Genomic DNA, 57671 nt, shown 5'->3' with positions numbered 1-57671 from the left:
ATTGTCGTAGCCAGCGCTAAAAACCCTGACGGTTCTTGGGGGATAGGTATCAGTAACTATACTTCTAATACATTTTTCTTTGCTCTTCCTGCTGGTTTTGGTCTTCCAGCAGGTACATTGGTAAGTGATGCACAATCTGGTCGTGCAGCAGAAACTTTTGCCATCACAGTGTTTGTAGAAGAACTAGCTCAAGCTGGGGACATGCAAATGAAGATGTATCGTTCTAACAGTAATGTTAATAATATTTACATTGGCACAACTTTAATGCGTCAAGGAACAGTTATTATTCCTAAGGTAGGAAGTTTGGATCTCATTACTCTTCGCAGTCAATAATTAAAGCGATCGCAGATATAACTTTCAGAAACTAAGTTAGTCAATCATCCACCAAGTTCTGAGTAGAGCAATGCCATTTAATTAATAAAAGCTGTAGCTAGAATATATTCTAGCTATTTTTTTAGAGTTAGGTTCAATTACCCTGAACCAAAAGAAGCCTTTCGACTTAACTCAAGCCCAATTAAATATTTGCCAATATCATTCATTATTGTGATAAGATTTTGTTTGTTGAAATAAAGTATTGTAAAAATTTTATATTATGAGTCAAGTTATATTAGAGAACAAATCTGTTAAGCAAAATACTCTGACTCCTGAAAATGAATTATTAATTTGCTGTTCTCGTACTTTTATAGATGAAAAAAATGCTATAAAAATCAAAAAATTGTTACAAGAGCAAATTAATTGGCAATTTTTACTTGAAATCGCTGCTTATCACAAGGTTCTACCATTGTTATTTTTAAATATTAGTAAATTTGGTTCACAATCGATTCCTATAAATATTTTAAATTCACTACGAGAATATTATTATTTGAATACTCAACGTAGTCTATTAATGGCTAGTAAACTTGTCAATATATTAAATATTTTTGATGAAAATGGAATTCCTGTCATCCCTTTTAAAGGGCCTATCTTAGCTGCTACAGCTTACGGAGATGTATCACGCCGCTCTTTTGGCGATTTGGATCTTCTTGTTCACCCAAAAAACTTTATTAAAACCAAACAGATATTGATTGCTAAAGGATTTGAGCCATACGCCGATAGTAATGAACAAGAAGCAGCTTATCTTAAATCCTTAGATGAGAAAGAACAGGAAGCTTATCTACATCGTCATTGGGAGCTACATTTAACTAATCCTAGTGAACAAGTTACTTTAGATGTTCATCAAAGTATCTTATCAAAGGAATTTTCATTCGTATCCAATTCAGAATGGATATGGGAAGATACTAAACTTATACCTTTTGTTGATAAACAAATACTCAGCTTTTCTGCGGAAAATCTTATCATTATTCTCTGTTCACAAGGAGGAAAAGATTGTTGGTTATGGCTGAATAGAATTTGTGATTTGGCTGAGGTAATACGTACCCATCCTAATGTGAATTGGGAAAAAATTTGGCAGCTTGCTACTAAGCTAAGAATGACACGAATCCTGCTACTAGGACTTTCACTAGCTCATCATGTCTTAGATGCTCAACTTCCTGAATTAATGTTACAAAAGATAGAAGCTAACTCAATAGTTAAAGCTCTTTCCTCTGAAATCGTTACACAACTTACTTGTACAGCTAAAGATTCCACAGATTCCACAACACAGAGTCAATTCAAATTTGCCCTCTTTCATTTAAAATTAATAGAACATCCTTGGGATAAGATAGTGTATTGCTATGAACATATAATTGTTCCAACGATCGCAGATAAAAGTTTTATCCGTTTACCCAAATTTTTATCATTTTTATACTATTTTATCCGACCACTCCGATTGATTGCCAGTTTTTTAATAAAAACTAAAACAATATAAATAATATTAAGAAATCATAATGAATCTGTAATACTTATTATTTTTTTATCTAAAAATGCTGTAATTTTACATTTATTATGCGATTTTTAGTTATACATTAACACTTTGAATAACATTTTTATAAATATCCATTAATTGCTTGTAGTTTACTACTGAAGTGTATTTAGTTTCATAAATAAACCGAGCATTATTGCCGAAATTATTCATAACTTCAGGATGATTAATTGCCCAAAGTATTTTAGCAGCTAAATCTTGGGAATTTCCGGCTTTAAAATGTAATCCACTCACTTGATCTTCAACAATCTCTGCCATACTACCCAACTGGGAAACTAGTACGGGTAAACTAGATGCAAATGCTTCGATGATTGTTAATGGAAAACCTTCATACCAAATTGAAGGAAAGATTAAAAATTTGGCATTCTTCATTAATGCCATCACTATTGATTTATCTTGATATCCTAAAAATTCAATTAAATTTGCATAGCCTGCTTGTTGAACTTTCTTCTGTAATACTTGACGTAGCGGGCCATCACCGACAATTTTTAAGGGTATAGATATATTATTATCAATATAAGCATCAATCAGAACAGAAACTCCCTTTTCTTCTGATAGCCTGCCAACGAATAGCAAATAGCCGCCGCGCTGACTATTGAACTCTGTAGTATTTGTATGAAAAACGAAATTCGGTTTGATATAAATTTTTTCTGCTGGTAGTCCAGCTTGAATCATTTTTTCTTTGTGAAATTGTGTCAAAACAATATAAGCATCTACTCTTTGATGCCAAGTACCTCTTAATCTATGCCATGTAATCATTGCAGCTACAATAGAACTTTGAAGTTGGGAGTTGCGATAACATCCATGCACGATACTAGACAACGGTATTAATGTGCCAATACAATCTTCACAAATTTTGCTATCTCGAAATGGCATTGCTTTAGGACAAGCAAGACGATAATTATGCAGCGTTTGAACAACTGGGACTCCGGCACTATAACAAGCATCATACACAGCAGGAGACAGTAAAGGGAAAAAATTATGTACATGGACTAATTCAGGAGAAAAACGCATAATTTCTGCTTGAACTCGCTGTTTAGAAGCAAACGAATATATTGCTCCCCCAGCCGCTGCGATTGTATCCCAAATATTTACTATGCTAAGATTAGTTTCTTCCAATACAATTACATTATGCCCATTAGTTTCTAACAGTTTTTTTTCTGCCTCAACTACTCTATCTTCACCTCCGGCTAATCGATAACGATTATGTAAAATTAACAGTTTCATGCTTGTTTCTTTAAACTAGTGGATATGAATAAATATTGTTCAATTAATGATTGATGGGTTGATGTCAGCACTTAGAATTGAACTTTATTCAATATATAAATAATTTAGAAAGCAGGCAATGGACGTTAAGTAGGGTCTAATAATTTATCACTTTCAAATAACATTGAGATAGGAATAACCCTTTAAGTTCCCAACTAAAAATATCTCTTACTCTCTTTTTTCCAGCTTCACCCATATTTAATCTCAATTTTGGATCTTTAGCTAAATACATCATTGCTTTAGCAATATCATGTACTGCTTTTTCAGGTGTAGTTGCTGGGATTTTGAAGCCAGTTTCCTCAGTAACCTGAACTGCTGGGCCGCCTAAATCCAAGCAAATTACTGGTAAACTTGCGGACATTGCTTCTAAACATACTAGTCCTCCTGAGTCATGTAAGCTCGGATGAATTAATGCGTGTGAGTTTCTGATTTTACTTAAAGTCTTGTTACGAGACAAACTACCCCAAAATTTTACTTGTTTATTAATGCCTAGTTCTTGGGTTATCTTTTCCAGACGTTTCCGCTCAATTCCTTCTCCAACAACCCAATACTCAGAATTAGATATATTTGCTTGTGCAAATGCGGCTAGTCCCAGATGAAATCCTTTCCAATGCAGCAATCTACCCACACTGATAAACCTGATAAGAGATTGATCAAGTAGAGAGCCATGTTCAAAACTAACCAATTCTTCTTGAGATATACCAAGCTGAGAATACACTTGAACATTTTTTGCTCCCAAGTGATACAGTCTTTTAGCTGTATCCTCTGTTGTAGCCCAAGCTAGAACGCTGCGTCGTGCGGTTAGGCGGACAAAAGGATCGCACTCTCCGACTAAGCGAGCTAGATTTCTCAAAAACTCATATATTTTGCTGTGTAGACTCAAACTTTGCCAAAAGTTTTTAGGAGTTAATTCTCCTCCTCCAACTGGCCCCCAGATAAAAGGAATTGGTAAGAAACAAAGAAAACTTGGGCTTGTGTATTTAACATAAGTTACATGATGCGAAATGTTAAAGCAGATTTCGTTATGGAGCGATCGACTGATAAAGTAAGCCTTAATTTGCCATAGGTAGTAGTGAATATATACCCACTTTTGTGTTTGTTTTCCTTGCTGACTCCAATCTATAATCAAACCAAAAGGATCTAAATAGATAAAGTTGAGGTTTGGTTGTGGGTTCCGTACTAATTCGGCTTCAATGGCTAGACGGTGACAGTTGGATGTCAAAACCCAAATTTGATGATATTTGCTCAGTTCTTGGACAACATTCCAACCTACTCCTGGCTCAGAACCTTGAGCTGGTTCACAGGCGTATGCAGAAATCAGAATTTTCATAATAATTAAATTTTATAGATTATTTGTTTAGTATTAATAGCTTTAAAAAAAGTAATATCTATTAATATCGCACTGATACATTTAATTAAAATCATTTAAGCATTACATCTGATTCTAAAGATTCAATCTCTGTATCAAAAATTTGTGGATAACGTTTGTATATTTGCATTGCTGCTAAACCAACACCATACATTGTCCATAGCCAAATACCACCTGTAGGGCCTTCAATAATCACTTCAAAGGTTGTGACAGTCATACTAGCTACCCAGTAAGCAAGCAAAGTTAAAAATACACCAGCCCACTTTGTTTGTCCTTTTCTTCTACACTGCAAATATTTGGCTAGTATGCTCCCAGCCCAGCTTAGTTGAACTAGTAGCCAAAGAACAAAACCAGGAACGCCAGCGCGGGACAGGACGGTTACATGGCCATTGTGTGGACTACGTACAACGCCACCACCCACTGGGTCAAAACCAGTACCAGCACCTAAATTGAAACCAAATCCTCGACCAGTCCAAAAATAATCTGAAAAAGTAGTGTTAATTAGATAAGTCCACCATTCTAAACGATACTCCTTTGAACCTTGGCTTTTATTGTTATCAATAAAAATACTTAAAACTTTGTTGATTAACGGTTCAAATATGTTTGGATTGATGATTAGAGTCAATACAACAATCAAAATTATAATTGTTACTATGCGCCAAATTTTACTACTTTTATACTTAGCTAGGCTAATTATAGAAAAAGCATTGAGAAAAGCTAGAGTTCCTGCTCGATTTGCATTTAGAGCAACCACCCCTAAGTTGACAAGAAACATGAAAGTAAATAATAATGGTTGTAATTGTAGCAAATTAGAGCCAATAAAAAAGGCAGTAATTCCAGATAGATGAGTCATAGCATCTGCTGGTTTGAGAGTAATAATTCTAACTCCACCAGCACCTGGCAAAGCAGGTAATGGGATGAATCTTGCTATCAACCATAAAAATGGAATCAGAATAATAAAAATTCTACAAAAGCGTTCATACTGAGCAACCATGAATAAAAAGCGCTTTGGTTTACCAAGTAGTAAGGTTGCAACTATCAGAGCAAAAAAACCGTAGTACCACAATGCTGCGTCACGTATAGAGTCTAAGCCATATATTGAAAAGTAAGGTATGGTATTGAGGAAACACCACACCATGAATGTGATTAAAAACCAAGCATGAGGTAGTTTAAGAAGTTTTGGAATTGACTTGTTTATACTTAGAGTGAACAATCCAAAAAGAAGAGTAATTTCCCCAATATAAGCAGGAGCAACTCCTAAGTAAGAAAATCCTCTGCCAAAAAGAGCATATCCTAAAAGCACCCAACTATGCCAGTTGAGAAACTTATCGGCTAGGGCAGATTTTCCTGTATCACTTTTAAGATAAATACTTGTATTATCCAGCATAGGTTGCTTTAGCCATTACTTGTGTATATTCAGGAATTAAAACTATTTAAATGAAGACATTGACTGTACAAATATATTATTAAATACAATATAGAATTTATTTTAAAATAAATTTTAGGAAAAATTAAATCAATCAAATTTTTAACAGACTTCCATTAGAAGCTAAGTCATAAATTGCCATCATCCGATAATAGTTCTGTTGTGCTGTGTACTTAGCTTCAAATTCCGCCCTAGCTTCTCGGCGCATTTGAGCCAATAAATCTTGATTAGCTACGGCCAACTGTACCTTGGTAGCTAAATCTTCTGAGTTTCCGGGCGAGAAAAGCAACCCTGTACGACCAGAGTCTACCAATTCTGCGATCGCTCCAATATTGGCAGCAATCACCGGAGTTCCTTTAGCAAAGGCTTCAATCGCTACCCTACCAAAAGTTTCATACCATTTGGAGGGAAAAACTAAAAACATGGCTTCTCCCATCAATTTATGTACTTCAGACATTGGTCTACGTCCAAGCCATTCTACTTGGGGTAATATTTTTACTGATTCCACTACCTGATCCGCTAGAGGCCCATCCCCGACGATCTTCAAAGGAACTTTACCTTCCAGATATTTCCAAGCAGCAAGTAAAGTATCCAATCCTTTTTCCACAGACAGTCTACCGACAAAGAGAGCATAGCCACCAGAACCGCATCCTACATCGGGAGCAGGATTTACAAAGTTGGGTTTGACTATAATTTTTTCCGCAGGGAAACCTCCTGCAATAAATTTTTGCCTTGCAAACTCTGTCAGAGAAATGTAAACATCTACCATTTCCATCCAAGTACGCATAGCCCGATGTGCAGTTAACATAGTTGCTACTGCGATCGTTGCTGGACGATTTTCTCGATAACAGCCATGTAAGACTCCAGGATAAGGGATAAACTTTCCCATACAATCTTCACAGACTTGCCCATCACGAAAAAACAATCCATTGGGACAAAGGAGACGGTAATTTCGCAGAGTCTGAACAACAGGAACACCCTCTGATTTTGCCGCATAGTAAACAGAAGGAGAAATTAATGGAAAAAAGTTCTGAATATGAACTAAATCAAATTTAGACTGCCTTAGTTTTTGTTTGACTATGTTGTACGATTCTTTAGACCAAATCGTTCTCAAAGCCATCGGTAAGGCTCCAATAGATGCCACCCTGTCATTATGCTCTTGGTAAACATCAACTTCATGGCCCATTTCTCGTAACAGCTTTTCTTCTGCTTCACGAGATTCATCTTCACCACCACGAATTTGATAGTTGTTATGTATAGTTAGGATACGCATTTAAGAAGTTTCTGCTGGAATAGAGAGTGATTTAACAACCTGAGTGTAGTGTCTTAGGTATGAATCACGCTGGGTGAAGCTGAAGACTGCTGACAAGCAAGAATATCTTCATAAAGTTGAACTAAAGACTTAGCTTTAATATCCCATCTGTATAATTCACTAACACGCTTTTGCCCTGCTTGCCCCATTTTGATTCTTAGCTCTGGATCTTGAGCTAGACGAATTATTGCTTCTGCCAAACCTTGTACTGCACCTTCAGGGGTATTACTAGCAATTCTAAAACCAGTTTCTTCCGTGATCTGAAAAGCTGGCCCTCCTAAATTCAAACAGATTACTGGTCTACTGGCTGCCATTGCTTCTATACATACTGTAGGAGAAAAATCATGAAGGCTAGGGTGAATCAAAGCGCAAGATTCTCCTAGTATACGTAATGCTTGTTCACGAGGTATGCTCCCTACAAAACGTACTCGCTCAGAAATTCCCAGTTCCTTAGCTAGTGCTTCTAATCTATTACGTTCTGGCCCATCGCCAACAATCCAGTATTCGCCATGTTCCAAATTAGCTGCTGCAAAAGCGTTCAAACCTAGGTGAAATCCTTTCCAATGCAGTAAACGTCCCATACTAATAAATCTTATGGGAGCTTGGTAGTGGGAAACAGCGTATTGTTCAAGTTGAGCAATATCTTGTCGATTGACACCTGTTTGTCCCAATACTCTCTCAATCCGCTTTGCACCTAAAGCACTTACACAGTCCGCTGTTTCTGATGTGCAAACTATGGCTACAGCACTTTTCTTGGCAGTCATTTTCACAAAGGGGTCGCGCTCACCTATCCAACGGCTCCAGTCCCGCAAACTTTCATAAACTTTGCCACTCCAATGAAAATCACGCCAAAAACTCTTTGGCGCTGCTTCACCACCTCCCAAAGGCCCCCAAACAAAAGGTATCGGCAATAGTGATAGAAAACTCGGAAAACAGTATCTACCGTAAGTTACATGATGTACCAAATCAAAGTTATTTTCCTGATGCAGTTTTCTAGCTAAAAAATATGCCCCAATTTGCCAAAAATAGTAATGAAAATATAGTGCTGTTTGTCCTCTGTTCCACCATCTAGCCCAGGCTGGCAAATCATGATACACAAAGTTCATTCCGAGAACTGAAATCTTGGATATTTCTGCCTCAATACTCTGTTGATTATCCCGGCGTGTAATTACCCATACATTTCCACATTTTTGAGCTAATTCCTGAACCATATTCCAACCAACTCCTGGTTCAGATCCCATTTTTGGTCTACAGGCATAGGCAGAAACTAGTATTTTCATATTTTTCATGGTTTAAGATACTAATGGAATTTTTAAGGCATGTATCGCATTAATGATTTTCGGAAGTTATTTTTCAAAAATTGTACAAATTTCTGTCTTTGATTTAGGTGGTAAAATCCTCTAATTGAATAATCTACTTCTATTTGATGTTGTTTGAACAAATCAACTACAGCAGGTTCTAGCCATTTCCCCTGTACAATCCCAGTTGGATAATAAGGAAAAATATATTTATTTTGACCATTAAAGTAGTCAATGTTTTGGCAAAAAAATGAGTCCTTAATTTTACGCGCTCTGATACTACCCCAGCGCTCAAATTGCCAACCTGTTTCATTTGGTTGCAGATAAAACCTTAGTCTATCCTTTACCCACAAACCAGCTTGCAAACCAATACGATAATTAGCGCGTTGAGGAATTTCCCATAACAAAGGATATTTAGATGATGGTTTATGTGGCCCGAGTCCAAGAGTTTCTCTTAATCGAATATGAGAGTAGCTTTCAGATTCCATGATTTGGAGAAAATTATAGAGTATGCTTGTATTCACATAATCATTGAGAAAATAATCATCCTGTACATAAAGAATGTACTTTGAATTGATCTGCTCCAAACAACTAATTAGGCAATCACTCCAACTAGGTCTTTCACTCGATGAATCATTCACACTAATTTGAGAACATTGTATATTTAACCCAGGATAGCTAAAAACTTTAGTTTCAGTGTTTAATACTATAGGGTGGGGGCAATCAGACCAATATTTAGCAAATAGAGTAAAAAAAGGCTGCCAGCAATCTTCAAAGCTATCTGTGCTATTGACAAGAATAGTCAGATGTGGCTCATTTGTCATATTTATTTCCTCTATTGATTTATTATTAATCTATGTAGTCTAAATAACAATTTTGGCAAAAAATATACTAACATTGGATTAGGAATTTTAATTTTTTTAAAATGTTTTGTGTTTGGAATGCCCATTTACTTAAATACAACCAGGTAAGATGCTTTTTGATATCAATGAAATTAAGTATAATTTCTCAAAAAATAAATCTGTGGTTCCATGTAATTTAAGTTTTTGTGAGAATACACAGCCTTTAAATTTTTTTTTCTAGTACATGCTGATAAATGCTTTCTAAAATTTTGTTTTTTTTAGTACTATCAAAGTTTGCCTCCATATGTTCTCTGGCTTTAATGCTAAAACGCTGCCACTGTTGGGGAGCTTTTAATAATTGTAAAATGTATTCGCCCAAAGCCTCTGAATCTCTTTCCTCTGTTAAAAAGCCTGTTTCTCCATGAATAACTGCTTCTGGAATTCCTGCATGAAAAGTACTGACTACAGGAAGTCCCATAGATTGGGCTTCCACAATTACAGTTGGTAATCCTTCAGAATCTCCTTGAGTTGCGGTGACACTTGGTGCAGCAAGTAAACTAGCGCGATTCATCCAATCTTTGACCACATCAGATGTCTGGAGTCCTAAAAATTGATAGCGATGAAGTAACTTTGCCGCCAGCGCTTCTAGGTCTGCTCGCAAGTTACCATCACCAATAATTACCAATTCCACCTCCGGAAGAATAGCTTGCACTTTAGCCATTGACTTGATTAAATATTCACATCCTTTTTTTTCAGTCAATCGCCCAACAAATAGTACTATTGGTTGGCGATGTACAGAAGGATGGGATTGGAATTTTTTTGTATCCACGCCATAGTAATGTGCCAAAATTTTTGTTTCTGGGAAACCTTGTTCCACAAGCTTTTGTTTAATAAATTCAGAAACAGCAATAAACAAAGTAGACTCTCGCTTGAGAGCTTCTCGGCGTTGCAGGTATACTCTGGTACTAATCGATTCACGTCGTGCATACTCATCCTTCATGGTGGCATCTAGTCCATAGAAGGTAACTATCATGGGGATTTTGAGCTTTCGCACCAAAGGTAAGGCTAAAGTTCCACACACCCCAAAATGAGCATGAACTAAAGCAGGCTCTAATCTTTGTACTTGTTGTGTTAACACAGGTGCTATTCCTGTTAATTTGAACAACGCCTCTTGAGCAGCACCTAGCTTTCCACCATTGTTAACTACCCAAGTACGCTCTGAAGGTAAAGATAATCCTTTTACAAAACGAGAACCTACATAATGAGGTGTAAAAGTTTGCAATCCTTCCCCTTGAGCGCGTATAAATGTCTCAGAAGGGGGAAGAAGGCGACCACAGAAAAAAACTACGTTAGGCTTCGGCATAAACTTTACTTGTAACTAAATTAGTGAACAAGTTTAGGCGATCAACAAATGGAAATACTGTGACATACAAAGTTATAAAGTGAATGTTTTTTCTTTATACAAAAAATATTGAAATAGACAAATATGCGAAGCTATTCAATCAGTTAGTTTCAGCTTGATAGGTTCGATAAAGAATAGCCGATTTAATTTTAAATAATAGTCTGTATCCATCTTGCCCCCAAAATGTTAGCACTAAAGCTTTGAACAAAAATTCTGTTGACCAAGGTAAAAACTTCAATAAAGAGATTGTAATAAAAAAGGCAGTAAATTTATCTCCTATCTCACTTAATTGCCCAACCCGAATTAGCTGAATAATAGATGTTCTAATTCCTATAAATTTATTATACGAATGATATCCAACACGCTGTTTCATAACGGTTCCCCATTTGTTTTTAAATATATTTAATCCTGCTAATTTAGCTGAAAAATTACCTCTAATTTGCTCGTTGTGGAAATATCTAATAATAAGTGGTTTGTCTACAGCTAAAAAATGTTTGTTGGCGGCGGCTAGACTTAACCATAAATCATAATCTTGAAAACTAAGTAGACTTTCATCAAAGCCACCAACTTCCAGTAAAGCAGAGCGTTTAACCATAAATAGTGATGTGGTTGGAGGTAACCAGCCTCTCAATAAATGATCAAAAACATCCCCTTCATGAAGAACTAAGTTTGGTATTTTTTTGCGTTCTTCAACACATTCATAACCAAGACAATAAACAACAGCAGCTTGAGGATCATCACTTGCTTGCAAACGAGCTATCTGTAATTCTAGTTTTTCAGGAAGCCATTCATCATCGCTATCTAAAAATGCTATTAGTTCTGTACATGCTGCTTTGATACCTTGATTGCGTGCATAGCTACCACCATAGTTTTTATCTAAAGGTAAAAATATAATTCGTGGATCTGTAAATCCTTTAACTACTTCTGCGGTGTTATCTGTAGAACCGTCATCAACGATAATCAGTTCAAAATCAGAGAATGTCTGTGCAAGAATACTATAAATTGCTCGTGGTAATAGATGAGATCGGTTAAATGTGGGTATTACAACGGTAACACTAGGTAGACAATTAGTATTGAGATTGTTATGTAAACTCTCCATTTTCTCCTTCTAGCATTTCACGAGATATTTTTTTGTAAACAGAGTCAGTTTATTACTTTTAGTTTTTACTCATTTTGTAATATCAATACAGGTAGTACTTTCTATAAAATGTTTCCTTGCTTTATTGTGTACATTATCATTTATATTTTGTAGTATGTGTTGATAAATTTCTATTAACTTAGTGTTCAAGCTATTAATGTTGTATTGACATTCAACAAATTGACGACCCGCTTGACCCATTTCAGCCCATAAATCTGCATGATCAATTAGATAATTGAGTTTTTCTGTTAATTGTTCAATATTTCGCTCTGATACAAGGAAACCAGAAACACCATTTTCAACTAATTCTGGAATTCCACTGTGATAGGTACTCACTACTGGTAAACCCATAGCCATCGCTTCCATTATCACAGTTGGTATACCTTCTTGATCACCGGTTTCATCTGTTATGCTGGGGGCTAAAAATATATGAGAATCACCAATTAGCTGAATAATTTCTTCTTGTTGCTTCCAGCCCAGCAAATGAACATTGTTACTCAAATTTAGATGATTAATTAACTGTTGCAATTTAGTCAATAAATATCCATCGCCAACAATATTATATTCTACATTTATACCAGATGCTATTAAATTAGAAACAGCATGAATCCCATATTCTACACCTTTTTTTGGAATTAATCGTGCGATTGTAAGTATCTTAATTATCCCATTTTTAGGTTGATATTTTGGACTAAATAAAAATTTAGTACAATCTATTCCTACTCGATGTACAATTATTTTCTCTTCGTTACAACCTAATTCTAACAATTTTGCCTTCATACAGTTACTAATTGGGCAAAACACATCTCCTAAGGTAAATAGCAATTTGTAACTTCCATTAATGTTGTTTTGGAGATATTTTGAGACATCGTACCCATGAAAAGTAGCAACTATTTTTCCTTGAATAACACCAATATCTCTCAAGATGACACTTTTTTGACCATTTGGGCCAAAGTGTGCATGAATAATGTCATACTTGGCTTCTCTAGGCAATAAATAAGCACACGCGTACAACAACTTTAATGATTTAGCTTCATTACCGTATTTAGTAATATTTAAAGATTTAAAAAAAACTAAAGGATTTTGAAGGAAATAAATTAATGGCAATCGAAATATATTAACTATTCTCCAGAAATAATTATTTGGTCTTCCAATGTAGTAAGTATACTCAAGAAGATTATATTTTTCTACATCTGGATGTTTTTTTTGACTATTTTGACACCTATCAGCATATATAGTGACTTCATGACCATGGTCAATCAAGCCTGTTATCTGATTCAAAATAAATGTTTCAGATAAACTAGGAAACTCATTAACAATAAATGCGATTTTCATACTTTAATAACAAATTACAGCTTCAAAAAAGTATAATTTAATGTATAAACTTATCAACTAATTGTCTGCTCTTTGTGCCATTTATCTAAACTTTCATTCACGAGATAGCCTGATTTTATGGCGCGATATTTCTCTTTTTCTACTTGTTCAAACAAATAGTCTTTAATTTTAGGAAATTCAAATAAAAAATTTTCAATTGAATTGATTAAATTTTCCTGGTTGATTGTTTCAATATCATGCACCCATTTACTCATACCTAGTCGAGAAAATAATTCTTTTGTTTTAAATTCGTAAGCAATAGGAATGACAGGAGTTCCTGCTACTAAAGAAAGTATACACATATGCATCCTAGTACCTATAACTAAATCATATTCTTTGAGTATTTCTAAAAGAATTTGAGGATGATGAAAATCCGTGTTTACATGGATGTTATGTTTAATATTATCTGGTAATAAATTATATATTTCTGTCGCCAGTTTAGAATCATCTGTCCAATATTCTGGAATACCCTGGCAAGTTGATATATAAGTAATTTCCGCATTATATTGTTCAGCTAAATACTGAGTTACAGCACACAGAGTAGATTTAAAATTAAGCATACCGGCTTCCACTGAAACTGTTTTAAAAGCTTGCCAGAACCTGACAGATATTGCTATTTTTAATTTAGTTTTATTTAAATAAGCATCAGGTTTTATGTATCGAGGTTCTATCTGGCTCTGAAATGAAAAAACTACATCAGAACTAACATGATTTTTGCTGTTTTCGATATTTAAATCCTGTAAATGCTTTAAAGACAATTCATCCCGTAGCAAAATCAAAATAGATTGATTAAATATATTTTTTAAATATTTTCGGTTTTTCTGATTTAAAAATGGGCCTAATGACTGTGTATAAAACACTAGAGGACGTTTTAGCAAAAGAGTTATTTGATAATCGAATATTCTTGGTGCAAGCGAGTAAGTTTCAACTAAGTAAGTTCCACCAGTGCTTATAATTAAATCTGCTGAACAATAATGATATAAATCTTGAAGCTGTTCGGAATTTAATAAAATTCGAGTAATGAAATCTAAACCTTGATTCTGACACCATGCAGCAAAATAAAATAGGGATGGATTAAAGCTGATTTTCCATTTTTTAGATATACGTTGCCAAGCATTCATTAAAAATGATTTTTTGGAAAATTCGATTGAAGTTAATTCTGTAATCTGTGAGTAAAGAGAGTTTCGCCATGTCAATTCTGGATAATATCTACGAGTTATATCAGGTTTAGGATCATAGATAATAAATTCTGTATTTTTACCAAACTGGTCACGCATTAAATCAATAATTGATAAAATTATTGCTGCATCCCCAGTATTTAAAGCTACGCAATTCGTAATTAATATTTTCATAATTCTCTATTTAATAAAATTATTAATTTTGAATAATGTAGTTGTTATAGTTGCTTTTGAGATTTTTTTTTATTATGTAAATGTGTAATTAAATATTTCAAATCTTTAATACTTTTTCTTCCTTGAGGTAATGCTGAAAGAATTAAAAGATTTATTATTGTAGTGATACCCAATGTAAACATAATACCAATTAATGGATCTGTGACCGCAACATATCGGCGAAAGCAAAGAATTGCTAGCAATGAACACACGGATGCAAGAGTAGATGGAGCCATTGTGCGATATAAGTCTATAGCTTTAACAGAGCCAGACCTTCCAACGTACCAAAACAGCAATGGTGTACGAATGAGTAACCCTGATATGGAATAAGAAGCAGCTACACCCGTTGCACCCCAGGGTAGACCAGCAATAATAGCAATAACAGACAAAATACTGCCAACTATTCCCCATTGAAACATGTGACTTGTGCGTCCTTGAGTGATGAATAGCCAACCTGTTGTATTGGATACAGGCTGGGTCAATGCAATAATTCCAAGTAATGAAAATATGGGACTTGCTTCACTCCATTGTGGTCCTAAAACCAACTGTATTATCCAGTCGGAAGTTGCAATCATAAAAATCACCAATGGAGTAGCAACCATAGTCAGCTTTTCTAGTATTCGCAGGTAGGCTTGTCTGTAGCGTTCTGGAGAGTCTACTAGCCTACTCAACGCAGGTATAGCTACTGCTGCAACTGGCGCATTAATTTGTTGTAGTGGTAATAGCAGTAACTGATAAGCCTTAGCATATAATCCTAGTTGCTGCGCTCCCCACACTCTACCAATTAATACGTTATCCAGATTACGTGCAAAGTAATTGACTACATTGAAACCAGTTAAGTTACTACCAAAAACTAACATTGACTTCACTCCTGCTTTTCTAGCAGGTAGACCTGGCCGCCAACTACAAGCGATCCACAGTCCGGCTGTGCCAACAACTGCTGTTACTAATGGTGAAATCACTAATGCCCAGTAGCCTAATCCATACAAAGCAGCCGCAATTGCACTGGCAATTCCAGCTACCATAGAAAGAATGTCTCTGGTCATCAGCACCTTGTATTGCATTTGGCGATTGAGTAAGGCTTGGTGTTGAACACCTAATCCGCTAATAATAAATCCAGAGGATATGGCAATAGTGATCCAAGTTAAACGTGGTTCATTATAAAACTGAGCAATCATAGGCGCGATCGCTACTGTAATCATTGAGGTTACAATGCTCACAACTATGTTCACCCAAAATAGAGTACTAACTTGCTCGTGATTTATTTCTTCTTTTTGGACAGTTGCCATTGATAGCCCTAAGTCTCTAAATATAGTGACAAATCCAGTAATTGCTGTCACCATACCTACCAAGCCATAATCTCCAGGTGTTAATAATCGAGCTAAAACTATATTCGATGCTACGTTCAAAACAAACTTTAACCCCTGGGCAAATAAAGTGATTGCTCCACCTCTTACAGAACGGACTTTGAGATCGCTTTTAAGATGTTCGGTGCGGAAGTACTGATCTTTTTTATCACTAGAAGTGAAGTTTTTCATGTATCCAAGTTAAGTTGATTTGAACTATATATTTGTTCTGGATATAAGTTGATATTCACGAAACAACAATGAATTTTTTAGAATAAAAGCCAAAAACTAATCTGAAACATAAGTTTAGACAGAGTTTGACGACCATATTACACTAAGTACAATCCCTGAAAATTTACTAAATTACTGAGATGATTTGCTGAAGTCACCTAAAAATTTGCAGTAATGATTTTATAAAAACTTTTTCACAATCTTGTGGAAAATAAAGATGACTTTAAGTTGTTCAATCACTAGTTTCGGGAAAACCCCCTACAAAGCGGTTAGATAAAATTAACTGTTTAGTTGCCAACCACATAAAAGCTGGAATTGTTGTTGCGTAACGCTTCCAGAGTCGGCGTGGTTCTTGAATCCAGCGGTAAAGCCATTCCAGTCCTAAGTCTCTGACTATACGGGGTGCGCGCTTCTGAATTCCCGCATATACAGGGAAAATTCCACCTACTCCAATCATGACTGCTCGGATTTTACCCTTGTGTTGAGCCATCCACTTTTCTTGTTTTGGACACCCTAGAGATACCCAAACTACACCCGCACCACTAGAGTTAATTTTATTGATTAAAACTTCGTCTTCAGTTTCTGTTAGTGGGCGAAAGGGTAGAGGTTCCATACCTGCAATTTTTAGTTGCGGAAATTCTCGCTCTAATCTTGCTCGCATCCGGCTGAGTATTTCGGTTTGTGAGCCTACAAAGAGAACACTAAAATTGTGTGTTTGTGCTTGCTGGCATGTCTCAAGAAAAATATCCATTCCCGCTACACGATCTTGATAACGAGATCCCATTCGACGCATCATCCAGACTAGAGGCATACCATCAGGAGTGACTATATCTGAATTTTTGAGTACGTTAGCGAAATCTGGATTCCAGTGCGCTTCCATGAGCATGTGTACATTAGCTACACATACAGTTCTGCTTTCTTGAGCGATCGCCCAATTTAATATTGTTCGTATCTGATCCTCAAAGCGTAAGGCAGTGATAGGGAAATCAAGCACTTTTTGAGTAGGCAGAAACACTTCTGCTACCATAAGATAACTCCTTGTGTCAAAGATAAACAGCGACAGATTACCTCAGGCACTCTCAATGTTCAAATGAGTCAATTAGATGAATTTTGACTGTTTTTTGAGCTTCTAGCATTTTCACACGAGAACACATGAACGTAAAATAGTTTTTCAGCAGTTTTACTGTTTCCTGATTACTATTTCAGAAGAATCACAACCGTAGATTAGCTTACTGGTTTAACCAAATTTAATGACACTGCTATATCAAACTTTATATTTACTTTATATTTTTCTCGGACTTGGTTCACGCAAACATTACATTACTACTTAATTACCTTTACAAAATAGTATCTGTTTTATAAAATTAATCCGACACACCCACTAAACCTTATAAATGTCAAGCCTCTTGAGGCTAGTTTATTGAGATAAAATGTATTTATTTTAATAGACTTGAATTAATTATTTAATAACTTTTCTTATGTTTAAAGTAATTTTATAAGGTGAAATCTAGGCTGAATTATTGAAAGAAACGTCATATTATAAAGACAAGGGATACTAATTCGGAAAAAAACCACGACAGCAGGAGGAGTATTTTCTAACTTTTAAGGCAATCCATGTGTCGTAATTATTCATTTAAGTAGTAAGAGTATGAAGGAAAGCACCTATACTATAATTTTAGTTTGTTTATACACGCTTTAGAGGAACTTATTATTTAAAATTGTAGGAGTTAGCAAAAAAAAGGGGGAAGAATTGTTTTTCTCCCCCCTGTTATTGTTTTTACTATTATCTGATTTGTTATTGTCCTTTAATCGTTGCCGTAGCATTTGTCTTTGTTTTTTGAGTTGCCGCTTTCTGGCTGAACCACCTTTACCTTTATCATTTCTCCCTTCTCGGCGTGGAGATTCCCATCTTTTTAAGCGCATAATCTGAGATTGGCTCCCATTTCAATAAATTCTAGAAACTATTGAGTTTTCCTTCGCTATTAAAAATTTGTATTAAGGAAAAACAGATGCTTGAGTATATTGCTTAGTAGCCTCATTATAATTTATATATCTATCCAGTGTCTACTTAAATATAAAAGTTTTTTGATCCAGTTTTCACCCACCGCTTAATCAATCTGCCTCAACAAAACGTTGCTAGAAAGCTTTAGAATCTATCAAGCCTCAACAGTTTATTGTTTGGCTATCTCCGGAAGACATATCAGAAAACATCAATTCTCTTTCTACTCAATGACAAGATAAGAACTAAGTCGTGTGTAACGCATCTAAATTTATTACTTTAACTATATTATTCAACAGTGGTAGTGTAACACACTAAAACTTTTAGAAACAGTAAGTTAGGCTTGCCTTAATGCACTTCAACAAAAATGAAATTTATAAGGTAAGCTTGTGTCTGATTTAGAACTACATAAATATCTTCCCAAACTTCCCGAAGCAGCACTGCAAGAATTTGCAGAATGGTGTATTTTAACACAGGCAAAAGCAGCAGGAATCGAATTTACTCCCGACTCAACTAAGTTAGAAAATTTAGTACCAAATGAATACATTTGGCAATTGATTGATCAGTTCATGAAAGTTAAACCCGACCCAATTAAAGCAGGGCTGGTATCAACAATAGCTGGTCAGGAAGCGGACAGTCATGGTTTGATAGGTTCGGCGATTATGGTTGATTTTGTCGCCCTCTATGTGAAATATTCAATTCCAGAAAATGGCACCACTCCAGAGGAAGCGAAAACGTTAATTACGGAAGCTGCGATTCAGCAGTATGAAAAGCTATCTGAACTTGCTGATAAATATAATGTAAAGTTCTAAGCTCCAGTTATTTGTTAATTATTCATAGGCTTTGTCTGTATGATGAGACAAAGCCTTTGTGCTGTTTTATAAATATTTTTGGTCTCACGCAAAAGCACAAAGTGACAAAAATAGACCTACCTTTTTTGATCACAAAATGTTACCTACCTTACACATCAAGCTTTTTAGCCTGTTTCGTCTCCCATTCAGAGTCAATAGTTATTTCTCATTAGCTTCTCTCCCCTACCCTTGACTACTTGTTCTCACTCACCACTCCCTTTTTTTCAAAAAAGCATCAAAAGTGAATTTATCAGGTAAAGAAGTTTGTGCGCCTAGTTTTGTGGCTGCTAAAGCACCTGCGGCTGCACCCCAAACAACTGCTTGATGTAAAGATAATCCGTTATGAAGTGCAGCTACCAAAGCACCATTAAAAGCATCACCGGCTGCTACAGTATCAACAACATCAACTGCAAAAGCTGGAACAAAGAAAGTTTCTTCAGATGTCGCACAAACAACACCCTTTGCACCTAGTTTAACGATCGCAGATTTTACTCCTTTTTGCAATAACACCGCAGCTGCTGTGGCTGCTGATTCCTTGCTATCTACCGTAAAACCAACTAATTGTCCTGCTTCTACTTCATTTGGTGTGATGATATCCACTAACGGGTAAAGTTCTGCTGGTAAGTTAGATTGTGCAGGTGCAGGATCAAGAATAACTGTGATATTGGCGTTGCGTCCTGCCTTTGCAGCTGCTACTACAGCCATCAGGGGAATTTCTAGTTGTAAAAGCAGTGCTTTGGCTGTTGGTAATAATCGAGATACCCTCTCGATATCTTCCTGATTTACTTGCCCATTGGCACCAGGAATCACGACAATTTGATTTTCACCTGCATCATCAATAATAATAACAGCAACTCCAGAATTTACGGTTTCATCTATCAAGATATTGTCAGTTTGCACACCAGCAGTTTGCAGATGATTCACTAGTTCTGCGCCAAAACTTTGTCCTCCCACACGTCCCACCATCTGAGTCGGAATTCCCAACCGCGCTAATGCTACTGCTTGATTTGCACCTTTACCTCCTGGTACTTTAAAAAAGTTTTCTCCCAACAAAGTTTCTCCAACAACAGGTAAGCGGGGTGCTGTGGCTACTAAATCTATATTGATACTGCCGAAAACAATAATACTCATAATGATGATTTTGAATATTGAAAATAGGTGAATATATTAAATTGTGTAGATGCAAAGCATATTTTAGCTAGACATCGCCTGATTTTTATCATCATTAACAACTCAAAACAACATAAGCTTAGTAGAAAATTTACGTTACGGATACCTTACTTTAAAGCAACTATATATACGAAAATTATACTAGGTACGGATGATAGCGAAAAACGCTACAAAATTTTACTAAAGGCAATACCCAGTCATGAGTCATTCACAAACTTTTCAAAAACTAGCCCATACACTTAGGATTGTTCGCTATTGTCAACAACAGAATATCTCCACAAGCGAAAGTCTAGAACACATTTTTGCTCTTGAGAAAATGATGTCAGTGCGAAAAACTAAACGCCGAGAATTTCTGGCCGATTTGGGTAAACTCACGCTGTTAGGTGGCACAATGGGCATAGGAACTGGCTATGCTCACCGCACCTTAGCTGCACCACCTTCTATTGATGCCAAAATCGCCATTGTTGGTGCTGGTTTAGCAGGGTTGTCTTGTGCATACGAACTCCAAAAACAAGGAATTGTGGCAACTGTCTACGAAGCCAGTCAACGCATCGGTGGACGTTGTTATTCCCTTGATAATTTCTTTCCTGGCCAAGTTGCTGAAAGAGGCGGCGAATTTATCGATAACTTGCATAAAACAATGCTGGGGTATGTTAAAGAATTTAAGCTAGAAATCGAAGATTTATCAAAAGAACCAGGAGAAGTTTTTTATTACTTTGATGGACAGCGTTATTCTGAGTCAGCAGTAGTTGATGAATTTCGAGATTTTGTTGCATCAATGCAGTCTGATTTACGTAATATTGGTCAGCCTAATGCTGATAATTTTACGGCTGCTGAACGTACACTCGATTTAATCAATCTCCAAGATTATCTTGATAGTCGCGGGGCAGGAAATTTAATCAAAAAAGTGATTAAAGCTGCTTACACTGGTGAATATGGTCGAGAAATAGAAGAGCAAAGTTGCATAAGTTTTTTGCTATTTATTCATGCAGACAAGCGCTCAAAGTTTCGACCTTTTGGGGTATTTAGTGATGAGCGCTATCATGTGATTGGCGGTAATCAACAAATTGTTACAGCATTAGAAAAGCGCTTACAAGGACAAATTAAATCCGGTAAAAAACTGCTGGCTGCTAAAAAAGATAGTTCAGGAAAAATAGAATTATTCTTTGCAAATAGTCTCAGTGAAAAATTTGATGCAGTTGTTTTTGCTATCCCATTCTCAACTTTACGCGAAGTAGATTTACAAGGACTGCAATTACCACAATGGAAAACCAATGCTATTAACAATTTAGTTTATGGAACTAACTCAAAACTAATGGTAGGGTTTAATAGCCGCCCTTGGACTAATTTTGGTAGCAATGGTGCTGCTTACGCTAATCTCCCATTTATTCAAGGAACTTGGGAACCTAATCCCAGTCAAGCAACCAAGTCTCGCGGAGTATTAACTGATTACACTGGTGGTAATTTGGGTGCAAAACTCAACCCCAAATCTCTTCAGCAAGATACTACAAACTTTCTTAATAATCTAAAATTAATTTTCCCAGGTGCAGATACTGCGGCAGTCAGAGTCAAAGGTAATCAATATTCAGCTTATTTGGAAAATTGGTTATTAAACCCATTAACTAAAGGCAGTTATACCTGCAATCAACCTGGTTACTTTACCAGTATTGCAGGTAACGAAGGTACATCAGTCGATAATATTTATTTTGCTGGAGAACATACGAACTCATTCTATGAGTGGCAAGGTTTTATGGAAGGCGCTGCAATTTCAGGGGTAGTCGCAGCCCAGCAAATTACTCGTGTGTTTAAATAGAATATCTAAAATATTTTCTTCCTTCCTAACTACCAGCAATTACCATGACTAAGTACATCTTAAAATAGTTGTTTGATCAAAAAGTTTTGTTTTTGAATGTTTGTTAAGTGCAACGAGTAATTTGTTAGCCATGAGTCAACAAAGAAATTTATTGATATCGTTGTAGAAAACCGGAAGGTAAATTTTATGGTAACGACAAAAGTCAGCAGTACCCAAAGAGGAATTCTACCAAATATCAGTTGGCAAACTTTTGAAACTATGTTGGCAGAAATGGGTAATAATCGCACCACACGACTAGCTTATGATCAAGGAACGCTAGAAATCATGACACCGTTGATGCCTCATGAACATAACAATAGACTACTGGAACACTTAGTTTTTGCTTTAGCTGAAGAACTCAACCTGAATATTAAAAGTATTGGTTCCACAACTTGTAAACGTCCAGACTTACGGCGTGGTGTAGAACCAGATTCAGCATTCTACATTCAAAATGAACCATTGATGCGGCAAAGGCGGAATCTCGACTTGACTCAAGACCCACCGCCTGATTTAGTAATTGAGGTAGACTACACCAGCGCTTCTGTTGATCGATTATCCATTTATCTAGCGTTGGGTGTTCCAGAAGTTTGGCGTTATGACGAACCTGTAATGCAGATTTATCGGTTACAGGAAAATGTCTATGTTCCTTGTGATGTGTCGCCAAGTTTTGCCAATCTTCCCTTAACTACCGAAATTCCCCGTTTTTTGCAAGAAAGCTTGAACAATGGAGAAATTGCTATGATTCGCTCATTTCGTGCCTGGGTGAGACAGCAGCAAAAAAATTGACAGTCAATAGCTAAAGCGTTATACCATATCAAGGTGCAATATACGTAAGTTTTTATTGTTATGTCTAGTGTTGAACGCGACGAAATCAGAGAAAATCGCATTGCCACAGAAATTATTGTTGATGCGGAAGATAAAGAAGATCGGGCGATGGGCTGGTACTATTACTTAGAGGAAACTCTCAACTATCCGTTTATGGCTAAGTGGACAAAGAAATCCCGCAAAACATCGACAACGGAAGAAAAACAAGTCGAAGTACTAGGAATGGCTCCTGATGATGAGTGTTTAAAAGATATGTATGTAGAAGTTGCTGACATCAATGGTAAGGATGATGATGTCTATTCAGCAAAATTATCAGAAATAGAGGCTATTGATGCAGACGATGAAACCCAAGAAGCGATCGCAGATTGGCACTATTGGCTTGCTAGAGGATACAAATTCTAGAATATGGCAATTTAGTTCCTCAATTATTTGATAAATAGCGAATAATTCGACAGGGATTACCAGCCGCAACGACATTTGCAGGTATATCTTTAACCACCACACTACCAGCACCGATTGTAGTGTTGTCGCCAATTTTTACCCCTGGACAAATGATTGCACTCCCACCTATCCAGACATTGTTACCAATTTTAATTGGTGCAGCCAGTTCTCTGCCAGTTAAACGAATTTCTGGTTCTACAGGATGATAAGCAGCATAAATCTGCACATAAGGCCCACACAAAACGTTATCACCAATTTCAACTATATTGCAGTCTAAAATTACACAACCGTAATTTATGTATAATCCATTACCAGCATAAATATTGCTGCCATAGTCACAATGAAATGGTGGCACAATGGTAGTTTTTTCCCCTACCTTTCCCAATAACTCTTGTAATATTTTCTGTCTTTGCTGCTGTTGTTCAACAGTTGCACTGTTATATAACTGGAGCAAATGACTGGCTCGCTTACTTTCAGCAACTAATTCTGGATCTTCTGCTAAATATAACTCGCCAGCTAACATTTTTTGTTTTTCTGTTTTTTCCATAACAGATTTTGGATTTTGACTTAATTTAATATTGAATTTTAAGATAATACCAGTTTTAAATTATAATAATATTTGAGTTAAAAAGCTTAACAAAAAACATTTGAATAAAATTTTAATTTATAGTTATTTATATTTTTCATAGGTGATTTACCAAACTTAGTAAAAATTCGGAGAAATATGGCTTTTCGGATTTTAAGCTTGGATGGTGGCGGAATTAGGGGAGTAGTTGCTGCAACCATTTTGGCAGCTATTGAGCAGCAAATTAATCAACCTTTGCACGAGTATTTTGACTTAATTGCAGGCACTTCTACAGGGGCAATTTTAGCAACAGCGATCGCCACAGGACGAAGTAGTCAAGATATCATTGACCTATACACACAAAAAGGCTCAACTATCTTCCCCTACAGAAGTCTTTTCTCTTTACAACGTATTCCTCTGATATTGAAGTATGGTATATCTGCACCTAAGTTTTCTGATAGTGGTTTAATTCAAGTTCTTAAAGAAAATTTAGGTGAGACAACATTATTTGATATTCCCTCACCAAGGCTGTTAATTACTGCTTACGACACCATAGAACGGGAACCAATTATATTTAAAAGTTGGCGGCAAGATAAGGATTATAGTAATATACCCCTTTGGGAAGTCTGTGTTTGTTCTGCCTCTGCTCCTACTTATTTTCCAGCACATAAACTAGATAAAAAAGTTAATGGCACAGTGGAAAAATCTACGGAGAATACTATTACTATAGATAGTAATGCTTCGTATACAGAAAATATTTATAACAATACACAAATTAGAATTATTAGTGGTACAGGCAGAGGCCAAACTCGCACTATTAAAAAATATAGAGGTTACGCACGAGAAGCTTTGTTAGATTCTCCTTGGGAAAGGATACCAGATAACACTGCTACTTACTCAATTAAATGTATCTACTCTGCCATTGATGGTGGTGTTGCAGCTAATAATCCGTCAGCTTGTGCTGTGGCTGAGGCTTTAAGGTTAGGCTATTCAGTTGAAGAAATTTCTGTTCTTTCTATCGGTACAGGTAATCGCACACGCATTATCCCATTTGAACAAGCCGAAAGCTGGGGTTTAATACAATGGGCGCAGCCACTAATTGGTATTTTATTTGATGCTTCATCTGGGGTTCACGAGTACATTACTAAACAGATAATTCAAGACCACCAGATTTTACGATTGCAGTTTAAGCTAGATCGAGAGCTAATTGGTCAGCGATTGAGTGATGATATTGATGATGTGAGTCCTGAGAATATTCAGAATTTAATGGAAGCAGCAAAAGTTTATATTCAGCAGCCATCAATCCAAACTGCATTGCAAGAATTTTTACGCATCAACTAAGTTTCCTAGGAGTTGACATTATTTATGGTAAATTCTACCATAATAGAAAGCAGCATTCTTGTAAGGACGCTCTTGCATGGCAACTCTCCCAAACTTGGACAGCTACCAACATCAAGACCTGACACTCTCTACGGCTGATTACAGCTTGCTTACAGACCTTTACCAGCTGACAATGGCAGCTTGTTATGTAGGTGAAGGTTTAGAACAAAAACGGGCTAGTTTTGAGTTATTTGTGAGGCGATCGCCAGAAAATTTTGGCTATTTAATTGCAATGGGGCTAGAGCAAGCCTTGGGATATTTAGCAAAATTAAGCTTTAGTTCGCCTCAAATTGCCGCTTTACAGGCCACAGGAATTTTTGCCCAAGCAGGCGATCGCTTTTGGTCATTGCTAGAGACAGGAAAATTTACTGGCGATGTCTGGGCTGTACCAGAAGGCACGGCGGTATTTGCCAATGAGCCTTTGTTGCGGATAGAAGCACCACTTTGGCAAGCACAACTGGTAGAAACTTACCTGTTGAATACACTCAATTATCAAACTTTGATTGCTACCAGAGCCGCCCGTCTACGTGACGTTGCTGGGAAACAAGCAACACTTCTAGAATTTGGTACAAGGCGGGCATTCAGTCCCCAAGGTGCTTTGTGGGCAGCGCGAGCAGCTTTAGCCGGGGGGTTAGATGCCACCTCCAATGTGTTAGCAGCGCTACAACTAGGTCAGCAACCCAGTGGTACAATGGCTCACGCCTTAGTCATGGCATTATCAGCAATGTCAGGCAGTGAAGCAGAAGCTTTTACGGCATTTCATCGCTATTTTCCGGGAGCGCCATTGTTGATTGACACTTACGATACCATCGCTGCTGCCCAGAAGTTAGCGACAAAAGTCAATTCAGGGGAAATGGAATTATTAGGAGTCAGACTGGATTCTGGGGATTTGGTGACTTTATCAAAAAAAGTGCGATCGCTTTTACCAAGTGTGCCAATTTTAGCCAGTGGCGATTTGGATGAATGGGAAATTGCCAGACTCAAGGCGGCTGGTGCGGAAATTGATGGTTATGGATTGGGAACACGACTCGTTACAGGTACACCCATCAATGGAGTCTATAAGCTTGTGGAAATCGACGGCATCCCAGTCATGAAACAGTCTAGTGGTAAGGTGACTTATCCCGGACGTAAGCAGATTTTTCGGTCTTTTGCAGGGGATCAGGTAAAAGCTGATAGGTTGGGGTTAGTCACAGAAACACCGCTATCAGAAACACCTTTGCTGCAATTGGTAGTGAAGGAAGGTAAACGGGTGCAATTGCCAGAGACTTTAGGAGAAATCCGCCAGCGGACTGCGGCAACGGTTGCGAGTTTGCCGGAGGAGGCACGGCGGTTGACTAATCCTATGGCTTTACAGGTGCAGATTTCTGAGGGGTTGCAGGTGTTGACAGAGGAGACTAAGAAACTAACCGCAAAGGGCGCAAAGTTAAGATGATGAGAATTGCATTGTTTGGCACTAGTGCTGATCCGCCAACGGCTGGGCATCAAGAGATTCTCAGATGGTTATCTGAGCGTTATGATTGGGTGGCAGTCTGGGCGGCTGATAATCCGTTTAAGTCTCATCAAACCCTGTTAGAACATCGGGCGGCGATGTTGCGACTATTGATTGCGGATATGGATGGCTCACGAGACAATGTGGCTGTGGCACAGGATTTAAGTAGCTGGCGAACGCTGGAAACAGTGGAAAAAGCTAAACAGCATTGGGGCAAAGATGCTGAATACACTTTGGTAATTGGCTCGGATTTAATCAATCAGCTACCGCGCTGGTATCGAGTTGAAGATTTGTTACAGCAAGTGCAACTCTTGATTGTGCCACGACCAGGATATGCGATCGCCGAATCTAGCATAGAGGAAATTGAAAAACTAGGAGGAAAAATTGCGATCGCGACCCTCACAGGTTTAGATGTATCCTCAACAGCCTATCGTGAACATGGAGATCCTGAAGCTCTCACACCTCTTATTGTTGCCTATATTCATCAACAGCATTTGTACAAATGCCAGGACGCAACCACAAAAAGATTCCAACTCCGCTAAATCAACAACCTTTAGCTGATTTTAAAGTAGGTGTTGATAATGTAATTTTTTCTGTAGATACTGCCCAAAATCGACTCTTGGTTCTCTTAGTCATGCGACAGCAAGAACCATTTTTAAATTATTGGAGTTTTCCTGGTACATTGGTGCGTCAAGGAGAATCTTTAGAAGATGCTGCCTATCGCATCATGGCAGAGAAAATTAGAGTCAATAATCTCTATTTAGAACAGTTGTACACATTTGGGGGGCCAAATCGTGATCCCAGGGAAGCAATTGATAGTTACGGGGTGCGTTATTTATCAGTTAGTTACTTTGCACTCGTCAGATTTGAAGAAGCCGAATTAATTGCTGATAAAGTAACTGGTATTGCTTGGTATCCAGTCAAGGAAGTGCCACAATTAGCCTTCGACCATAATGAAGTTTTAGCTTATGGTCATAGGCGTTTACGCAATAAGTTAGAGTACAGTCCGGTGGCATTTGAAGTCTTGCCAGAAATGTTTACATTAAACGATTTGTATCAGTTATACACGACTGTTTTAGGCGAAAATTTTGCCGATTATTCTAATTTTCGGGCGCGTCTACTCAAGTTAGGTTTTTTATGCGATACCAGAATCAAGGTATCACGCGGCGCTGGTCGTCCAGCTAGTTTATATAAGTTTAATGCTGAGGCTTTTGCACCATTTAAAGATAAACCTTTGGTGTTTATTTAAAGTCTGAAGTCTATTTGATTATGTCGGAAAAACCAAGAATTGGGGGATTCTCTCCCATACCCCCGATTGGGGGCATTATGCCGCCCCCAAACCCCCTACAGAAGGGTTGATCTGTTTAGGCTGGAGTTTCGATTTTTTCTTAAGTGAGCCGTATTTATTTACATTTCACACTTCATAATTCATACTTTCCATTAACAAATATGAAAATTGCGATCGCTCAACTTAATCCTACAATTGGTGATTTACCAGGAAACGCCCAACAAATTCTCGCAGCAGCACAACAGGCGGTAAAAGTAGGTGCGCGTTTATTATTGACTCCAGAACTTTCTTTGTGTGGCTATCCACCAAGGGATTTGTTATTAAATCCTAGTTTTGTGTCAGCTATGGGCATGACATTACAACAACTAGCCAGAGATTTACCGCCCAAATTAGCTGTGCTGGTTGGAACTGTTGAACCAAATACCAAATCACACATCACTGGCGGTAAAAATTTATTTAATAGTATTGCTTTATTAGAAGCAGGTAAAGTCAAGCAAATTTTTTACAAGCGGCTTTTGCCTACCTATGATGTATTTGATGAATACCGTTACTTTGAACCAGGTTTACAAGCTAATTATTTCACCTTAGATGATATCCATATCGGTGTAACTATTTGCGAAGATTTATGGAATGATGAAGAATTTTGGGGCAAACGCAGTTATACTGTCAACCCAATTGCAGATTTAGCAATTTTGGGCGTAGATTTAATTGTAAATTTGTCTGCTTCACCTTACAGTGCTGGCAAGCCACAGTTTCGAGAAACTATGCTAAAGCATAGTGCGCTGCGCTTTCAACAACCAATAATTTATGTCAACCAAGTGGGCAGTAATGATGATTTAATATTTGATGGTTATAGTTTTGCCTTAAATCGTCAAGGTGAAATTACGTGTCGCGCCGACGGTTTTGAAACTGATTTGGCAACAGTTGAATTTAATGAAGCAAAGCGGGATTTACAGTTAAGTACCGTCATACCCGCTTGCGAATCAGAAGCCGAGGAAATTTGGCAAGCTTTAGTCTTGGGTGTGAAAGACTATGCACTTAAGTGTCGCTTTTCTAAAGTAGTCTTAGGTTTAAGTGGCGGAGTAGATTCGGCATTAGTAGCAGCGATCGCCACAGCTGCACTAGGTAAAGAAAATGTCCTCGGTGTCCTCATGCCTTCTCCCTACAGTTCGGAACATTCTGTGAGTGATGCTTTGGCATTAGGGAAAAACTTGGGAATTCAAACCACTATCTTACCCATAGGTGATTTAATGCAAGGCTTTGATCACAGCCTAGCTGACTTGTTTGCTAATACAGAATTTGGCATCGCCGAAGAAAATATTCAATCCCGAATTCGCGGTAATTTATTGATGGCGATCGCAAACAAATTTGGCTATCTACTTTTATCCACGGGTAATAAATCAGAAATGGCAGTCGGTTACTGTACCCTTTACGGCGATATGAACGGTGGGTTAGCAGTAATTGCCGATGTTCCCAAAACCCGCGTTTATGAAATTTGCCACTGGTTAAATCGCAAAACTGAAATCATCCCACACAATGTACTGACGAAAGCCCCCAGTGCTGAACTCAAACCCGGCCAAGTTGATCAAGACTCTTTACCCGCCTACGAAATTTTAGACGACATCTTGCAACGCCTCATTCATAACCATGAGTCAGCAGCAGAAATAGTCACCGCAGGTCACGACCCCATAATTGTAGACCGAGTAATTCAAATGGTTGCCCGTGCTGAATTTAAGCGGCGACAAGCCCCTCCAGGATTGAAAATCACAGACCGCGCCTTTGGTACAGGTTGGCGAATGCCCATTGCAAGTAGTTGGGTAGCAATTAAGAACGCCTATCGTTGGGATAAGGCAAGGGTAGGGAGCAGGGAGCAGGGAGCAGGGGGAGAAAGAGTTTGAGCCTGATTTAATTTTCTTCACATAGTTTGGTTTTACTGTGCCGACTTACTTACCTAAAGATTATAAATTCCGTATTTTTCAGAAAATACAGGATTATTTTTGCGTAAATTACTTATATCGCGGTGAATCGTAAAGTAATACTAAAAATCTTAGCTGAAATTTTTAGCCAAGAGTATAGTTTCAGACATCATCCCTTATGGAAATGATGTTTATACCTAGTTGTAACTTAGTGAAGATAGGTGCAATATGAAATTACAAGACTTCTTAGGTAAAGAAGAGAAATGGGGATTCGAGGCGATCGCTAAAGATGAAGAACTAACTCGCCAGATTCAGATACTATTAATTGGCTTAGGTTTATTGGAACCACCAGCCGATGCAAAATTTGGCCCAGTAACTGCGGCCGCTATCAGTAAATTTCAAGAATTAACCAACACCGGAGAACTTGACTTTGTAGGTGCGGTTACAGCTAAGAAACTGATTGAAACTAAACCTGATGATCTACCTAAACCCCCATTAAAACTAGGTAATGACATTGCCAGCAAGATTGTTAAGTACATGCTGGCACAAAATTATCAAGTCTTCACTGCCCCCAAAGAATACAACATTGTTTATGTAGAAGGAATGAATGGGGACTGGACTCTCAACAATGATGCCTCCAATGAATTTAACGATCGCCGCATTGTGATTGAAGTCGTAGACGGTGTACCCAAAATCGTAGATCATTGGCAAGCTACCACTGAACCAGGCAGATATTACACCCTAAACCCCATGAATCCCGGAGGCGCTGCCAGAATTAAATTTGGACAATATAAAGCTTGGGCTGTAGGTGGCCATGGCACGGCAGAGATTCACGAAGCATTAAGACAAGTTAAAGACATCGTTGTTCACCGCGATTTCAACAAGGATTTTCAACGGACTGGCGACAAACTAGATACTGGTCTTTTTTACATAAACCAACACTGGGGCTATGATGCCCCTAGCAATGATATTAAACTTGCAAGTGCTGGTTGTTTAGTAGGAAGAACACGCCAAGGCCATCGAGAATTTATGGCCATCATTAAACAAGACCGCCGCTACGTAGCTAATCGTGACTATGTATTTTATACAACCGTAATTCCTGGAGATGATTTATTGAAGAAGTTTCCAGGATGAGATTTTAACTGTAAATTTGGTGTGTGATAATCTAGAGAGTCTAGATCATCACACACCAAATTAAACCCCGTCCGTATTGAAACCTGGAGTTTTAAATTATTCGGTTATGTCATTGCAACTAAGAAAGCAATTGCAAAACTTTGATAAAAAACTACAGTTCTCAAGTTAGACGAAGTTTAATTCATCGCATAAAGATTTTAAAACAGATTGTTGAATACATTACTAATTACTGGAACTGACACCGAAGCTGGCAAAACTGTATTAACATCAGCATTGGCAGCTTATTGGCAAAAATATTACCCACAGCGCAATTGGGGAATTATGAAGCCAATACAATCGGGAATTGGCGATCGCGAATGGTATCAAAATCTGTTTACGCTAAAACAATCCCCAGAAGAAATTACACCTTTGTACTTTCAAGCGCCCCTAGCACCACCCATCGCCGCAGCTAGAGAAAATCGCCAAGTTGATTTAGCTGTAGTATGGAAAACTTTATGTGAGATGCGATCGCGTTATGAGCTTCTGTTGATAGAATCAGCTGGCGGTTTGGGTTCACCAATTACCAACGAATTAACAGTAGCTGACATCGCCGGCCAATGGCGCTTACCCACCATCTTGGTAGTACCAGTGAGATTAGGCGCAATTTCCCAAGCAGTGGCTAATGTCGCATTAGCAAGACAATCACAGGTGAATCTTAAAGGCATTGTACTGAACTGCATTCAACCTCGTACTGATGCAGAGATTACCGACTGGACACCACCAGAGCTAATTGAATCATTCACAAACATCCCAGTTTTAGGCTCCTTGCCTTATTTTGACAACCCAGCAGATTTGGATAAACTTGCCCAAGCAGCATCTAATTTAAACTTAGAAGCCCTAAATATTTAAGGAAATACTAAACTGAATAACAAGATCCCAGACTTCTGTGAGAAGTCTGGGATCTGAGTCTCTCGGTTTTGAATCCAAAATTGGTATAACCGCCCTTTAAAGGACGGTAAGCACAACTCTTTATCGATTTTAATTTTTGTTACCTTTCGTTACACTAGAGACATCGAGAGAAAGAAAAGTAAATCTCTCGCCAGCATTCAAAGGTGAACGACATGAATGGCACAATTCGCGTAGGTAATCTCTTCGGGATTCCGTTTTACATCCATCCGTCATGGTTTTTGGTTTTGGGCTTAGTAACCTGGAGCTATAGTAGTGGACTTTTAGGGCAATTTCCCCAACTGTCTGGGGGGTTAGCTGTGCTACTAGGATTGATGACAGCGCTGTTATTGTTTGCTTCTGTCGTCGCCCACGAATTAGGACATAGCTTTGTTGCTTTGCGTCAAGGAATTGATGTTAAATCTATTACCTTATTTATTTTTGGTGGTTTGGCAAATCTAGAAAAGGAATCGAAAACTCCCGCAGGAGCTTTTTGGATTGCGATCGCCGGCCCTTTAGTCAGCTTACTATTATGTGGAATCGTGACAGTAGTTGGTGTGACTACTGCGGTATCTGGGCCACTGGCGGCAATTCTTGGTGTTTTAGCTTCTGTTAACTTAGCCTTAGCACTGTTTAACTTGATTCCTGGCTTGCCTTTAGATGGCGGTAATATCCTCAAAGCTCTTGTTTGGAAAATCACAGGCAACCCTTATAAAGGTGTCACCTTCGCCAGCCGAGTTGGACAGATATTTGGTTGGGTAGCGATCGCCTCCGGTATACTTCCACTAATATTCTTTGGTAGTTTGGCTAACTTCTGGAATTTGCTAATTGGCTTCTTCTTACTACAAAACGCCGGTAATGCAGCCCAATTTGCTAGAGTGCAAGAAAAACTAAATGGCCTAACAGCCGCAGATGCTGTGAATAGTAATAGCCCAATCATATCTGCAAACCTCAGCTTGAGAGAGTTTGCTGATGAACAGATTCTGCACAAACAAGACTGGCGGCGCTTCTTAGTCACCGATGATAACGGACAATTAGTAGGTGCAGTAGCGTTAGATGACTTGCGTACTATCCCAACAACACAGTGGACAGAAACTCAAGTTAAAGAAATCATGCGTCCAGTAGCTGCATCCACCACAGTAAAATTCGACCAACCGCTTTTAGAAGTCATACAGTTACTCGAACAACAAAAACTATCAGCCTTAGCTGTAATTCGGGAAAACGGTGTGCTGGTCGGTATTTTAGAAAAAGCAGCGATTATTCAGCTATTGCAAAGCAAACCTGTAGCTAACCCTGCATAAATATCTCATCAGAAAAACACCTTCTCAAACCTCCTTCAGTCACGCTGAGGGAGTTTTTTATAGGTCGGTCGGCGTAAATAATTATTGTTGGCATAAGGCAGGGGGAAAAAGAGTTTGAGCCTCATTTACTTTGAAGAAAAAAGGTGCGTTTGCCCTGCACCCCACACTCTTTCATTTACTCTTGGTAGGTACAGCCTCTCGCAAGATAGATTTACAATGATCCCTATACGTCAAACTTTCACCAAATCTGATATTCAACTTTCTTATTTAGAGTGGAATCAAGGTCAAGAACCTTTACTATTACTACATGGTTTAGGCGACCATGCCCTTGTCTGGTCTAGCTTGGGAGAATATTTGGCAGCAGATTATCATATAGTTGCGCCCGATATGCGGGGTCATGGTGATAGTAGCAAGCCAGAGAAAGATTATAGCTTTGAAAGTGCGATCGCCGACCTCGAAGCTCTAATGGATAAATTAGGATGGTCTTCCGCCCATGTTGTTAGTCATTCGTGGACTGGTAAATTAGCTGTTATTTGGGCTAGACAAAATCCCAAACGGGTGCGAAGTATGGTGTTGGTTGACCCCATTTTTATCTGGAAAATGCCGAGTTTCTTGAAAGCAACGTTTCCAGTCTTATATCGCTTCTTATCTTTTCTCAAAGGTATGGGGCCTTTCGCCAGTTACGAAGAAGCCGAACAACTAGCCCGTCAATTAAACCAATATCAAGGCTGGAATGAACTACAACAGCAAGTCTTCCAAGCCGGAATTGAACAAAAACCGGATGGTAATTGGGGTAGCAAGTTCACCATAACCGCTCGTGATGGGATTTTTGAAGATGTGATGCGCGTACCTGGCTTTACTAGCCTCATTGATACTCCCGCCTTGTTCGTCAAGTCTGATAAAGGTTTGAACCGCCAAGAATGGCAACTTAAACCCTACAAAACCAATCTGAAAAATTTACGCCTGTGTCAAGTTCCTGGTAATCATTGGCCTTTTTTGACTGAACCTGAGACATTTAACCGGACTGTGGCTGCTTTCTTAGCAGAATGTAAGTGAGTCAAGAGTCAATGGTCAAAGACTTTTGACTTTTGACTCTTGACTTTTGACTTACTCATGAGCCTCTGTATAAATCCAGTTTGTCCCAAACCAAACAATCAAGATAACGATAAACACCGCTTCTGTCAAAGTTGTGGTTCTCCGTTGGAATTACCGGGGCGTTACCGCGTCATTCGCTTGTTGAGTGATAAAACTGGCTTTGGCAAAGTCTATGAAGCATACGCAAAAGACAAGCCAAAAATCCTCAAGGTACTACAAGAGAACCTGTCAGCCGATGCAGCAGTAATCACAATCTTTCAACGAGAAGCTGCTGTATTCGGACAACTGAATCATCCGGGTATTCCCAAAATCGATAGTTATTTTCAGTATCAAACGCGAAATGGTTTGATGTTGCACTGCATCGTCATGGAAAAAATCGATGGGTTTAATTTAGAACAGTGGATGAACCAGCAGCAATATCAGCCAATTTCCCAGACACAAGCTATTGCTTGGCTGCAACAATTAGCAGAGATTTTAAACTTGGTGCATAGTAAGCAACATCTGCATCAAGATATTAAACCATCAAATATTATGCTCCGTCCTAATGGGCAATTAGTATTAATTAACTTTGGCACATCAGCAGAAGTTTCCAGACAGTATCTAGCCCAATTTAATAATAGTGGTGGGATGACATCAATTATTTCATCAAGCTACGGTACTTTAGAACAAATAAACGGTAAGATTGTGCCACAATCAGATTTCTTTGCTTTGGGACGCACGTTTGTATTTTTGTTAACAGGGCGGCATCCTTTAGATATGTATGATGCTCGTCATAATTTACTACATTGGCAGAGTTTTGCGGCGCATGTTTCACCTTTACTATTAGATTTAATTGATTGGCTGATGGCAACAAATGTAGAAAAACGTCCAATTAATGCCCAAGAAATTTTGCAGTATTTGGGAGAAATTGAACGCCAAGAAACTAAATTTTATGTGGAGAATAATGCTCAAAAAAAACAATTTTATCCAACAATAACCAAAACACAAACAGAAAAAAAACTGACTTTTACAGCATTGTTTGCCGCATTATTAGTGTCGTTGGGCTTGATTGGTGTCATAGCTTTGGGAATGCGATCGCCTAAAATTTCTTCCTTAATTACCCAAACACAATCTCCTGAAAGAAAAGGTAAAATTGATTTTTTTACCTATAAAGAAGGCAAGGATAGTCAGGGGAAAACGGCGGAATTTAGTATTGCTATTTTATCAACGGAATATAAATGGCTTTTAGGTAGTAATTTTCAAATCAAACATAACGATAAAGTTGTTAGTATCGATTTTTTAAAATTAAGCCTAGAACAAAATGGCATCCAAAAAATTATGGAATACCCCACAGAAATTATTTCTGTAGGTATATCAGCTTGTGAAGGGAATTTATCAGTTGCACAACGCCGCGCTTTAGAACGTGCCAAGCAAATACAAATATTAGCTAAAAAATTATTTAGCAATACATCCAGCGTTAAAGGTTATCGTCTATTAAATCTTGGTAAATTTCAGCGCAGTGATTGTCAATCAAGTCAAGATATAACTGTTTATCAAAGAAGTATTATAATTATTGGTGTGAGAAAAAAATCAAAGGGCGTAATTTTGGATGAAGCTCTTCGAGATAGGCTAATTAATCAGCCGTTTGCAGATTTTAAGTTAGATGATTATTCCTTGGGTTCAATTGATAAGTTTATAACTATAAGACAACCTATCCTAATACCTGGTAAAAGATGAAGCGTGAAGGAGTCAAAATAATTCGTAATTGCAATCAGTGGGGGCTTGAATCCACCACTGATTGTTCGCGCAGCGTCTCCCTTTGGGAGAAGACCACCAGATCAAAGATTTGATGGGGGCTTGTACCCTCTTTAATTACGAATTACACGCTTCGCAGCGGTAGCGAGTCCGCGTACTCCCGCGGAGAAGCAAGCGTTCGACTGAGTTCACGCCGAAGTCTACGCTTTTAGCGTCTTGTAGAGAGCGTCATTACGAATTAGTAATTATTTGGTTAAGGGAAATATATAAATCCCATAGTTCCCCTTTTTTCCTTAACTGAAAAGTGTTGTGTCAAGTCTAGCTAATTGCTGATGATTAATATATTTCTCTGTTTTTGTGTTCTCTTAAATAAGAGGTATGAAAACAGACATAATGTTACTATTACTTTTACTCCCACTCTTTGCTTTCTGGAATTTTGTTGATAAAACGATCCATCGCCCTTTCTGCTAAAGCTGCAATAGTAAGTGAAGGGTTAGCGCAAGCAGTTGAGCCAGGAATGAGAGAACCATCAACAACAAATAAGTTAGGATATCCGCGAACTTTTCCATAAGTATTGCATACAGCGCCCATGACTGCACCACCTAAAGGATGACCTGTAGAACTAAAGTCAACCGGAATAGCTAAATTTGTACCATTGGCTTGATTGAGCCGTTGGTAAGTATAGTTATTAGCCTGAGTAATTTTCTGATTGTTGGCTGAGTTCTTAGGCCAAAATAAATTAGCTGACTGCGTAAAACGATTATAAGTAAGATAGCCTTCCGGTTTGGCAATTGCTAGACTCAGAGCCGCATAAAGACCTTGCGATACAATCGGAAAAGGAAGTGGCTCGATAACTAACGGAGCGAAGGGATTGTCAAAATCTTCTATTATTGCCGCTGCTGGCCCACCCATTGTAGGATTAGTCTGCATAAATGTAGCGATCGCACTCACTCCATCACCATTAGTTCCCCAAAACTGCCCTACCCGATGATTCAAGCGGCTTAATGTCCCATTGTGCTTGGCACGTAATAACAATTCAGTAGTTCCAATCGAACCAGCTGCCAAAAATAAATAACGGCAAACAAAGGTTTTTTTGGCAACTACAGCGCCTTGCTCACTAATTTGATTGCAAGTAACGCGGAAACGTCCACCATGATGTTCCTCTATTGTAGTGACTACGTGTAAAGGTCGAATTTCGACATTACCCGTAGCTTCTGCCATGCTGAGATAGTTTCGGTCTAAGCTATTTTTCGCACCACTATTCAGACCGTAGTACACTTGACCCGTAATAGCAGAAGGAACTTTTTCACCTAAAATTTCTTGTTGAACAATATTCCAATCAACAGCGATGTCAAGCTTGCGGGCTTTTAATCCTGCTTTAGCTGCTTGTTCCAAAAAGATGCGGGTTGCTAAGTAGTAATCAGTTTGAAGAATCTCATCTGGTATGGGAGATGGTTTGATGATGGAACGCACCCTAGGGTAGTAAACTTTATCCAGTTCCTCATATTTAATGCTGCGTGGAAAAACTTGGTAAAAATTTTCTTTGGTTGGTTGATAACTGATAGCGTTGTAGACTAATGAACCACCTCCTACACCCGCACCTCGATAGGCAATAACCCCATGACCAATCTTCACATCAAGAACACCAGTGTATACATCAATTTTAGTTGGGTTGAAGATAACTGTAGTCGGACTCAGCCAAGCTGACCGACCATCTGGGTTTTGATATGTGCAGAAAGTATTGCCTGCATCAGTAATTGGCCAGCGTCTTCCTCGTTCTAGAACTATCGTTTCAATTCCAGCTTGACCGAGGCGCAATGCTGCAACTGCTCCACCAAAACCACTACCGATAACCAGCGCCTCTATGTACTCTTCAGGATGATAGGCGGCAGCTTGAATTGTGGACAAACCTATGCTTGCAGTTGCGGCGAGTGATGCTTGCAGGAATTGACGACGTTTTATTACTCTAGGCATAAATAATCTCCCGTATTAGCTGCAATTAATCTTTTTTGGGAATTACAGAAGTACCAGGAAAATGGCATCCTCTCTATTGCGGCAACTTCTGCTACATTGTTTGCACAATCCAAAAAATACCAGTATGAAAAATGTTTTGTCTGCCAAATTGCCGAAATCTTGTGTTTATGTTTGTGGCGCACAGTATTTTAGATGGGGACAAGGTAAGAGATTAGCATTGGGTAGATTCATCTATGCACCCCAGCACAAATACCAAAGATTGGTTATGGCCGTTCTGGCTTGTTGTACCTCTTTATCCCTACAACAGACGGCGGACACTCTGCCAAGAAATAGTTAAAGATACAATCTGGACATTCGAGCAGTTTCACGGCATTCTCTACACCATCGTGCCGATTCGGATGACTGTGATCAAGCTGGCATCTGGTGGTTTGCTTGTTTATGCACCCATTGCACCAACAATTGAATGTGTCCGCATGGTTAATGAGTTGGTAGCAAAGCATGGTGAGGTGAAATACATCATTTTACCAACTAGTTCTGGTCTAGAACATAAGGTCTTCGTCGGCCCTTTCGCCAGATGTTTTCCCAAAGCAAAGGTTTTTGTTGCTCCCCATCAATGGAGTTTTCCGTTCAATTTACCTCTGAGTTGGCTAGGTTTTCCCCAAAAACGCACTTCCCTACTACCTGAAAAATCTTGTCTTGCGCCTTTTGCTGATGATTTCGAGTATGAGGTGTTAGATATCAACTTGGGACGCGGTTCTTTTGTGGAAGTGGCATTTTTTCACAAGCGATCGCACACCCTACTCCTAACCGATACCATAATATCTGTACCAGAAAATCCACCCGCTATCTTTCAATTAGACCCATACCCCTTGCTATTTCACGCCAGGGAAAATGCACTCCAGGTAATTGAAGACAACGAAGCCAACCGCCGTCGGGGATGGCAACGCATTTCCTTATTTGCTGTGTATTTCCGTCCTAGTGCGTTGGAGGTAACTGAATTGAGAGAAAGTTTGAGTGATGCAATCAAAGCACAAGACCATTCTAGAAAAGCATACTTCGGTTTATATCCGTTTCGCTGGCAACCAAACTGGCAGCAATCATTTCACGCCCTACGTGGTAATGGTCGTCCATTTGTCGCCCCAATTCTGCAAACTTTAATCCTTCCCCAAGCACCAAAACAAGTCATCAATTGGGCAGACAAGGTGGCAACTTGGGATTTTCAACAAATTATTCCCTGTCATTTTGATGCACCCATTGCTGCAAATCCACGTCAATTCCGACAAGCATTTAGTTTCTTAGAAAAGCAGCCATCAGTGAGTGAAGACAGTCAGCCTTTGTTGGCAGAAGACTGTAAATTTATCAAGGAACTAGAAGCAAATTTACTTCAGCGCGGCATTGCTACTCCACCGAAAGATCAGGTGTAATATCGTGCTAATTTTTCAACCCAATTTGGTATAAGTATAAATAAGGATAAAATTCTTGTAATTCAACTTCATATTCAGTGAATTTTACTAAAGTTTAGGTTCTACCTGATGTACAAAAGTCTTAGGGATAAGCTACCAGTCCTCCTGACATTCTGCTTATTTACTAGCTTGTTACCTGCTTCTGGTTCTGTTTTATGTCCAGCGATCGCTAACAATAAATACCTCGCTAATGGGAATTATGGCAGAGATGGTAGTGTTGGGACAAGTGGGCGATCGCCTAGAAATGGCCGCGATGGTCAAAACCAAACCATTGTTGTTGATGGTTCATCCGTAAATCTTGACCTGTCTGCTCAAAATGGTGAAGATGGCGAAGACGGCGGACATGGTTATCGCCCTGACTGCGGTTATCAAGAAAAATACGTAAATCGTGATATTCATGCACCCAATGGCGGTGCAGGTGGCAATGGTAGTAAAGGCGGAGATGGGGGAAATGGTGGTTCCCTCACAGCTTACTACACTAACTTAGCAGACCTACGAAAAGTTCTCGTTCGTGCCATTCCAGGCGAAGGCGGACGCGGCGGACGTGGTGGTAATGGCGCGGCTGGTTGTTCCTGTAGCACTCGCAGTTGGGAAGTGGAAACCTGTGAAGGCACCCCTGGCACTTCTAGTTACAAATGTAGAAAGAAGACTTATACATGTTACGACGGCAAGCATGGCAGCAATGGTAGCAACGGTAAAAATGGTAGCACCGGGCGCTTAGGAGTTTTGAGTATTGTTCAAAGCAAAGAACCCTTGGCTACTGAAATTCCTAGCGCCAATATACCAATTACTGAACTGCCTGGAAAGCAGTTCGCACTCTCGAAAAATAAATGGAATTTTCGCACGGGTGCCACTTCGTTACTTGCACCTGGTTCTATCATTGCTGATGAGTACCGCGAATTTGAACAGCGTTTAGAAGAAACTGTTCAAATTGTTTGGCAGGAAAAACGACCTACTGCCAGTTTTGGTAATCAATTTATAACAGTAAGTTTAAACGATAACAAGCAAGTAGAAGTTACTTTTCCTGAAGATTTCTGGGTTGATGGCAGCAGTAAAAGTGAAAATAATTTGACTACCTACACCGTTAACCACGCAATTCCCAAACAAGATGTGACTCGTTTAGTAGTGTCCGAATTTGCAGATTCCGGAAAAAACCTCAATTTAAAAATAGTCGATTTAGCAGCAAAATCTGATGTCCTTCAGACACAATTTCGCATAAAATTCCGGGCGCGAGATAACTTTAGTAATTTTTATGACTATGAAACTTTTTACGAAGGCAATGTCCCTCCTGAATTTGTCACTCGTGACTATAATCGTTTTACTCTGGCTTTAGGTAAGCTAAAAATTCCAAAAGATGCTCTACGCTCTGGTATCAATGTTGACATTGAGGTGACAGCAACGCGCTCATTGGGAGAACGTTCAGCAAAGCAAACTATTAACTGGCGGAGTGCAATTCGTTAGCCAAGATAAAAGTTTAAGCAGATTTTTTAGCTTCAGAAACCATCTGTGCCAGTAGAGAACCGATAAAATCTAAAAACTGATCTAATAAAGTGCCGATAATACCAATGTAAAGTAAAACCTGAATGATGTCATTAGTATTGCCAGCTTTGTAGGCTTCCCAGAGAAGAAAACCTAATCCTCTAGGGCCGATTAACATTTCTATGGCAATAACTGTAAACCATGCTACCCAAATGCCAGCTTTTAGCGCATGAAACATATGAAATATCGCCACTCGAAAGTTATTATTTTGCCTGCGAAAGTGTTGTAAACCTATTGCTACATTAATGATAATTGTCCAGAGAGTGGCAATAAATATCACAATTACAGAGGCAGGTTCACTATCTTGAAACACGATGAGGGCAATCGGTAGTAGGGCTAAAGGTGGAATGCTATGAGGTATCTGAAATATCCTTCTAAAAACTTGATAAAGTGTGCCATTTATACCAATGAAATAGCCAATAAAACTGCCGAAAACAGCAGCCGGGATGTAACCTACAAACAGTTTTTGTAAGCTGGCTAAAAAGTCTAAAAAGATAGTCTGTTCCATGCCTCAGTTTTTATTTGGAACGTCTAGATATTACTGTGGCAATCAATAAAAAACAGTCAATAGGTAACCCAAGAGAATTTATGACAGTTTGTTTGAGTTTAATTTATCAGACAAATAAAAGCGTAAGCAAAAAAATAAATAAAATCTCAATAATTCGTGAACAACAAGATCCAGGGTAATCACATCTAATTTGGTATAATAGCTCTTTCAAGGTGGGTAAAATGTTTGGACAATAATTCCTCTTGTCTCTGCATTCTCTGCAACTCTGTGGTTAGATAAATTACTTTTGAACCGCAGAGGCACAGAGGACACGGAGAGAAAAAACGAGATTTTTCGAGTCACTTTGAAAGTGCTAGTTTTGGCACTACTACTAAAAATATTTTGGGATTATGGTTCAAACAATACAGGCTAAAGAAATTACTCTGCTTGACTTAGAAACTAACTTTGGACTGCAATTAGTTGAGGATGAGCAATTTTTTAGAGAGTGGCGAGATAATTTACCGGAAATAACCAACTCGGAAAAACAACAACTCGACCGAGTTAAGGCAAGTTATGCCAATTTACTCAAATACCCTCCCCTGCTAGAAAACACTGTCAAGATGGTTGTGCTATCTCCCTTGTTAGATTTAGCAGACTTTTATCTATCTCCATTTCATGTGAAATCGGAAAAGTCTGTGGAAGTTAGTGCTGATGATGAAGGCGTAACAGTCAAAGGGCAAATTGATGTCTTAATTTTATTTGAACAGCTAGTAGTAGTAGTTATAGAGTCCAAACAAGCAGCTTTTTCTATAGAAGTGGGTAAAGCACAGTTGTTAGCTTATATGCTGGCAATATCTAACACGGATAAACCAATATACGGACTAATTACCAATGGCGGTAGCTTTATTTTCGTGAAATTGGTTAAACAAGATATACCAAAGTATGCTTTGTCTCGCTTGTTTTACATCTTCAATCCGGGGAATGAGTTATATACAGTTTTGCGTGTATTAAAACGTCTGGGTAAATTGGCGACTATTGCCAGTTAATTAAAGGCGTGAACGCATTAGTAACAAGCAGATATCCAACATAAACATCAGACATAGCTTGGTTTACAGCCCACATTCCGCAGATATTGGAGCAGATTGAAACAAGATACCCGACTTCCTAAAGAAGTCGGGTATCTGAAAACTTAGTAATTTTTACACTTAGCCTCAACGGCAAAGCTTGATGTCTCAAATATTATAAGCAATTGATGGTTGTGCCACTTCTGGAACTGCTGCATGATCATCTGCTGATTGATTTACCCGATTCAGCCATCTTTCGGCTTTCGAGTAGTTGTCTTTCTGCACTTGTTTGATGGCTTGTTTGTAGTTGAGTGTTACTCCCCAAACATCAGTAACGAAGCGTTTTTCTTGTTTCATTTTGTCGAAGAACTGGACAGCTTCTAGGTAAGATAAATTACCTTCAGTGTTGGCGATCGCTAACATGACTTCATAAACATCATCCGCCATCTTGGCATCTCCACAAACATAATAGTGGCATTTAGGATGACTCAGCAGTTTCCAGAGTTTTTGGGGTTGTTGCTGCATCAGGTGTTGCACGTAGGTTTTTTTGTTGCCCAGGCGAGAAAATGCCACGTTTAATTCAGATATAACTCCCTGATTGTGCCATGTCTGCAATTGTTCTTGATAGAGGAAGTCATGGTGATTACGACAACCAAAGTATAAAGTTGCATCTCCTAATGGTTGTCCTTGCTGCCGGAAGACTTGCCGATGTTGCAAAAAGCCAATTAACGGCGAAACCCCAGTACCTGGCCCCACCATTAACATAACTGCCTCTGGGTCGCTGGGTGGACGGAAGCTAGAGGTACGGACATCAATCCGCACTTTTGTGCCTGGTTCCAATCCAGCTAGGTAGTTAGAACAGAGTCCCTGACGGACTTTGGCTGCATCGGTGGTAATTTGCAATACCCCAACTGTAATTTGAATTTGCTGGGGATGGAGCAAAGGACAGGAAGAAATTGAGTACAGACGGGGCTTTTGTCTTGGTAGCAACTCCAGTAAGGCGGCGAAGGTAATTTTGGCTTTGGGAAATTCATCGAATAAATCAGCCACGCTCATGAAATTGTCTGTGATGGTTTTCGTGAGCGCTATACTGTCGGCATGGTCTTCACCTTGGCGGAGAATTTCTAACCAGGATTCTAGCTTTTGTTTTTCTGCGAGGTTGGGAGTGGCGGAGAGTAAGTATGCCAGCAGCTCATTGAATGGTTCTCGCAAAGCCAAATCTAGCTCCTCAAATAGTACATGATCGACTGTTGTGGGTACGGCAATGGGCGGTTTATCTTCGGTTTCATGGCCATCGGCGGTGACGTAACTAGCACTAAAATAGGTGTCTGGTGTGATATTTAGGCGATCGCAAATTCGCTGCACTAATTCCGGTGAATTACAAGGATACACTGCCACATGATCGCCTGTTTCATATTTCAGGTTGGTATGAGCAATGTCGAAGCTAATAAACCGGGTGGAACGGCTACCGGGAATAACTTCTTGCAGCAGTTCCTGATTGGCGACCACAGGCACTTCTATACCCCGCTCACCACTTTCTAATGCACAAGAAAGGTTGAGTACTTCGGCTGCATTCAAGAATTTCACCTGCAATTGGGGAGCATGGGCTGTGGTAGCATCAGCCGCAGTGGCATCTTCACCCAATACACGGCTAATTAATCTCAGCCATTGTTTGAAGGTGTCTGCTTGCCCTTTGATTTCATCACCTTTATGCAGGGGGACGATGCAGTTTGCACCTGATCTGGCTAAGGCTTTATCTACCGCAATTCCCGCTGCACAGAAGTATTGGTAAACGGTACTGCCAAGTCCTAACACGGAATAATTTAAACTCATGAGGGAACCTGGCGGTTGCTTTCTCAACCACTGCAAGAATTTTTTGCCATTACCGGGCATTTCACCACTGCCAAAGGTGGAGGTAACAATCAGCAGCAGTTTCTCCGAGGCTAAAAGGTCGGTGTTGTATTCATCAAGTGCCATCACTTTAGGACGGTAACGACTTAATCGGCGGGCAACAGTCCGGGCAAAACCTTCGGCTGTACCAGTTTCAGAGGCATACAAAATCAATATCCGGTCTTGCTTATTGTCGTCTTCATCGATCGCTGTCGTGAATTTTTCGAGGTCGATGCCATCTTCCACTGCCCAGCGATCGGCTGCATGGTGATAGGCTGGCTCTAAATAAAAGTCGCGGGTTTGGTGATGCCAAACCGGACAGACACTACCTCCGGCTGGTGGTACAACCCAACCCCACTCTGCCGGACATTCTCTACCTGCTTTCTTTTCTCTGAGGTCGTGAGCAAGGTATTGGCGGGAGGCAGACTGATGATCTACCATTGTTACCTTGGCTTTTTGGAAGGAGTGCAGGATAGCAATATTCAATTCCAAGGCAACGCGATCGCGCCATAAGGTCTGTTCAGAACTAATATCTAATTTGAGTACTTGAGCGATTTCTTCTAGTTTGTTATAACGCCCTTCTTCGATGAAATCCCGCATGATTTCTGTACCCATATACCAGCCATTGAAGGGTACACAACAGTATGTAATGCCACCAATATCCATCCGGAAATTAGTGATGGCAGGGATAGCATACCAGCGCAAACCCAAAGATTTGAACTCGGCAATGGTGGGATGTTCGATTTCTACTTCTAAAATCTCGTCCTGGGGTAACTCATACAGCTTCGGCTCCACCCCTGGCACTTCAATGACTATGGGTAAAATATCATAGGGGGTGGGTGGTTCGGGCGGTTGCCAACCGAGTTTAATTATGGCTTTGGTTAGCTCTAAATTAGCGCGATCGCCTATGACATTGCCATCTGGTTGTTCGTAGGCGGCGTAACGTAGTAATTGGGGATTCCACAGCCGAGGCCCCCAACGTTCTTGCGGTTGTTTGGGACGAAATGCGGTCATGGTGACTTGGATATTACCGCCGTTAGTGCCTAACCGCAAATGTTCCACTAACTCTTTAAACATTTCATCGGGGTCGGTAATCTGACGGCAATCGCGCACTACCATATTATTCCACTGAATCCGACCAATACATTTAGAAGCGTTACGCCAAGCTAACTGTGCGCCGTAAGCGAGTTCTTCATAGGTGTGATTATAAGTACCTGTGGCTTTAACTTCTGCTTGAATTTCTGCCCAGCGTCGTCCTCGCTGTTCTGCTTCCCAACCTTGCTCGCTGGCGATTACTTCCAGAAATTGCTGTGCTTTTTTCAGTAACCGTTCTTCATTGAGCTTGGGCAGTTTCATCACATTGGTAACGCGATCAAATAATGTCTGCCATGCCAGCCGTAATTCTGGTGTAAAATTCGGTAGGTATTTTTCAAACAGGGTAAACATGGTGTCAGAAATGGCAGGATAAGCGCAGGATGGAACGCCTACATTGCCGTGGATTTGTCCCAATAATCGCAGTTCGAGCAACAGTTCATCTGTGCTTTCACTTCTCAGGCAACGCATGAGAAAATCCAATGATTGAAACAGGTGCAGCGACAAGTAATCGATATCTGCTCGTCCAAAAATTGGTAACACAAAGGGATATTTTTCAAACAAGGTTTGATAAAATACCATCCCCATTTCTTGCTTGTTTTGGCTAAATACCCGCCAAGTATCTGCCATCTGCTTGAGCAATTCCGGTGGTAAAGCTTCTTCATAGCAGCGGACTGCTTCTACCATCGGGATAATGATCTGGGTGTTGAAAAACTTATAGAGTGCAGAGTTTACACCTTTAGCCAAATCCTGGCGATCGTATTCTTCTAGATAAGGAATCGAGGGTAACATCCACATCCACACCTGTCTTACTTTAATCCAGTGGTGGGGACGCATCCCGATATCAGCAAACAAAGCCCCGTAATCTTCTAATGTATCGAAGTCATCGCCTTTTTCATAAGGCACACCTGTTAGTGGCTCGGAAATGATATTTTGCGTGTGGGGCTGGAGTTGGTGAATACAGTAATCAAACAACTCATAAAAGTAGTCTGTTATGCTGTCGATCGCTTCCCCAAAAATATGCTCTAGTTCTGGTGCTTCTAGCAAGAGTCTTTTAAAGAACTTTTCCATTTGCAGTTCTTTCCAGGCTCGCAGCTTATTCCAGATATCTTTGACAATTACTTCTTCGGCGGCTGTGAGGGGGATAGCTTCGGGGATTTCTACTTCTACTTCTGTTGTTGAGGTAGGTTTTGGTTGCAAGCGTGGATTGCTGTTTTGATTTGCTAAAAGTTTGAGAGTGTTGCTACTTGCTTCACCGTTAGTTTGGGTTAGACGAGTTTTCAGCTTTAATTCAGGTGCTAGATTCCATGTGGTAATGGGAAATTCTAGATCAATGCTATTGTGTCCGTTGAGAAATTCTTGGGCGGCAAAGGTAACTATACCTGCATCTTGCCAAGGTTGTGACATGTCCCCTTGGCGGTAACACAAAGTAATGGCGATCGCGCAGTCCTTATAATTAGTTAAATTCAACAACCATCTTGGCTGCATTCGGGAAAACAAATCCTTGGATAGGATAGGTTTTCCTTGCTCAGAAAGTATCTGTACACGACATTTATATTTAAAATCTCTAGAAGCTGGAAAATCGGTTGCAGATATTTCTGTTACATGAATGAGTTGTTGACTGTAATCCATATGTGAAAAATATGTGGGATGAAAAGTAGTTTCTGGTTTGGTGTATTTTGGTTGACAAAATTTAAACCGCAATTTCCTCTACAAAGGGAGTTGCGGTAATTTCTGATATCGTGTTTGGTTAAAGACTGAACATTAACAGCGCCGGAAAGGAAGGAACGCAAGATTGATCAAATTTTTGCACAGATGCACTGAATCACGATTAATCATTTGGCTCTGATTTTAAGTCTGGGTTTGAGTGGCGAGATCATAAGTAATCAGACAGAATTAATTACACAAATTTTTGACTGTAACCTGTAACCGTTCGGCTGACGCTCACGGCGGAAGCATTTAACCTGTCACCTATCTCCACCCATGAATTTTATTGTGTCCGACTACTTACCTCAGATTGTAGTACACAGTATTGTAAGTGTAAATCCCTACATCCTTCCTTCAAAATTTGATTAGTGACTAATTAATTCACCGCGCAGGATGGTAACTGCTTGACCAGAGAGGAATACGCGATCGCTGCCATCATAATACAACTTCACTACACCGCCCCGGTTGGAGGCTTGATAAGCCAAGAATTCATTTTTATGCAGGCGATCGCGCCAAAAGTCAGCTAAACAACAATGAGCGGCTCCTGTCACCGGGTCTTCATCAATGCCGAGGGCTGGTGCAAAGAAGCGAGAAATAAAATCATATTGGGAACCTGGATGGGTTGTGCTGGTTACTATTACCCCATCCACCGGTAATGATTTGAGTAGCTGAAAATTCGGCTGCATTTGCCGTACTACATCTTCTGATTCTACTTCTACGAGATAACCGAGGGAATTATGATAGACGGATTGATAAACTATACCTAAAGCTGCACTGAGTTCAGGAGGTGCGATCGCTGCGAGTGATCGATTTACCGGAAAATCTAGCTCAATCCATTCATTTTGACGCTTGGCAATCAGTAACCCGCTTTTGGTATGAAATCGAGCAACTTCATCAGTTGATAAATATCCCTCAGACCAAAGCACGTATGCACTCGCTAAAGTCGCATGACCACAAAGTGGTACTTCTACTGCTGGCGTAAACCAACGCAGATTAAAACCATCATCCTGTTTGACCAAAAAAGCCGTTTCCGACAAATTCATCTCCTGTGCTATCTGCTGCATCCAGCGATCGTCCCGTGGTGCAGGCAAAACACACACAGCCGCAGGGTTCCCCCCAAAGGGTTTATCGGTAAAAGCATCAACCTGAGTAATGATTTGTCTCATAGAGTTACGTTAGAAGGTCAATGAAGAGTGCTGAGTTAAAAGTGCTGAGTAAGATGAATTATTCTTCATACTCCACCCAGCTATTAGGTGTTTCTGAAACCTGGACTTTTAATTGTAGATTTGATGGCACTCGCTTTTTAGTTTCATCGTAAATATACTTAGCAATCATTTCCGCAGTAGTTTCATATTCAGGAGGCATAACTTCATTCAAAATGCAGTGGTCAAGCCCGCCTTTAGTTGCATCTTGTTTTGCCCAACGTAAAGTTCTAAAATCAGCTACCATAACCGGGTGTGGGCAAAACTCTGAAGAGTGTAGTTGTGTTGATATGGCTTCAATGCGGACTTGATAATTATGCCCGTGCATCCGACCACAGGGGCCATTGTAATCTTTGATGTAGTGAGCGCTATTAAAAGAGAATTCCGTTACTACTTTCCATTTAGGCATTTTGATATCACCTCGTAGCCAATTTGGAGATAAATGCTGATCTTTTCTAAACAACCTGATTAATGAGAGCAGACTTTTCTAGTATTGCCTATACCAATTAAAAAAGAAGATGATGAATACGGAGATAGACCTCTGAGGTTGGCGGTTGAACCTCTGAGGTTGGCGGTTGAACCTCTGAAGTTGGCGGTTGAACCTCTGAGGCTGGCGGTTGAACCTCTGAGGCTGAAAGTTGAACCTTTGAGGTTGGCAGTTGAACCTCTGAGGCTGGCGGTTGAACCTCTGAGCCTGGCGGTTGAACCTCTGAGCCTGGCGGTTGAACCTCTGAGCCTGGCGGTTGAACCTCTGAGGCTGAAAGTTGAGCCTTTGAGGTTGGCGGTTGAACCTCTGAGGCTAAAAGTTGAGCCTTTTACAGACAAATTATTAATTTTTAAACTGAATTTTGGAAATTTTAGGATAAAAAGCTGCTTAATTATTTGTTAAAGCAGTATTTGTTACCTAATTGCCATGAGCGTGAGCAGTGAATCTGGAACGCCAATCAGTAAGCCTGTTCGATTTTGGAGAAAACCACCAAAGTTAGAGTTTAAAGAACTATTCAAATCTCTTAGCAAAGCCGCTATAGACGGGGTTTTAGGAAATTGGCAAGAAGTAGCTAAAGATGCGGTAGAAGCATCAGCCGCAATTGGGTGGGCGCAAACACCAGAAGAGATAGGCTGGTTGCTGGTTTCCCGTTCTTTGATTCAAGCAATGCTAAGTTTAGTAGAAGAGAACCGAACTTTACTTTTTGAAACACCAAATCAAAGCGACTTGGAATTATTGTATAGTCGCCTCAACGAATCCTTAGAAAGTCAAGAGTTACACATTGACCAGGAATTTTTTAACAATCCCAAAGATTTGCCAATTTTAGCCACAATTAACAGTGCTTTTGGTAATTGGTTGCAATATTTTAGCCTGAATACAGTTCAAGCTCAGACAATTAGCGATCGCCTACCTACATATTTTATCTTTGCCCTACATCAGGAATGGGCAGAACATCCAGATAAATATGCTTGTTTAAAAGCAGAAGTAGACACCCCCTTTACTCAAGCCAATGAACAAGAACGCTCATGGTTACGTTATGCTGCTTGGTTGCAGAAACAAGTAGCAGAGCCGATATTTGATGAAACCTTTGGCTTAGAAAAAGTTTATATTCCCTTGCGGGCTTATTATAAAATCCCGATTAAACCTCAAAAGGATAGTTATTCTTATCGTCAACACCAAGAAGCAGAAAAGTTTGAGCAGGTTGTCGTAGATTTAAAAACTGAGCTAGAAGCTTGGTTAAACAAAGCTGCGCCTCAAGATGCTATTCGGGTAATTAGTGGTGGCCCTGGTAGCGGTAAATCTTCCTTTGCTAAAATCTTTGCTGCTGAACAAGCTGCAATTGCAGAAATTCAAGTTTTATTTATTCCCTTACACCGTTTTGAGGTTGAAGATAATTTAGTTAATGCAGTTGGTGAGTTTGTTAAAGCTAATGGTTTTTTACAACATAACCCCCTAGAAGATAATGATAAATCACGGTTACTAATTATCTTTGATGGCTTAGATGAACTCGCCATGCAGGGTAAGTTGGGTGCAGAAGTAGCCAAACAATTTATCCAGAAAGTAGAAAGAAAACTAGATAACTCTAATCAGCATCAAACTTGCTTGCAAGTTTTAATTACTGGACGTGAATTAGTTGTGCAAGCCAACACAAATCAGTTTGATAAATCTGCCAAAGAAATATTACATATTCTGCCTTACTTCATACCTGAAGATGAAAGGTCTAAATACAAAGATGAAAACAAATTGCTTGATGCAGATCAACGACAATCTTGGTGGCAGAAGTATTCCCAAGCTAAGGATAAGCAATATAATGCTTTACCCGCAGCCTTAGACCAAGGAAAGCTAATAGAAATTACTGCTCAACCATTGTTAAATTATCTAGTGGCTTTGAGTTATGACCGTGGCGAAGTAAAATTTTCAGAAAATAGCAACTTAAATACTATTTATGCAGATTTACTCAAAGCTGTTTATGAGCGCCGTTGGGGAGATAAACAAAAACATCCCATAGCTCAAGAGTTTAGCATCGAAGATGATGAAGCATTTGCCCTGATTTTAGAAGAAATTGCATTAGCTTGCTGGCATGGTAACGGTAGAACTACAACAGTAAGTAAGATTGAGAAAAAATGCGGTGCTAATAGTCATATCAATCAACTATTTAGGGAATATCAGCAAGCAGCAGAAGCGGGTGTAACTCGTCTGTTAACAGCATTTTATTTCCGGCAGAGTGGAGTTCAAGAACAGGAAAAAACCTTTGAATTCACTCACAAAAGTTTTGGTGAATATCTCACAGCTAGACACATAGTACATGAACTGATTTGGATTCACAAACAGTTAGAAGAACGACAAAAAGACAGATATCATCGTAAAGGGTGGGATGAAACTGAGGCATTAAAAAACTGGGTTATTCTTTGCGGCACATCCCCCATTGATAAGTATTTGTTCGATTTCATTTGCGACGAAATCCGTTTACAAGATTCCGCAGATGTTGAAAACTGGCAACAAAGCTTGTGTCAATTAATTGGTTTTATGCTACGTCATGGAATGCCAATGGAACTTTTGCCGGAAATCAAAAGCTTTCATCAAGCTAATCAACAAGCACGTAACGCGGAAGAAGCTTTGTTAGTTGTCTTAAATGCTTGTGCCAGAGTGACGCAAAAGATTTCTAAGATTGAATGGCCTTCTCTGGAAACTTCTGAAGCATCCGAAGAAGCAAAAGCCTCTAATGTTTTTGGGGCTTGGATTTCTCGTTTACATGGGCAACGAGTTAGTTGGAGTGCTGATGTATTGTGCTTGAATTGTCTGAGTTTTTTAGATTTACAAAACTGTATTTTAACTACAAAAGACTTTTATAAAGCGAATCTTGTAGGAGCGGATCTTGAAGGGGCGTATCTTCGAGAGGCAAATCTTGAAGGGGCGTATCTTGAAGGGGCGTATCTTGAAGGGGCGTATCTTCGAGGGGCGAGTCTTCAACGGGCGAATCTTGAAGGGGCGAGTCTTCAACGGGCGGATCTTCCAGGGGCGTATCTTGAAGGGGCGTATCTTCAACGGGCGTATCTTCAACGGGCGGATCTTCGAGGGGCGAATCTTCAAGGGGCGTATCTTGAAGGGGCGTATCTTGAAGGGGCGTATCTTCAAGGGGCGAATCTTCGAGAGGCGATTGTGGAATGGCCGAGACTTTTACCTGCAAATTTTGAGGATGAAGACATCACAAACTTCGATGATGATTCAAACTCTGATGAATAACCTACATCAGTCTCTCTACCACCAAAGAAAGCTGCTGAACTAACTAGATGCGATGGGAGAATTAGACGTAATTTTTAGCTAAATCAATGCAATGCGGCGATCGCATCTTCAGATATGGTAATTTCTAATTATTCCCCTTCTGTTCTTAAATAGAAGACCATATTTGCTGAATGCGTTGACGTACTGTTTCCCAATCCTGGGGTTATAAAATTCCTAATTGACGTTCTAATAGACGCTTTTCTACTGTGTTTATTTTATGCAGCCTAACTACCGAAGGACGCATTAAGCCTGCTGACTGCCATTCTATAATTTCAACATCAAAAATTGTTTGAGTTATTTGACTCGTAATCCGCGCGACAATAACATCATCATCTCCTGTATCTAAAATTACTAATACTGGCCGAAGTTTGAATGTTACTGCATCAGAAAAAGGCAATTTGAGCAAAATAACTGAGCCAGATTGATAATTTTGCATTGCTTAAATCGTATCGTAGATAGCATCATCGTCGCTGTAGCCTTTTAATAATTGCTCGGCTGCAAGACGATGCCAAGCTGCTTCCTCCTGTTCTTCTTCTGTAGGTTCATTAACAAGAATAATTACTTTTACCTGTTGCTGATTTGCTAACTGTTGCAAAATCACATCTGGTAATTCTATGTTTCCTTCCACAGTAATATTAGCTGGAAATTCGTATGCTTTCATATTTGCCAATTCCTTTAAAAAGCTTTTAGTATATTCAATTTGCCACATTCTTTTTCTTCAAGGACTGGTAATATTTTAATGCTTCTTCTTTAGTCAGATATTCATCGCTTTCTGATTCTGCCATCAACTTTACCAAGCCGTAGTTTTCTAATATTTCTTCGATTTTTTCAAAGTCAGCAATAGAAATTTGGTAAGCAATAGGTTGCTGATTTTCATCCATCACGTAATTTTTGCTTATTTCTAGCATTGTTTTGACATTTAAATTAAGTGATTGGCCTGCTTTACTTTAGCTTTCAGCCATATACGATGATTTTATCTCGGACTATTAGAGGATGTTTTAAAAGTCCTCTTGTTGGTAGCACAAAATTCTAGATCCCCCTAAATCCCCCTTAAAAAGGGGGACTTTAAGAAACTCTTAGCCCCCCTTTTTAAGGCTACCGTGTACACACAAGTCTTGAAATCCTACCTAACGTTTGGTTTCGTCGTCTAGCTTTAGGTTTTGCGATCGCTCTGGAAGCTTGTCATTGCGAGGAGGAACGACGAAGCAATCGCGTAATCTCGTAGTTTTTGCGATTACTTCGCTCCGCTATCGCTGCGCTCGTAATGACAATTTAAAGGGTCTAGAAAGCTTGAAACCCTTGCAGATAGTACTTGTGTATACACCGTAGCTTTTTAAGGGGGGTTGGGGGGATCTAAGTGCCTAAAATCACAACCAACCACTTTTCAAACAACCTCTTAGGGTGCGTTATGAACTTTAGTTTTAACGCACCGCAATATTTGGATGGTGCGTTGCGCTACGCGACAACACAACGCCAGTTGCTATAACGGAGGGAACCTTCCTCCGGGTTCGCAGTTCCTTCAAGTCGGCAAAGCCGCCCAACGGACTGCTCATCGCAAAGCACTGGCTCCCCCGCTTTATTTACGCACCTTCGCGTAATTTATCTAACACGCCACGATCTTCTAAGGTTGAGGTGTCACCTGAAACTTCTTGTCCGGCTGCTAGGTTACGCAGCAATCGCCGCATAATCTTGCCCGATCGCGTTTTGGGTAAAGCATCGGTAAACCGGATTTCTCCAGGACGAGCGATCGCACCAATCTCTTGGACGACGTGTTTTTTCAGTTCTTTACTCAAGTCTTCGCTGGCTTGATAAGTACCTTCTAAGGTGACGAAGGCCACGACATCCTCACCTTTAAGATCGTCTGGTTTACCCACTACCGCCGCTTCTGCAACGGCTGGGTGAGAAACCAAAGCTGATTCAATTTCCATTGTTCCGAGGCGATGTCCTGAGACATTCAACACATCGTCTACTCGTCCCATCACCCAGAAATAACCGTCTTCATCTCGTCTCGCGCCATCACCAGCAAAGTAAGTATATTTGCCATCTTGCGGCGGAATGTGTTCCCAATAAGTGCGACGGAAGCGTTCAGGATCGCCGTAGACTGTCCGCATCATACCTGGCCAAGGATAGCGTACTGCTAAATAACCGCCTTCGTTGTTGGGTACTGTATTACCATCCAAATCCACGACATCAGCCATAATTCCGGGGAAGGGAAGAGTTGCGGAACCGGGTTTAGTGGGAATTGCCCCTGGTAGGGGTGTGATCATAATTCCACCTGTTTCAGTTTGCCACCAAGTATCTACAATGGGACAGCGATCGCCACCAATGACGCGGTGATACCACATCCAAGCTTCTGGGTTAATTGGTTCACCAACGGTTCCCAACAAGCGCAACGAAGAGAGGTTACGCGCTTTGGGCAAATGTTCGCCCATTTTAATAAATGCCCGAATTGCTGTTGGTGCTGTGTAGAAAATGTTCACACCGTGTTTTTCAATAATGTCCCAAGTACAACCAGGATTGGAAGCACGGGGCGCACCTTCATACATTAGTGTGGTTGCACCGTTGGAAAGGGGGCCGTAAACAATGTAACTATGTCCGGTAATCCAACCGACATCAGCAGTACACCAATAAATATCGGTGTCTTGCAAGTCGAAAATCCATTTGGTGGTGATGTGGCTGTACAAGTTATAACCGCCAGTGGTATGGACAACGCCCTTTGGTTTACCTGTACTGCCAGATGTGTAGAGGATAAACAGCATATCTTCGCTATCCATCGGTTCAGCGGGACAATCAGCAGATGCACCTTTTTGTAAATCATGCCACCAATGATCACGTCCTCCTAGCTGCATGTAAACATCTTGTCCAGTGCGCTTGACAACCAAGACGTTTTCCACAGAAGGTACAGCGCCATTATCTAAAGCTTTGTCTACTTGTTCTTTCAGGGGAACGATCGCATCTTTACGCCAACCACCATCAGCAGTAATTACTAATTTAGCTTGGGCATCAATTAAGCGATCGCGCAAAGCTTCGGCACTGAAACCACCAAATACTACACTGTGGGGTGCGCCAATTCTCGCACAAGCCAGCATAGCGATCGCGGCTTCCGGTATCATCGGCATATAAATACCGACGCGATCGCCTTTTTGGACTCCCAATTGCTTCAATACATTGGCAAACTGGCAAACTTCTCGATGCAGTTGGGCATAAGTCAGAGTCCGAGAATCCCCTGGTTCCCCTTCCCAAATCAACGCCGCTTTATTTTTGCGCCACGTTGTGAGATGTCTGTCTAAACAGTTATAAGAAATATTAATCTTCCCGCCGACAAACCACTGAGCAAACGGTGGTTGCCAATCTAAGACTGTGTGCCATTTTTGGAACCAATGCAACTCCGTTTCCGCTAATTCTGCCCAAAATTCTTCCGGGTTAGCTTTGGCCTTGTCGTAAAGTTGCTGGTAATCTTCCAGGCTTTTAATTTGGGCGTTTTGCGAAAACTCAGCCGCCGGAGGGAATAAACGTTTCTCTTGTAAAATTGATTCTATGGTTGGTTGAGACATAATATTGAATGCACTTCTGACACTGAACTATATTCTTAGCGGAGTTTTAGCAGAAAGTGTTTAGATTTTCATTAAGTGTCATCTGTCATTTGTCCTTGGTCATTTATCAACACGATAAAATTTTAGACTTCACCCTTCATACTTAAAACCATGCCACTCATTGTCGAAGCCAGTAGTCTATCGCTTAAAGATGTCCATCGCCATCTCAAACTCGAAAAGCTTTTAAATGGTTCATTTACAGACTTTTTGAGTCTTGAACCAATCTCTGAGTTTGAACAGCAGGATTTATTGCGAATTAGAAGTGACTTTGATCGTTACTTAAGCGAAGGAAAAATTTCCGAAGGGTTGGTTAAATTTTTTACCATTGCACCATTGATGCGGCTGGCAGGATTTTATGATGTGCCGATTCGGTTAACAATGGAAGATAGTGTGGCGATCGCTGTTGAAGATGAAGACAAAAGAATTACCGGACGGATGGATATTTTAGCCGTCAATACTTTTCAAAGTAATGCTGCACCACCTTTTTGGATTTTAGTCATTGAAACGAAAAATAGTGCGATCGATATTAGTGAAGGTTTGCCGCAATTAATCACTTATGCTTTTAAAAGTTTAGAGCAACAATCATCTGTGTGGGGTTTAGCAACTAACGGACTGCGTTATCAATTTGTTTATTTAACCCGCGCCCAACAGCCAACTTATCAATTAATGCCATCATTAAATCTGAATGAATCACCCGATGCAATTGAGTTATTACAAGTTCTTAAAAGTATCTGTCAGTTAGTAAGTTTTCAGAAATAATTAATGTAGAGCTAATCCGCCCCCAACAAGCTGAAGCAGAAGTTAATCAATTGTCAAAAATTTTACGCACCCAGGGTATTAACCGCGAAATATTTGATAACATAATGAAATTAACCACAGCATTGTTAAATAAATTTAAGTATCTTTGACCAAAAGTAGGGTATCATTTGCAAGCAAAAGAGATTAAGGAGCAGTTAAAATTACTTATCGAGCAGGCATCCTCGATAGATCCAAACTTAGCGAGAAAATTAGATGAAATTAATCGTTGGGTCAAAGATATTAAGTTAGGCTCTCTGACTGCAAAACCATTTGTTATCGCCTTTCTCCTAGAGGTAATTACGGATTCTACTATTTGGCTAGTAATAAAATCCTTACCTTCAGAAGCAGAACAAAAAGCCAAGTTTACCCAAATGACACCGAATGAAAGATATTGGTATGGTTATCTTTTTCCTAGGTGGATTAATGCAACTGACTCTAAATTTTATATTTGGAAGCAAAAATTGATGTCGGGTGAGTTTAATCAAGTTGATGATGATATTATTAAATCAATAGCTCAAGATATTGTCAGTCGTGAAGGTAGTTTTTGGCAGAGGTATATTGCCGACCTTTCTATGGCCACAGATTTAATAGTTAGCAGTCGGAACAATCAACCACTATGTATTCAAGTTACCAGTGTATCTGGAGAATTAAGTCACCAAAAGTATCATGATTGGAAAAATACACTAAACTTGTGGCAGATAGAGAGAGGATTGTTTGTAAGTTACAATCCCAAAGATACTAATTTTATCAATCAGTTAGTCAACGTTGCGCTGTATAACAGTGATTATCTTGCTGAAGGTAAATATTTAAAATTTAATTAATTTTTGACGGATT

At 39.4% G+C, this 57671-nt stretch carries 46 protein-coding genes (1 of these 46 only partly in view); 23 read left to right on the top strand and 23 right to left on the bottom strand.

What is annotated here, in order from left to right:
- Both IQ259_RS04705 and IQ259_RS04700 read left to right on the top strand, forming a co-directional pair.
- Positions 1 to 333: the end of a hypothetical protein gene (locus IQ259_RS04705; RefSeq protein ID WP_193881563.1), read on the top strand. 1116 nt of this gene lie to the left of the window's left edge; the window shows 333 of its 1449 coding nt (coding positions 1117–1449); the start codon falls outside the window, past its left edge; its stop codon occupies positions 331 to 333.
- A gap of 259 nt (positions 334 to 592) precedes the next feature.
- Positions 593 to 1846: a nucleotidyltransferase family protein gene (locus tag IQ259_RS04700; protein ID WP_193881560.1), complete on the top strand. Its 1254-nt coding sequence runs from the start codon at positions 593 to 595 to the stop codon at positions 1844 to 1846.
- Positions 1847 to 1936: 90 nt separating this feature from the next.
- Here the strand turns inward: IQ259_RS04700 and IQ259_RS04695 are convergent, their stop codons facing one another.
- The 12 genes from IQ259_RS04695 to IQ259_RS04640 form a co-directional block, all read right to left on the bottom strand.
- A complete protein-coding gene (locus tag IQ259_RS04695) occupies positions 1937 to 3127 on the bottom strand; it encodes a glycosyltransferase family 4 protein (RefSeq protein WP_193881558.1) in 1191 nt (396 codons plus the stop codon).
- A gap of 136 nt (positions 3128 to 3263) precedes the next feature.
- Entirely contained in the window at positions 3264 to 4496 is a 1233-nt protein-coding gene (locus tag IQ259_RS04690) for a glycosyltransferase (protein WP_193881555.1), read from the bottom strand.
- 91 nt (positions 4497 to 4587) lie between these two features.
- Entirely contained in the window at positions 4588 to 5922 is a 1335-nt protein-coding gene (locus tag IQ259_RS04685; protein WP_193881552.1) for an O-antigen ligase, read from the bottom strand.
- 133 nt (positions 5923 to 6055) lie between these two features.
- Positions 6056 to 7234, bottom strand: coding sequence for a glycosyltransferase (locus IQ259_RS04680; RefSeq protein ID WP_193881549.1), 1179 nt, complete (start codon positions 7232 to 7234; stop codon positions 6056 to 6058).
- Between the two features lie 53 nt (positions 7235 to 7287).
- Complete coding sequence (locus IQ259_RS04675; protein WP_193881546.1) at positions 7288 to 8553, bottom strand: glycosyltransferase family 4 protein; 1266 nt, start codon at positions 8551 to 8553, stop codon at positions 7288 to 7290.
- A 32-nt stretch (positions 8554 to 8585) separates the two neighbouring features.
- Positions 8586 to 9395, bottom strand: a complete 810-nt coding sequence (locus IQ259_RS04670) for a hypothetical protein (protein WP_193881543.1) — start codon at positions 9393 to 9395, stop codon at positions 8586 to 8588.
- A gap of 241 nt (positions 9396 to 9636) precedes the next feature.
- Complete coding sequence (locus IQ259_RS04665; protein ID WP_193881541.1) at positions 9637 to 10776, bottom strand: glycosyltransferase; 1140 nt, start codon at positions 10774 to 10776, stop codon at positions 9637 to 9639.
- 139 nt (positions 10777 to 10915) lie between these two features.
- The gene (locus tag IQ259_RS04660) at positions 10916 to 11914 is read right to left on the bottom strand and encodes a glycosyltransferase family A protein (protein ID WP_193881539.1); all 999 of its coding nucleotides are present in this window, start codon (positions 11912 to 11914) and stop codon (positions 10916 to 10918) included.
- Between the two features lie 69 nt (positions 11915 to 11983).
- Positions 11984 to 13288, bottom strand: a complete 1305-nt coding sequence (locus IQ259_RS04655) for a glycosyltransferase (RefSeq protein ID WP_193881537.1) — start codon at positions 13286 to 13288, stop codon at positions 11984 to 11986.
- Between the two features lie 53 nt (positions 13289 to 13341).
- Positions 13342 to 14679, bottom strand: a complete 1338-nt coding sequence (locus IQ259_RS04650) for a polysaccharide pyruvyl transferase family protein (protein ID WP_193881535.1) — start codon at positions 14677 to 14679, stop codon at positions 13342 to 13344.
- Positions 14680 to 14723: 44 nt separating this feature from the next.
- Entirely contained in the window at positions 14724 to 16256 is a 1533-nt protein-coding gene (locus IQ259_RS04645) for a lipopolysaccharide biosynthesis protein (RefSeq protein ID WP_193881533.1), read from the bottom strand.
- 271 nt (positions 16257 to 16527) lie between these two features.
- A complete protein-coding gene (locus tag IQ259_RS04640) occupies positions 16528 to 17322 on the bottom strand; it encodes a WecB/TagA/CpsF family glycosyltransferase (protein WP_193881531.1) in 795 nt (264 codons plus the stop codon).
- Positions 17323 to 18683: 1361 nt separating this feature from the next.
- Between IQ259_RS04640 and IQ259_RS04635 the strand changes: the two genes are divergently transcribed.
- Positions 18684 to 19106, top strand: a complete 423-nt coding sequence (locus tag IQ259_RS04635; protein WP_193881529.1) for a hypothetical protein — start codon at positions 18684 to 18686, stop codon at positions 19104 to 19106.
- Between the two features lie 246 nt (positions 19107 to 19352).
- On the opposite strand, the gene rbsK is transcribed toward IQ259_RS04635, so the two are convergent.
- Positions 19353 to 20276 (bottom strand): ribokinase, encoded by a 924-nt coding sequence (gene rbsK, locus IQ259_RS04630; RefSeq protein WP_193881527.1) that lies wholly within the window; start codon positions 20274 to 20276, stop codon positions 19353 to 19355.
- Between the two features lie 238 nt (positions 20277 to 20514).
- Here rbsK and IQ259_RS04625 point away from each other — a divergent pair, with 238 nt between their 5' ends.
- The 3 genes from IQ259_RS04625 (at position 20515) to IQ259_RS04615 (ending at position 23394) form a co-directional block, all read left to right on the top strand.
- Positions 20515 to 22128 (top strand): NAD(P)/FAD-dependent oxidoreductase, encoded by a 1614-nt coding sequence (locus IQ259_RS04625; RefSeq protein ID WP_193881524.1) that lies wholly within the window; start codon positions 20515 to 20517, stop codon positions 22126 to 22128.
- Between the two features lie 186 nt (positions 22129 to 22314).
- Complete coding sequence (locus IQ259_RS04620) at positions 22315 to 22953, top strand: Uma2 family endonuclease (protein WP_193881521.1); 639 nt, start codon at positions 22315 to 22317, stop codon at positions 22951 to 22953.
- Between the two features lie 60 nt (positions 22954 to 23013).
- The gene (locus tag IQ259_RS04615; RefSeq protein ID WP_193881518.1) at positions 23014 to 23394 is read left to right on the top strand and encodes a calcium-binding protein; all 381 of its coding nucleotides are present in this window, start codon (positions 23014 to 23016) and stop codon (positions 23392 to 23394) included.
- Between the two features lie 19 nt (positions 23395 to 23413).
- Here IQ259_RS04615 and IQ259_RS04610 read toward each other — a convergent pair whose 3' ends face one another.
- Positions 23414 to 23980, bottom strand: coding sequence for a sugar O-acetyltransferase (locus IQ259_RS04610; protein WP_193881515.1), 567 nt, complete (start codon positions 23978 to 23980; stop codon positions 23414 to 23416).
- Between the two features lie 177 nt (positions 23981 to 24157).
- Here IQ259_RS04610 and IQ259_RS04605 point away from each other — a divergent pair, with 177 nt between their 5' ends.
- The 10 genes from IQ259_RS04605 to IQ259_RS04560 all read left to right on the top strand — a co-directional run bounded on the left by IQ259_RS04605 (position 24158) and on the right by IQ259_RS04560 (position 36241).
- The gene (locus tag IQ259_RS04605; protein ID WP_193881512.1) at positions 24158 to 25339 is read left to right on the top strand and encodes a patatin-like phospholipase family protein; all 1182 of its coding nucleotides are present in this window, start codon (positions 24158 to 24160) and stop codon (positions 25337 to 25339) included.
- A 76-nt stretch (positions 25340 to 25415) separates the two neighbouring features.
- On the top strand, positions 25416 to 26810 hold the full coding sequence (locus IQ259_RS04600; RefSeq protein ID WP_193881510.1) for a nicotinate phosphoribosyltransferase: 1395 nt from the start codon (positions 25416 to 25418) through the stop codon (positions 26808 to 26810).
- Complete coding sequence (locus IQ259_RS04595; protein ID WP_193881597.1) at positions 26810 to 27409, top strand: nicotinate-nucleotide adenylyltransferase; 600 nt, start codon at positions 26810 to 26812, stop codon at positions 27407 to 27409. Before IQ259_RS04600 ends, IQ259_RS04595 begins: the two co-directional genes overlap by 1 nt.
- The gene (locus IQ259_RS04590) at positions 27370 to 28116 is read left to right on the top strand and encodes an NUDIX domain-containing protein (protein WP_193881507.1); all 747 of its coding nucleotides are present in this window, start codon (positions 27370 to 27372) and stop codon (positions 28114 to 28116) included. Before IQ259_RS04595 ends, IQ259_RS04590 begins: the two co-directional genes overlap by 40 nt.
- A 200-nt stretch (positions 28117 to 28316) precedes the next feature.
- Positions 28317 to 30053, top strand: coding sequence for an NAD+ synthase (locus IQ259_RS04585; protein ID WP_193881504.1), 1737 nt, complete (start codon positions 28317 to 28319; stop codon positions 30051 to 30053).
- Between the two features lie 246 nt (positions 30054 to 30299).
- On the top strand, positions 30300 to 31205 hold the full coding sequence (locus tag IQ259_RS04580; RefSeq protein ID WP_193881501.1) for a peptidoglycan-binding protein: 906 nt from the start codon (positions 30300 to 30302) through the stop codon (positions 31203 to 31205).
- Between the two features lie 210 nt (positions 31206 to 31415).
- Entirely contained in the window at positions 31416 to 32093 is a 678-nt protein-coding gene (bioD, locus tag IQ259_RS04575) for a dethiobiotin synthase (protein ID WP_193881483.1), read from the top strand.
- 212 nt (positions 32094 to 32305) lie between these two features.
- Positions 32306 to 33430, top strand: a complete 1125-nt coding sequence (locus IQ259_RS04570) for a site-2 protease family protein (protein WP_193881480.1) — start codon at positions 32306 to 32308, stop codon at positions 33428 to 33430.
- 216 nt (positions 33431 to 33646) lie between these two features.
- On the top strand, positions 33647 to 34486 hold the full coding sequence (locus IQ259_RS04565) for an alpha/beta fold hydrolase (RefSeq protein WP_193881477.1): 840 nt from the start codon (positions 33647 to 33649) through the stop codon (positions 34484 to 34486).
- A 57-nt stretch (positions 34487 to 34543) separates the two neighbouring features.
- Positions 34544 to 36241 (top strand): serine/threonine-protein kinase, encoded by a 1698-nt coding sequence (locus IQ259_RS04560; RefSeq protein WP_193881474.1) that lies wholly within the window; start codon positions 34544 to 34546, stop codon positions 36239 to 36241.
- Positions 36242 to 36667: 426 nt separating this feature from the next.
- On the opposite strand, the gene IQ259_RS04555 is transcribed toward IQ259_RS04560, so the two are convergent.
- A complete protein-coding gene (locus tag IQ259_RS04555; protein ID WP_193881471.1) occupies positions 36668 to 38233 on the bottom strand; it encodes a GMC oxidoreductase in 1566 nt (521 codons plus the stop codon).
- Between the two features lie 233 nt (positions 38234 to 38466).
- Here IQ259_RS04555 and IQ259_RS04550 point away from each other — a divergent pair, with 233 nt between their 5' ends.
- Together IQ259_RS04550 and IQ259_RS04545 are read left to right on the top strand one after the other, a co-directional pair.
- Positions 38467 to 39657: a DUF4336 domain-containing protein gene (locus IQ259_RS04550; RefSeq protein WP_193881469.1), complete on the top strand. Its 1191-nt coding sequence runs from the start codon at positions 38467 to 38469 to the stop codon at positions 39655 to 39657.
- A 108-nt stretch (positions 39658 to 39765) separates the two neighbouring features.
- Positions 39766 to 41157, top strand: a complete 1392-nt coding sequence (locus IQ259_RS04545) for a collagen-like protein (RefSeq protein ID WP_193881466.1) — start codon at positions 39766 to 39768, stop codon at positions 41155 to 41157.
- A gap of 13 nt (positions 41158 to 41170) precedes the next feature.
- On the opposite strand, the gene IQ259_RS04540 is transcribed toward IQ259_RS04545, so the two are convergent.
- Positions 41171 to 41743 (bottom strand): nitrate transporter, encoded by a 573-nt coding sequence (locus tag IQ259_RS04540; protein WP_193881463.1) that lies wholly within the window; start codon positions 41741 to 41743, stop codon positions 41171 to 41173.
- Positions 41744 to 42132: 389 nt separating this feature from the next.
- Between IQ259_RS04540 and IQ259_RS04535 the strand changes: the two genes are divergently transcribed.
- A complete protein-coding gene (locus IQ259_RS04535; protein ID WP_193881460.1) occupies positions 42133 to 42768 on the top strand; it encodes a restriction endonuclease subunit R in 636 nt (211 codons plus the stop codon).
- 186 nt (positions 42769 to 42954) lie between these two features.
- Here IQ259_RS04535 and IQ259_RS04530 read toward each other — a convergent pair whose 3' ends face one another.
- From IQ259_RS04530 to IQ259_RS04520, 3 genes are all read right to left on the bottom strand, one after another.
- Positions 42955 to 47472, bottom strand: a complete 4518-nt coding sequence (locus tag IQ259_RS04530) for a nitric oxide synthase oxygenase (RefSeq protein ID WP_228014359.1) — start codon at positions 47470 to 47472, stop codon at positions 42955 to 42957.
- Positions 47473 to 47840: 368 nt separating this feature from the next.
- Positions 47841 to 48641, bottom strand: a complete 801-nt coding sequence (locus IQ259_RS04525; protein WP_193881457.1) for a PhzF family phenazine biosynthesis protein — start codon at positions 48639 to 48641, stop codon at positions 47841 to 47843.
- A 58-nt stretch (positions 48642 to 48699) separates the two neighbouring features.
- Complete coding sequence (locus IQ259_RS04520; RefSeq protein WP_193881455.1) at positions 48700 to 49086, bottom strand: 6-carboxytetrahydropterin synthase; 387 nt, start codon at positions 49084 to 49086, stop codon at positions 48700 to 48702.
- Positions 49087 to 49170: 84 nt separating this feature from the next.
- Between IQ259_RS04520 and IQ259_RS04515 the strand changes: the two genes are divergently transcribed.
- Together IQ259_RS04515 and IQ259_RS04510 are read left to right on the top strand one after the other, a co-directional pair.
- A complete protein-coding gene (locus tag IQ259_RS04515; protein WP_193881452.1) occupies positions 49171 to 49566 on the top strand; it encodes a hypothetical protein in 396 nt (131 codons plus the stop codon).
- Between the two features lie 24 nt (positions 49567 to 49590).
- The gene (locus IQ259_RS04510) at positions 49591 to 52407 is read left to right on the top strand and encodes a pentapeptide repeat-containing protein (protein WP_193881449.1); all 2817 of its coding nucleotides are present in this window, start codon (positions 49591 to 49593) and stop codon (positions 52405 to 52407) included.
- A gap of 202 nt (positions 52408 to 52609) precedes the next feature.
- Here the strand turns inward: IQ259_RS04510 and IQ259_RS04505 are convergent, their stop codons facing one another.
- The 4 genes from IQ259_RS04505 to acs all read right to left on the bottom strand — a co-directional run bounded on the left by IQ259_RS04505 (position 52610) and on the right by acs (position 56000).
- Positions 52610 to 52882, bottom strand: coding sequence for a type II toxin-antitoxin system PemK/MazF family toxin (locus IQ259_RS04505; protein ID WP_193881446.1), 273 nt, complete (start codon positions 52880 to 52882; stop codon positions 52610 to 52612).
- A 3-nt stretch (positions 52883 to 52885) separates the two neighbouring features.
- On the bottom strand, positions 52886 to 53107 hold the full coding sequence (locus IQ259_RS04500) for a hypothetical protein (protein WP_193881443.1): 222 nt from the start codon (positions 53105 to 53107) through the stop codon (positions 52886 to 52888).
- A 34-nt stretch (positions 53108 to 53141) separates the two neighbouring features.
- A complete protein-coding gene (locus IQ259_RS04495; RefSeq protein ID WP_193881440.1) occupies positions 53142 to 53354 on the bottom strand; it encodes a hypothetical protein in 213 nt (70 codons plus the stop codon).
- A gap of 672 nt (positions 53355 to 54026) precedes the next feature.
- A complete protein-coding gene (gene acs, locus IQ259_RS04490; RefSeq protein ID WP_193881437.1) occupies positions 54027 to 56000 on the bottom strand; it encodes an acetate--CoA ligase in 1974 nt (657 codons plus the stop codon).
- A gap of 150 nt (positions 56001 to 56150) precedes the next feature.
- Here acs and IQ259_RS04485 point away from each other — a divergent pair, with 150 nt between their 5' ends.
- Both IQ259_RS04485 and IQ259_RS04480 read left to right on the top strand, forming a co-directional pair.
- Entirely contained in the window at positions 56151 to 56798 is a 648-nt protein-coding gene (locus tag IQ259_RS04485; protein ID WP_193881434.1) for a restriction endonuclease subunit R, read from the top strand.
- Positions 56799 to 56965: 167 nt separating this feature from the next.
- On the top strand, positions 56966 to 57658 hold the full coding sequence (locus IQ259_RS04480) for a hypothetical protein (protein WP_193881431.1): 693 nt from the start codon (positions 56966 to 56968) through the stop codon (positions 57656 to 57658).
- Positions 57659 to 57671: the final 13 nt, after the last annotated feature.

Origin of the sequence: Fortiea sp. LEGE XX443 (genome assembly GCF_015206815.1) — a bacterium.
Classification (GTDB): Bacteria; Cyanobacteriota; Cyanobacteriia; order Cyanobacteriales; family Nostocaceae; genus Nostoc_B.
Note: the sequence above shows the minus strand (reverse complement) of the source record. Positions and strands in the feature narration are given on the sequence as shown.

Coding starts and splice junctions, on each gene's coding strand:
- IQ259_RS04700 (WP_193881560.1), top strand. CDS start 593: ATGAGTCAAGTTATATTAGAGAACAAATCTGTTAAGCAAAATACTCTG.
- IQ259_RS04625 (WP_193881524.1), top strand. CDS start 20,515: ATGAGTCATTCACAAACTTTTCAAAAACTAGCCCATACACTTAGGATT.
- IQ259_RS04615 (WP_193881518.1), top strand. CDS start 23,014: ATGTCTAGTGTTGAACGCGACGAAATCAGAGAAAATCGCATTGCCACA.
- IQ259_RS04695 (WP_193881558.1), bottom strand. CDS start 3,127: ATGAAACTGTTAATTTTACATAATCGTTATCGATTAGCCGGAGGTGAA.
- IQ259_RS04595 (WP_193881597.1), top strand. CDS start 26,810: ATGAGAATTGCATTGTTTGGCACTAGTGCTGATCCGCCAACGGCTGGG.
- IQ259_RS04640 (WP_193881531.1), bottom strand. CDS start 17,322: ATGGTAGCAGAAGTGTTTCTGCCTACTCAAAAAGTGCTTGATTTCCCT.
- IQ259_RS04580 (WP_193881501.1), top strand. CDS start 30,300: ATGAAATTACAAGACTTCTTAGGTAAAGAAGAGAAATGGGGATTCGAG.
- IQ259_RS04545 (WP_193881466.1), top strand. CDS start 39,766: ATGTACAAAAGTCTTAGGGATAAGCTACCAGTCCTCCTGACATTCTGC.
- IQ259_RS04525 (WP_193881457.1), bottom strand. CDS start 48,641: ATGAGACAAATCATTACTCAGGTTGATGCTTTTACCGATAAACCCTTT.
- acs (WP_193881437.1), bottom strand. CDS start 56,000: ATGTCTCAACCAACCATAGAATCAATTTTACAAGAGAAACGTTTATTC.
- IQ259_RS04520 (WP_193881455.1), bottom strand. CDS start 49,086: ATGCCTAAATGGAAAGTAGTAACGGAATTCTCTTTTAATAGCGCTCAC.
- IQ259_RS04590 (WP_193881507.1), top strand. CDS start 27,370: ATGCCAGGACGCAACCACAAAAAGATTCCAACTCCGCTAAATCAACAA.
- IQ259_RS04535 (WP_193881460.1), top strand. CDS start 42,133: ATGGTTCAAACAATACAGGCTAAAGAAATTACTCTGCTTGACTTAGAA.
- IQ259_RS04675 (WP_193881546.1), bottom strand. CDS start 8,553: ATGAAAATACTAGTTTCTGCCTATGCCTGTAGACCAAAAATGGGATCT.
- IQ259_RS04690 (WP_193881555.1), bottom strand. CDS start 4,496: ATGAAAATTCTGATTTCTGCATACGCCTGTGAACCAGCTCAAGGTTCT.
- IQ259_RS04665 (WP_193881541.1), bottom strand. CDS start 10,776: ATGCCGAAGCCTAACGTAGTTTTTTTCTGTGGTCGCCTTCTTCCCCCT.
- IQ259_RS04610 (WP_193881515.1), bottom strand. CDS start 23,980: ATGGAAAAAACAGAAAAACAAAAAATGTTAGCTGGCGAGTTATATTTA.
- IQ259_RS04685 (WP_193881552.1), bottom strand. CDS start 5,922: ATGCTGGATAATACAAGTATTTATCTTAAAAGTGATACAGGAAAATCT.
- IQ259_RS04510 (WP_193881449.1), top strand. CDS start 49,591: ATGAGCGTGAGCAGTGAATCTGGAACGCCAATCAGTAAGCCTGTTCGA.
- IQ259_RS04655 (WP_193881537.1), bottom strand. CDS start 13,288: ATGAAAATCGCATTTATTGTTAATGAGTTTCCTAGTTTATCTGAAACA.
- IQ259_RS04600 (WP_193881510.1), top strand. CDS start 25,416: ATGGCAACTCTCCCAAACTTGGACAGCTACCAACATCAAGACCTGACA.
- IQ259_RS04495 (WP_193881440.1), bottom strand. CDS start 53,354: ATGCTAGAAATAAGCAAAAATTACGTGATGGATGAAAATCAGCAACCT.
- IQ259_RS04605 (WP_193881512.1), top strand. CDS start 24,158: ATGGCTTTTCGGATTTTAAGCTTGGATGGTGGCGGAATTAGGGGAGTA.
- IQ259_RS04670 (WP_193881543.1), bottom strand. CDS start 9,395: ATGACAAATGAGCCACATCTGACTATTCTTGTCAATAGCACAGATAGC.
- IQ259_RS04540 (WP_193881463.1), bottom strand. CDS start 41,743: ATGGAACAGACTATCTTTTTAGACTTTTTAGCCAGCTTACAAAAACTG.
- IQ259_RS04645 (WP_193881533.1), bottom strand. CDS start 16,256: ATGAAAAACTTCACTTCTAGTGATAAAAAAGATCAGTACTTCCGCACC.
- IQ259_RS04565 (WP_193881477.1), top strand. CDS start 33,647: ATGATCCCTATACGTCAAACTTTCACCAAATCTGATATTCAACTTTCT.
- IQ259_RS04660 (WP_193881539.1), bottom strand. CDS start 11,914: ATGGAGAGTTTACATAACAATCTCAATACTAATTGTCTACCTAGTGTT.
- IQ259_RS04485 (WP_193881434.1), top strand. CDS start 56,151: ATGCCACTCATTGTCGAAGCCAGTAGTCTATCGCTTAAAGATGTCCAT.
- IQ259_RS04505 (WP_193881446.1), bottom strand. CDS start 52,882: ATGCAAAATTATCAATCTGGCTCAGTTATTTTGCTCAAATTGCCTTTT.
- IQ259_RS04680 (WP_193881549.1), bottom strand. CDS start 7,234: ATGCGTATCCTAACTATACATAACAACTATCAAATTCGTGGTGGTGAA.
- IQ259_RS04560 (WP_193881474.1), top strand. CDS start 34,544: ATGAGCCTCTGTATAAATCCAGTTTGTCCCAAACCAAACAATCAAGAT.
- IQ259_RS04585 (WP_193881504.1), top strand. CDS start 28,317: ATGAAAATTGCGATCGCTCAACTTAATCCTACAATTGGTGATTTACCA.
- IQ259_RS04500 (WP_193881443.1), bottom strand. CDS start 53,107: ATGAAAGCATACGAATTTCCAGCTAATATTACTGTGGAAGGAAACATA.
- IQ259_RS04620 (WP_193881521.1), top strand. CDS start 22,315: ATGGTAACGACAAAAGTCAGCAGTACCCAAAGAGGAATTCTACCAAAT.
- IQ259_RS04550 (WP_193881469.1), top strand. CDS start 38,467: ATGCACCCCAGCACAAATACCAAAGATTGGTTATGGCCGTTCTGGCTT.
- IQ259_RS04555 (WP_193881471.1), bottom strand. CDS start 38,233: ATGCCTAGAGTAATAAAACGTCGTCAATTCCTGCAAGCATCACTCGCC.
- IQ259_RS04570 (WP_193881480.1), top strand. CDS start 32,306: ATGAATGGCACAATTCGCGTAGGTAATCTCTTCGGGATTCCGTTTTAC.
- rbsK (WP_193881527.1), bottom strand. CDS start 20,276: ATGAGTATTATTGTTTTCGGCAGTATCAATATAGATTTAGTAGCCACA.
- IQ259_RS04650 (WP_193881535.1), bottom strand. CDS start 14,679: ATGAAAATATTAATTACGAATTGCGTAGCTTTAAATACTGGGGATGCA.